Source organism: Streptomyces hesseae (genome assembly GCF_031845785.1).
GTDB lineage: Bacteria > Actinomycetota > Actinomycetes > Streptomycetales > Streptomycetaceae > Streptomyces > Streptomyces hesseae.
Genome location: NZ_JAVRFI010000010.1, coordinates 1 through 57,671 on the forward strand (window position 1 = coordinate 1; position 57,671 = coordinate 57,671).

The window sequence follows — 57,671 nt, forward strand, 5'->3', positions numbered from 1 at the left end:
CCGCCGGGGCGACGCACCCGCGTCGGGGAACGCGACCCCCGACGCACCGTCCATGCCGGAGCCGCCCGGAGCCGCACCCCCGCGACCCCAGGCCGACCCGGCCGGACCGGGCGCGCCCGAGGGCTCCGCCTCACCGGGCACGAGCCACACCGAGTCGCCCTGCCCCTGCCGGGCCGGCGGCACGTCGGCTGCTCCCGGCGCGGCCGCAGGCTCGCGCACCTCGGGGGCCGGGGGGCGGAGCCCCCCGCTTCGGGAAGGGGCGGGATCGGGGACAACCTCGCACGGGTTCGCCAGGAACACCCGCGGCCGGTCCAGGTCCAGCACCCGGTGGAAGCGGCCCGCCGTCCAAGGACGGACGTCCGCCCCGCACGCGGCGAACAGCGCCGCCGTCGTCGCGGCCAGCGCGCCCGCCCCGCCCGTGACGTCGAGCGACAGAACGGGCGCCGTCGTGTTGTCACGGGCCAGCCCGGACAACACGACGCCCGTCCCCAGCTCCAGGAGTACGTCAACGTGGCGCGCCAACTCCCTTACCGCGTCGGCATAAAGAACAGGCGCCGTCACCTGCTCCGTCAGCAGCGCGGCCAGGTCCGTGTCCGGCGGCAGCACCGCGGCCGTCACCGACGAGACCACCGTGCCCGAGGGCCGGTCGAAACCCACCTCCGCGAAGCACTTCGTCAGTTCCGGCAGCGCCGGCCGCATCGCCGCCGAGTGGAAGGCGTGCGAGACCGCGAGGGCGACGGCACCGATGCCCCGGCGGCGCGCCTCCGCCCGTACCCGTGCCAGGGACGGCGCGGGCCCCGCGACGGTCAGCCGGTCGGGGCCGTTGACCGCCGCGATCACCGCGTCCGTGCCGGCCAGCAGGGCCTTCGCCGTCTCCAGCGGCGCCGCCACGGCGAGCATTCCGCCGCCGTCCTCGGCGTACCGGGCCATGAGGTCGCCCCGGGCGCGGGCCAGCCGGACGGCGGCGGCCGGTGGCAGGGCTCCGGCCCAGGTCAGGGCGGTGAGTTCGCCGAGGCTGTGGCCGAGCGCGGCCCGGGCGCGGACGCCCAGGCGGTCCAGGTAGCGCAGCCCGGCCAGCGAGGCCGCGACCACGGCGGGCTGGACGACGGACGTGTCGGTCGCCCCGAGGGTGGACGGCGGTACCTCCGCGAACAGGTCCCCCACCGTGACGATCCGCCCCAGCGGCCCGGTGTCCACGGGACCGCCCGCCGTGCCCTGCCCCGGGAAGAGCAGGCCGAGCCGGGCCGTGGGGCCCACGCCCGTGAACACCCCGGCGGCGTCCCCGTGGAACCCCTCCCCCGGCCGCCGGCCGAGCGAGCGCGCCGCCGACCTCAGCCGCTCGGCCAGTTCGTCGGGGGAAGAGGCGACGACGGCCACCCGGACACGCGCCGGCTCGCCATGCGCCAACGCCGCCGCCGCGTCCGTCAGTTCCGCCTCCGACAGGGACGCAGCCGTCTCCGCCAGCCGCAGCAGCCGCCCGGCCACCTCCCCGGCGTCGTCCCCGCCCACCGGGAAGACCTCCCACCCCGGCGCGGGCACATGCGGCCGGGGGTACGCGTACGGGTGCCGCGCGGTGTCGGCGGCCTCCAGGACGACATGGGCGTTGACGCCCCCGAAACCGACGGAGTTGACGGAGGCCCGGCGGGGCAGCGCACCGTCCGGCCAGTCCTCCGGTTCGTCGAGGGTCCGCAGCGGGGCCGTGAGCAGCGGGTGCGGGTCCTCGCAGCCGGTGGTGGGCGGCAGTACGCCGTGGTGGACGGCGAGGGCGGTCTTGATCAGCCCGGCCGCGCCCGCCGCCGCCTTCGTGTGCCCGATGTTGGCCTTGACGCTGCCGAGCGCCACCGGTGAGGCGCCGTCCGCGGCCAAGGCGGCCCCCAGCACCGCGAGTTCCACCTCGTCGCCGACGGCCGTTCCCGTGCCGTGGCCCTCGATCAGGCCGGCCGTCGCCGGGGCGAAGCCGGCGCGTTCATAGGCCCGGCGCAGGGCGAGGGCCTGGCCGGCGCGTTCGGGGCGGGTCAGGCCGCCCCGGCCGTCCGAGGACAGGCCCCAGCCCTCGATCAGGGCGTAGGCGCGCAGGCCCAGGCGCCGGGCGTCCTCGGCGCGGGCGAGGACGAGGACGCCGCAGCCCTCGCCGGGCAGGAAGCCGGTCGGGTTGCGGTCGTAGACGCGCATCGGGCCCCGGGCGAGCGCGCCGAGACGGGAGAAGCCGACGAGTTCGAAGGGGTCGAGGCTGAGGTCGACGCCGCCGGCCAGGGCGAGGTCGAGGTCGCCCGCCGCGAGCGCCGTGCAGGCGGTGACGACGGAGACCAGCGACGACGCGCACGCGGCGTCGACGGTGTAGCCGGCGCCGTGGAAGCCGAAGTGGTTGCAGATCCGGCCGCTGATGGTGTTGGCGAGGCCGCCGGCCAGGGACTCGTCGCCGGGGACGGGGAAGGGGCTCTTGTAGAGCTCCTCCAGTTCGCGCAGCAGCTCCCGGCGTTCGGCGTTCGCCAGGCCGCGCCGGCCGAGGACCGTATCGACCGTGCGGCGGACGTACGGCCAGCGCAGCCGCAGCAGCCCGGTGCGGGAGAACTCGCCGGTGAGGGAGTTGCCGATGACGACGCCCACCCGGTCCCGGTCGACCCCTTCCCCGTCCGCCAGCCCCGCGTCGCGCAGCGCGGCCGCGGCGACTTCGAGGGCGAGCCAGTGGGTGAGGTCGGCGGCGCGGAAGGCGCCGCCGGGCACCCGGAAGGCCTCCCGGTCGAAGGTCCAGCCCTCCAGCACGGCGGCCCGTTCGGTGTCGATGCCGTCGCCGTCCACCGCGACGCCGGGCGCGTAGTCGGCGGTCCGCAGCCGTTCGGGCGGGATCCGGCGGAACGCCCGGCGCCCGGCGAGCACGGTCCGCCAGAGCTCGTCGGGGCCGTCGGCGTCGGGATAGCGGCAGGCCATCCCCACGATGGCGACGGGGCACTTCACGGAGCCTCCCGCGCGACAGCAGGACCAGCGGAACCAGCAGGACGAAGAGCGGAGAAACGTTCCAGCAGGGGCGCCGTCAGCGGCCGGGTCAACGGCAGCGTCACCAGCGCCAGCCACCGCACCACACACACCACGGCCAGCGCGAAGAAGAGACCGAAGGTGATGTGCAGGGCCATCAGCGTCCCGTACGCGGCGGCGATCCCCAGCCCGAAGGCGAACTGGCGGCGGGGCGCGAACGGCGTCGTCCCCGGGTCGCTGATCATGTAGTTGGTGTAGAGGATGAAGGCCACCCCGGTCATCGGCGTCAGCGCGCCGACGAGCCAGGCGTCGGTGAACGCGGATCGCGCGAGCGCCTGGAGGACGAAGCCGCCGGCCCAGCCCAGCAGCAGCGGCATCTTCAGGGTGAGCTTGGCGTTGAGCATCGTCCCGGCGCCCAGCACGGCGACCGGGATGATCCAGCGGAGCACGCCGGGCGGGTACTCGGTGAACTCGTACGGCGGGGCGATGCCCACCCAGTCGTAGATCAGCAGGGTGGCGACGATCCCTGAGTTGGACGGGTTGAGGACGTGCTGCGACTTGCCGCGCACCCGGGCGCGCACCACGTACTTGGAGCCGATGCCGACGGCGGCGGCGAACGCGATGGGCCAGAGCCGGTCGTTGGCGTAGAGCAGCATGGAGCAGGCGAGCCCGGTGATGTGCGCGGGCAGCATGAAGTCCACGACCTGGCCGAACGGGCCCAGATAGCGCGGCCGTCGACGGCGCACGGCCGCGTCGACGGTCTCCAGCAGCAGTTCGGTGGCGTAGGCGGTGCCGACCGCGACGAACGGGGTCGCGTACGCCTGCTCGAAGCCCAGCCAGGTCAGGCCGACGATGTTGAGGACGGTGATGGAGAGCGCGAAGCGGCGCAGGGCCTTGCTGCGGCGTTTCTGCGGGGTGAGGCCGGCGGGCCGGGTGACGGGGGCGGTCGGGGAAGCGGGGGCGGTGGTCGTCACGGGGGCACCTCTTCAGGAGAGGATCTTCAGGAGAGGGTCAAGAGAGGACGACGGTGTGGGCGCCGGGCGCCAGGGACCGGGCGGTCCGGTGCTGCCCGGTGGCGTCGCGCCAGGTGATCTCGACGGCGACCGGTCGTGCGGCGTCGGCTCCGGCCCCCAGCCCGAAGAGCAGCTCGGAGCTGTTGACGCCGGTGTGCCCGTTGGCCGGCTGGAGCTGCTGGGTCAGGGTCCGGCCGTCGGCGGTGCGGACGGTGACGTGGGCGCCGATCGCCGGGGTGGTGGGCGTGCCGCCCGGCACCGCGGCGGGCACGACCGGGCGCAGCGCCAGGTAGGGCCCGGCGGTGGGGCCGGTGTTGCGGTGGTAGACGGACCGGCCCCACTGGTTGGCCACGACGATGTCGAGGCGTCCGTCGCCGTCGGCGTCGGTGAGGGCGAAGGAGCGGCTGGGCACCTTCTCCACCAGCCCCGTGGCCTTGGCCAGGTCGGTGTAGCGGCCGTCGGCGGCGCGCACCCAGAAGCGGTTGCCCGCGTCGCCGGAGAGGTCGTCGCCGGGTTTGACGCGCGGCCAGCTCAGCGGGGAGTGGAGGACGCTGTCGTTGGCCATGGCGAGTTCCTGGAGCTCGGGCCATTTGCTGGTGCCGCCCTTGACGAAGCCGACGGCCTGGAGGATCTGGGGGGTGCCGCTGTGGTCGAAGTCGCCGGTCTTGACGTCCCAGGACCAGCCGGAGCGGGACAGGCCCAGGTCCTCGCTGCGGTCGTGGTAGGGGGCGATGCCCTTGGCGAGGTCGGAGACCGGGCCGTTGCGGGTGAAGACGAAGTTGCTCTCCTCCAGGGCGTAGGGGAGCGTGATGTTGCTGACGAGGATGTCGGGTTCGCCGCGCCCGGTGAGGTCGGCGAAGGCGACGCCCATGCCCTTGAAGGAGTCGTGGCCGAGGACCTTGGACTTGGGGGTGGTGAAGGTCCGGCGGCCCTCGGCGAGGGCGAAGGACGGCCGGCCCGGCCGGGAGTGGTTGACCAGCAGCCGGTCGGGGCCGAAGTCGTTGGCGATGTAGAGCTCGGGCAGCCCGTCGCCGTCGAGGTCCTGGGCGCCGAGCGCCAGGGCCCAGCCGTGGCGGACGCCCGGGGGCAGGGCGTCGGGCTCGTCCTGGAAGCGGGCCTCCGGGTCCGGTCCGCCGCGGCCCGAGCGCCACAGCAGGACATGGGTGCTGCCCGCGTTGCGGGCGTTGGACATGCCGTCCTGCATGGCCATCCGGGGGTCGTCGGCGGCCTCGGTGTCGAGGACCTTGGCGCCGTCCGGGAAGTAGTTGCCGATGATCACGTCGGGGTGGCCGTCGCCGTCCACGTCGGTGAGGTCGACGGTGGTGGTGTTCCACACGCTCATGGGAGTGACGAGTTCGGTGGCGCGGAAGGCGGCGGCGGACGGCGTCACGGGTTTGCCGTCGGTGCCGGTCTTCCGCAGGAAGAGGACCGGGGAGCGGCCCCAGTAGTAGACGAGGACGCCGGTGAGCCCGTTCTGGGCGAAGTCGCCGGTGACACAGCCCATGGGGGCCATGGTGCGCGAGTTCCAGGGCAGCCCGTCCGGGGTCAGGGCGAAGGGGGCGTACCGTCCGGCGGAGCCCGGCAGGGGGCGGACGGTCACGGAGTCGTCGCGGGGGTCGACGAGGCAGACGTCGCCGTCGCGGCCGGTGCCCGCGATGTCGCCGACGGCGGCGCTCGCGCCGACGGCCGAGATCCACGCGGAGATCCGGCGCAGCGCGGGCTGCACCTGTCGCTCGGTCCGGGCCCCGGCGGGGTCGCCGTTGAGGTACTCGGTGGAGAAGCGGAAGCGCTCGGCCAGCCGGTCCCGTTCGGCTCCGGACGTGCCGGGCCGGGCGGCCGCCACGCCCAGACAGGACGCGATCACCACGGCGACGACGGGCGCGGCGAGCGCTCGCCACTCGATGCGGGGCATGTTCCCTCCGTATTCCCTCCGTGATCGGCCGACCGGGCGTCCAGGTGAGGGGGGTCACCGGGAGGCGAGCGCGCTCCCGCTGATCAGGGCCCGCCAGGCGAGGAAGTCGCCGAGGCTGCCGTCGCCGCGCAGTCGCCGTTCCGCGTCCAGCGTCCAGCCCGCGGCCGTCACCGCGTCGACGCCCACGAGCCGGAGGACTCCCCGGTGGGTGTGCTCGGGGATGTGGCCGCCCCGGCGGCGGGCCTCGGCGGCGAAGGCGGCGCCCTGGGCCAGGTGCTGCCAGTACGGCCCGGAGCGTTCGCGCAGCCGGTCCAGCTCGGTGTCGGTGGCTCCCCCGGCGTAGCAGGCGGCCAGGCCCACGCCGCTCCACAGGTGGGAGCGGCGGTCCTCGGGGAAGGCGGCGACGGTCTCGGCGATGCGGTCGGGGTCGGCCGCCTCGACGAACCACAGGCTCCGGCCGAGGCCCTGGTGGCGTACGGTGCCGCCGGGCCGGGGCGGGCTCTTGCGGGCGAGCCGGGCCACCGCGGTACGCCCGCCGAAGTAGCCGTGCGAGAAGCCGAGGCCGTCCAGCGCGAGCCAGCCCAGCAGCGGGTCGAGGCCGAGCAGCCGTCGCGCCCCGGGCAGCGGCGCCTTGGCCAGGGCCCAGCCCGCGCCCACGTGGACGAGGTGGACGTAGTCCCGGCCGGGCCCTCTGAGCAGGGCGCGGACGCGGCGTCCCCGGGTGAGGGCGACGGTGTCGAGCAGGGCGCAGGCCATGCCCGCGCCCTCGTAGGCGAAGCCGCGCTCGACGGGGTCGAGGGCCGTCAGCCGCTCCTGGACGGCGGCGGGGGCCGCCGTCAGGGCCGCGTTGAAGCCGGTGAGGAAGGAACGTCCATGGTCTTCCAGGACGCGACGGCTCTCCGGTCTGTCGCAGGGGAAGCCGCGGACCGCGAAATCGGCGGTCTCCTCGCGCAGCCGCAGCCGGCGGGCCCAGCGGGGGGCCGCGGGGCCGGGCCGGGCACGGGTGCGCGAGCGGGGCGGAGCTGAAGGCTTTCCGGGCATGTGCGACCCCCGTCCTGTCCTCAAGGGTGGTGCGCCGCCGGTGAGTTCTCCGGCGCGGGTCGGCGACCGGACTCGAACACAGTGCGTATAGCTATCAGTTGTGGAAGTGACGGTCAACACATCCGGTTCGCCGCTCCGGGGATTCGGCCGAAAAGCCCGCCCGGCCCAGCGCGATCACTCAAGCTGCTCGGCAGGGCGCAGCAGCACCTCGCCGATCGCCATGTGACGGGGCCGGGTGACGACGTGGACGATCGTCCCGGCTACGTCCTCGGGGCGCAGCGGGGTGCCGGGGTCGAAGCCGCCGGCGAGGGCGGCGAGCACCTCGGGCCGGGAGTGGGTGGGGAGTTCGGTGGCCACGAAGCCGGGCTCGACGACGCAGACCCGGACGTGGCGGCGGGCGACCTCCTGGCGCAGGGCCTCGCTGAAGCCGTTCACCCCGAATTTGGCGGCGTTGTAGAGGGCCGTGTTCGGGGTGGCGACGCGGCCGCCGAGGGAGCTGACGTTGACGACGTCGGCGACGCGCCGGGGCCCGTCGGCGGCGGCGCGCAGCAGGTGTGGCAGGGCGGCGCGGGTGACGAACGCGGTGCCCAGCAGATTGACGCCGATCATGCGGTGCCACTCCTCGGTGGGGGCGCCGTCGACGGGGCCGAGCAGCAGCACCCCGGCGGCGTTGACGACGACGTCCAGCCGGCCGTGGGCGGCGAGGGCCGCCTCGACGGCCGTCGTCGCGCCGGCCTCCGTGGCGAGGTCGGCCTCGGCGACGAACGCCCGGCCGCCCAGCGCCTCGACGGCCTCGGCGACCTTCAGGAGGCGGTCGCCGCGCCGGGCGACGAGTGTCACTCGGGCGCCCTCGGCGGCGAGGGCCAGGGCGGTGGCCTCGCCGATGCCGCTGGAGGCGCCGGTCACCAGGGCGGTGGTGCCCGTCAGTGCGTCGCTCACGTCGGTGATCCCTTCCTCGGGGACGACCGGCCGGGCGGCCGCCCTGTCGGTCAGCCGGGCGGGGCGGCGGCCGCCACCGGCTCCCCCGTGGGGGCGGCCGGGGTGGTCGCGGCGGGACGCCGGTCGGCGTCCAGCAGCCCCATGAACTCCACGCAGCGCCGGGCGGCCTGCGGATCGCCCTCGATCCGCAGCCGGCCGGAGATCAGCGCCTCGAAGGGCGTGCGCACCTCGGCCCCGATGCTCACGAACGTCTCGGCGTCCGTGACGACGACCAGGGCCGGGGCGTCGGCGGGCCCGCGCCGGGTGACGGCGCGCCCGTCGGCCACCTCGATGTGGAACGTCTCGTCGGCCACGCGGAATTCGTAGCTCTCGTCGGCCTCGGGCACCGGACGTCCGTGGATCATCGCCTGGACGGCCAGGATGCCCCAGGTGGCGCGGACGGCGCCGCCGCGCGCCTCCTCCTCGCCCAGGAACGCCATGCCCCACCGGGCCAGCGCCAGCAGGGGCTCCCTGAGCTGCTCGCCGCGCGCGGTGAGGCGGTAGCGCCTGCCCCGCCCGTCGCCGGGCACGGCCGCCGACTCCAGGACCCCGCGCGCGGCGAGCGCCCGCAGCCGGTCGGAGAGCAGATTGGGGCCGAGGCCGGGCAGATTGCCCAGGATCTCGTTGAAGCGCGCCGGGCCGATGAGGAGCTCCCGGACGATGAGCAACGCCCAGCGCTCGCCGACCACGTCGAGCCCGGCGGCGAGTCCGCAGAACTGCCCGTAATTCCGTTTGCCCTTCATGACGCACCCTCAGCTTCCGCCCCCATTACTACACTTCATGGTAGCAATGGGCCCGCCACCGGCGTGAGCAACCTGGGAGAAGGCGACCTTCCGGGCCGTTCACTACAGTCGGGCGCCATGGACGGATGCGACAGCACTGCCGTGCAAGCGTTCGCCGGCCGCTTCCTGGACGACGTCAGCGGCGGGATGACCAGCGTCCTGTGCGCCCTGGGCGACCGTCTGGGCCTCTTCCGCGCGCTCGCCGACGGCGGCCCGGCGGGGAGCCCGGAGCTCGCCGCCCGTACGGGTCTGGACGAGCGTCCCGTCCGCGAATGGCTCCTCGGCCTGTCGAGTGCGGGCTATCTGGACGTCGTCCGGCACACCGGTGAGGACCCCGCCGACGAGGACCCCGTGTTCTCCCTGTCCCCGGAGCACGCCGCCGTACTGGCCCGCGACGACTCCCCGTTCTTCCTGGGCGGCGCGGCCGGGCTCGTGCCCGCGCTCGCCGGGATGCTGGAGCCCGTCGCCGAGACGTTCCGCTCGGGCGGCGGCGTCCCGCAGGAGGCGTACCCCGAGGCCCTCTACCGCACGATGTGGCGGATGAGCGCCAGTTGGCTGGGCACCCTGCTGCTGCCCCAGTGGATCCCGGCGGTCGACGGCCTGGCCGGACGCCTGGCGGCCGGCGGCCGCGTGGCCCACCTGGGCAGCGGCGGCGGCCACGCCCTCGTACTGATCGCCGGGGCCTTCCCCCGCGCCCGCTGCACGGGCTACGACCGGCTGCGGCTCCACGTCGACCGGGCGCGCCGGGAGGCGGCGGACGCCGGGGTGGCCGACCGTGTGGAGTTCGTCCACGGCGACGCCGCCGACCTGCTGCCCGGAACGGGCGACCACGCGCTCGTCCTCGCCCTCGACGTCCTCCACGACGCCCCCGACCCGGCGGCGGCGCTCCGCGCGGTCCGGGCCGCCCTCGCCGACGACGGGGTGCTGCTCCTCCTGGAGAGCGCGGGCGCGGAGCGCGCCACCGACAACCAGGGCGCGGCGGCGGCGCTGCTGTACGGGGCGAGCGTGCTGTACAGCGTGCCGGTGTCGCTGGCCGCGAAGGGGAGGGCGCCGGGGATGCTGGGGCTGCCGGCGGGGGAGTTGCGCGCGTTGTGCGCGGAGGCGGGGCTGGGGTCGGTGCGGGTGTTGCCGGCGCCTACGCCGCTCAACGCGCTGTACGAGATCAGGCCTTGAGAGACCGGGGCAGAACCCACCCGAAAGGGGAATCCCGTGCGCCCCACCTGGCGTCCCGCCGACGAAGAGGCCCTCACCGGCCTCGACGTCACCACCGTCGCCGTCCCGCTGGACCACGCCGACACAGAGGGCCGGTCCGTCGATCTGACGCTGGCCCGCCACCCCGCCCGCACCCCCGCCCGCCGCCTGGGCACCCTCCTCGTCGCCCCCGACGACCCCGGCAACCGGGGCACCCTGCTCGTCCCCCAGCTGGTGAACAGCCTGCCGGCGGCCGTACTCGACCAGTACGACGTCGTCGGCTTCGACCACCGCTTCAGCGGCCGCAGCGCTCCCCTCTCCTGCGGACTCGCCCCCGGCCAATGGCTGTGGATCTTCCACACCCCGGAGGACGCCAACTCCGAGGCCCGCTACCAACGCGATATCGTCCAACGCTGCTTCCGCGAGGCCGGTGACGTCCTCCCCCATCTCACCTCACGGGCCATCGCCCATGACATCGACGCGATCCGCCGCGCCCTCGGCGAGGAGCGGATCTCCTTCCTCGGTTACTCCTACGGGAGTTACCTCGGCGCGGTGTGGACCCAGCTGTACGGCGAGCACGCCGACCGGGTCGTCCTCGACAGCGTGATCGACCCGGACTCCGTGTGGCGGCGGATGTTCCTGGACTACGCCGCGAGCTGCGAGACCGCGCTCGGCCGGTGGGCGGCGTGGGCCGCGCGACGCCACGAGGAGCTCGCGCTGGGCACGACCGCGGCGGCCGTACGCGAAGCGGTCACGCGGCTCACCGCGCGCGCGGACCGGGAACACCGCATCGAGGTGGCCGGCCTCCCCGCCGACGGCACGATGCTGCGCCTGCTCACCATGGTGTTGCTCAGCGACGACCTGTCCTGGGGCTTCCTCGGCGACGTGCTGCGCGCCGCCGTCCACGGCGGGCAGGCCTCGGAGCGGTCGCGCCAGGCGCTGGGCGCGATGTTCGGGCGCGGCAAGGAGGAGAGCGGGGCCGTCGCCCAGCTCGCGGTGCTCGGCGGCGACGCGGCGTGGCCGCGCGACCCCGCCCGCTACCGCCGTGACATGGCGGCGGCCGCCGTCCGGCACCCCTTCATCGGGCCGGCGATGGCCGCGCCCAAGGCCGGCGCCTTCTGGCCCCGGGAGCTCGACGAGCGCCGCGCGCCCGGCACCGCCTTCGGGCGGGACAACCACGCCGAGAGCCTGCTGCTCGTACGTTCCGAGCACGCCATGTTCACCCCCGCGCGCGGGGCCGCGCGCATGAGGAAACTGCTGGCGCACAACTCCCGGCTGATCACCGCGGCCGGCACCGGCGCCCACCGGGTGTTCCCCTTCCACGGCCACCCCGGCGTCGACGGGACGGTCGCCGAGTATCTGCTCACCGGCAAGCTGCCCGACACGGACATGACGTTCTCCGCCTCCGACGGGAGGGACGACGCCTGATGAACGCCCCCGACCCGCGCGCCGGCGACCTGCGCGCCGACGCGATCCGGGACTTCCAGAAGCAGTCCCCGACCTGGTACCCGGCCGACGAGGAGGCCCTCACCGGCCTGGAGTGCGCCGAACTGACCGTACCGCTGGACTACGCCGACCCCACCGGCCGCACCCTGACCCTGGGCCTGGTGCGGGCCCCGGCGGCGGCGCCCGAGCAGCGGCGCGGCGTCCTGCTGATCGGGCCCGGCGACGACCTGGGCAACCGGGGCACGCTGCTCGGCGCGCAGCTCGCGCGGGCGCTGCCCAAGGAGGTGCTGGCGCGCTACGACGTGGTGGCGTTCGACCACCGGTTCATGGGCCGCAGCAGCCCGGTGGTGTGCGGGCTGGAGCCGGAGGAGCGCTTCTGGGTCTTCCACCAGCCCCGCGACTTCGCCCACGAGGTCCGCTTCCAGGCGGAGGTCGCGGCGAAGGTCGCCGAACACGCCCTGGACGTACTGCCGTTCGCGAGCTCGCGGAACATCGCCCGCGACATGGAGGTGATCCGGGGCGCGCTGGGTGAGGAGCGCCTGTCCTATCTGGGCTACTCCTACGGCACGTATCTGGGCGCGGTGTGGACGCAGATGTTCGGCGAGCACGCCGACCGGGTGGTCCTGGACAGTCTGTGCAGCCCGGACTGGGTGTGGCGCGGGCTGTTCACCGACTTCCCGCCCAACGGCGAACGGGCGCTGGGCCGCTGGACCCGCTGGGCCGCCCGGCACCACGACGAGCTGTCGCTGGGCGCCACGCCCCCGGAGGTCCGGGCCTCCTACGACCGGCTGCTGGCCCGGGTCGACGCCGATGAGACGGTGACGGTGAACGGCTTCCCGCTGGACCGCACCCTCGCCCGGCTGATCGTCGTGGGGATGCTCAACAGCGACCTCAACTACGAGCACCTGGGCGACATCCTGCGCTCCGCCGTGCACGGCGCCCCGCTCACCCCCGCGACACTGTCGTTCCTGGCGACGATGTTCGGGCAGCCGAAGGAGGAGAGCGGCACGGTGGCCCAGCTGGCCATCCTCGCGGGCGACTGGTCCTGGCCGCGCCGGCTGGGCCCGTACGAGCGGGACATGGCCCGCGCGGCGCGGGAGTACCCGTTCACGGGAGCGGCCTTGTCGGGGATCAAGGCGACGGCGTTCTGGCCGGTGCCGCCCAGCGAGCCGGTGACCCGGCTGGGGGCGGGCAACCGCGCCCGGAGCGTGCTGCTCGTCCAGTCCGCCGAGGACATGTCCACGCCGCACGCGGCCGCCGTGCGGATGCGCGAGGTGCTGCGGCACAACTCCCGGCTGGTCACCGTCGCCGACACCGCCCACCACCGGGTCTTCCCCTTCTACGGCAACCCCGGCGCCGACGAGGCGGCCACCGCCTACCTGGTCGACGGCACCCTGCCGAGGACCGACGTCGTCTGCACCGACCCCCGGCCGCGAGTCTGACGGAGGGACCGTGTCCGAGCCCCACGAGGTGTACGCGCCGGAGTCCCGCGTCGACCCCTACCCCGTCTACGCGCGGCTGCGCGCCCAGGCCCCCGTCCAGCCGATCCGCGACCCCAACGGCATCGAGCACTACCTGGTCACCCGCTACGACGACGCGCGCGCCGCCCTCGCCGACCCGCGGCTCTCCCGCGACCCGAAGCACGCGTGGGAGGCGCTGCGCCGCTCCGGGCTCTACCCCGAGGGCGGGGAGGGCTCGGAGCCGCACATGCTCAACAGCGACCCGCCCGACCACACACGGATGCGCAGACTGGTCGCCAAGGCGTTCACCCCACGCAGGGTGGACGCCATGCTGCCGCGCGTCCAGGAGATCACCGACGGGCTGATCGACGCCTTCGCCCCGCACGGCACCGCCGACCTGATCACGACGCTGGCGTTCCCGCTGCCCATCACCGTGATCTGTGAACTCCTCGGCGTGCCGGAGGCCGACCGGGCGCCGTTCCGGCAGTGGAGCACGGCCGCGCTCACCCCCAACTACACCGAGGGCGCGGCGATGCCGCCGCACGAGGCGAACCGGCTGCTGCGCGAGTACTTCACCGCGCTGGTCGGCGAGCGCCGCCGCGCGCTGCGCTCGGCCGGGGACGACACCGAGGCCCAGCCGGACCTGCTGAGCGCGCTCGTCGTGGCCTCCACCGAGGAGGGCCGGCTGACCGAGCAGGAGCTGGTCTCCACGGCCGGGTTGCTGCTGGTGGCCGGGCACGAGACGACGGTGAACCTCATCGGCAACGGCATGCTGGCGCTGCTGCGCCACCGGGACCAGCTGGAGTTGCTGCGCTCCCGGCCGGAGCTGCTGCCGGCGGCCGTCGAGGAGTTCCTGCGCTACGACGGGCCGGTGGAGCGGGCCATGCTGCGGGTGGCCACGGAGGACCTGGAGATCGGCGGCACACCCGTGCCCAAGGGCGCGATCGTCACCGTGGGCGTGGCCTCCGCCCATCGCGACCCGGCCCGCTACCCGGACCCCGACCGGCTGGACATCACCCGCGGCGACCGCTCCCACCTGGGCTTCGGGCACGGCATCCACTTCTGCGTGGGCGCCCCCGTCTCCCGGATGGAGGGACGGATCGCGGTGGGGACGCTGCTGCGGCGGCTGCCCGACATCGCGCTGGACGAGGCGGTGGGCCCGCTGCGCTGGCGGCCCACGGGCGTACTGCGCGGCCTGGAGTCGCTCCCGGTGCGGTTCACGCCGGCGCCCCTCCTCAGCTGATGTCCTCGCGGGCGGGGTGGGCCCGGGGGTGGCGGCGGACGTACTCCAGGAAGCGGGCCAGGGCGCGATCGCTGCGGGTGAGCAGACCGGGGCGGAAGTGGAGGGTGAGGAGGACGGGGGCGTCGTCGGCGAGCATGCCCATCATCACGCCCATGGCCCGGTCGAGGAACGCCGCGTCCGCCGCCTCGTCCGCGCCGTCCTCCGCCTGCCGCGCGCCGAGGACGAAGTAGGGGCGGGAGACCCCGGGACGTACGGAGCGCAACGCCGTGAGCCAGCAGAACCAGCGGCCGTCGAGGGTGCCGGTCTGCCGGAAGACGTTGGTGCCGTGGATCTCGACGCGCAGGTCGAGCCGGTGCCCTCCGGGGGTGGTCAGGCGCAGCGGGTAGCCCATCGAGTGGGCGGTGGCGGTGACGGCGTCGTTGGGGTCGGCGCCGTCGTCCAGGGCGAACTCGTGCTGGAGGAGGAAGTGCTGGACGTCCATGGTCTGGGCCGCCACCAGCCAGGGGTCGACGGGGGCCTCGTCGAGGACGGTGTGCCGCAGGAGGAGCTCATCCGGGGGGACGGGGAGGCCGGGCACGTCGAACAAGGGCCGCCGCCCGTTGAAGGCCCAGACGATGCCATGTGATTCCCGCGAGGGAAAAGAGAAGAGCCGCGCACGCGGCGGCACCGGCTCGCCCGTACCGGTCGCCGTGCAGGCGCCACCACCGTCGTACCGCCAGCCGTGGTACCGGCATCGTAGTCGTTCCCCTTCCACGTCTCCGACGGACAGGTCGGCGCCCAGGTGGGCGCAGTAGCCGCTGACGACCCGGGCGGGCCCGCCGCCCGCGCCCCGGAAGACCGCCACCCGGCCGCCGAGGAAGTCCGCGCCCAGCACCCGCCCCGGGGGCAGTTCGGTGGACAGGCACAGCGGGAACCAGCTCTGGCTGTACGTCCCGTCCCGGCCCTCGCCGGGGACGGGACGGCCGAGCGGGCGCGTGGTGGTCACGGCGGCCTCTTTCGCGCTCATGTGAGGTGGTCCCGGGCGGGGTTGGCGCGCGGGTAGGCGCGGACGTAGTCGAGGTAGCGGGCGAGGGTGCGGTCGCCGTGGGTGAGGTGGCCGGGGCGGAAGCGGATGGTGCCGAGGACGGGGGTGTCGTCGTCGAAGAGGTTCATCATGGCCGTGCGGGCCCGGTCGAGGAAGGCCTCGGTCTCCTTGGGGTCCTCGCCGTCCTCCGGGCGGGCGCCGTAGACGAAGACGGCCCGGGAGCGGCCGGGGCCGGGGATGTTCAGCGGGGCGAGCCAGAAGAACCAGCGGCCCTCGAGGGTGCCGGTCTGCCAGAAGATATTGGTGCCGTGGATGTCGACGCGCACGTCGAAGCGCTCGCCGTCGCGCATCCGGGCCCGCAGGTCGAAGCCGACCGAGTGGGCGCCGATCCGCACCGAGTCGTTGGGGTCGTCGTCGAGGACGAACTCGTGGGGCAGGCACAGGTGCTGGAGGTCCATGGTGTGGGCCTGGACCAGCCAGGGTTCGACGGGCAGTTCGGGGAGGACGGAACGGCGGACGGTCAGCTCGTCCTCCCGGTAGGGCAGGCCGGGCACACCGAAGAGGGGCTCCTCGCCGTTGAACGCCCAGACGACGCCGTGCCGTTCGACGGCGGGGAAGCGGAACAGCCGGGCCCGGGGCGGCACCGGGTCGCCGATGCCGGTGGCGGCGCACATCCCGCCGCCGTCGTACTGCCAGCCGTGGAAGCGGCACCGCAGCCGCTCCCCCACCACCTCGCCCACCGACAGGTCCGCGCCGACGTGGACGCAGTAGCCGCTCAGCACCCGGGCGGGGCCGCCCTCGCGGCCCCGGAAGACCACGGCCTTGCCGCCGAGGAACTCCACGCCCAGGACCGCGCCGGCGGGTACGTCCTCGGACAGGCACAGCGGAAACCAGCTCTGGCTGTACAGCCCGTCCGCGCCCTCGGCGGGAAGGCCTTCGGCGGGCGGGTTCGAGAATCGATCGAGACCGGTCATGACGACAACCCTCCGATGTCCCTGCGGAATTGTTTCCACGGCCCTCCGGGCCGTCAACCCCGAGGGGCTTGTCGATCCGCACCGCAATCTGGGAGAAGTGACCCCACGGGAATCCCACTAGCCTTTCTGCGAACCGGAAGGAGCCGGCATGGGGTCCACCGAGTCCACCGAGCAGGCGAACAAAGCACTGGTACGGGAGTTGATCGACACCTGGAACAGGGGCGACCTGGCTGGGATGACGCGGTTCTGGTCCCCGGACATGGTCCATTACGGCCGCGACGGCGAGCCGCTGCCCGGCACCGACGTCGCCGCCGAGATGGGCCGCTTCATGAACGCCTTCCCCGACCTGCGGCTCACCGTCCACGCGATGGTCGCGGAGGGGGACCTCGTGGCCACCCGGCTGACGGTCGAGGCCACGCACAAGGGCGAGTACCTGGGCGTGCCGGCCACCGGGCGCGCCGTGCGCGTCCCCCTGCTGGGCCAGTTGCGCGTCGTCGACGGCGCCGTGGTCGAGCACTGGGGCGTGGCCGACGGCCTGTATCTCCTGGAACAGCTCGGGCTGCTGCCCCCCGAATTACTGCGGGCCACGGCGTGACACGGAATGCTGCGTCCGACAGCGGCAGGAAATCCGCCTACGAGGAAACCGTCCGGAAATTCCGGGGCGCTGTTCTGTTCACACATGATTTCTCCGCGATTTCCGAGGTCCTCACCCCGGATTTCGTCGACCATTTCGCCCCGCCCTGGGATCCCCCGGGCCGCGAAGGCGTCGCCCACCGTTTCGGGCAGGCAGCGGAGGCCCTGACGACGCGCCGGGTGGAGGTGCTCACCTCGGTGTGCGAGGGCGACATCCTCGCCCAGGCGATCCTGTTGCACTTCGAGCACACGGGCGCGTTCATGGGGCTGCCGCCCACGGGCCGGGCCTTCGCCATCGGCGGCTCCAACACCTTCCGCTTCCGGGACGGCCGGATCGCCGAGCACTGGGGCGTGTTCGACGTGGCGAAGATCCCCGACCTGCTGGGCGGCCCGGCCCCCGGCGGCGGGGGCGGCGGCTGGTCGGCCATGTGGCCGGGCGCGCCCGCGTGAGAGCCCGGCGCGCCCTGGTGGTCGGGGCGGGGCCCGCGGGCCTGGCCACCGCCGCCCTGCTGCGCCGTACCGGCCTGGAGGTCCTGCTGCTGGAACGCGCCCCGGACGACGCCGACGCCGGCACGGCCCTGACCCTGTGGCCCAACGCCTTCTCCGCGCTCGCCGTGCTCGGCGCCGACGGACCCGTACGGGCCGGCAGCGCGCCCTCGGCGGGCCTGGCGATGCGCACGGCGCGCGGCGGCACGCTGCTGTTCCTGCCGTCCGGGGTGCTGGAGAGCCGGTGCGGGGGCAACGGGCGGGCACTGCCGCGCGCCGCCCTGCTCCGGGCCCTGAACGACCTCCAGCCCCCGGACGCGATCCGCTTCGGGGCGCGCTGCGTCGGCGTACGGCAGGAGGGCGCGGTGGTGGCCGCCCGGCTCGCGGACGGCACCGAGGTGGAGGGCGACCTGCTGATCGGCGCCGACGGCATCCGTTCCCGGGTGCGCGCGGCCCTCTTCGGCGCCCCCGGGGACACGGGCGGCGGCGATCTGCGCTACCTCGGCTACGCGGTGGCCCGGGGCGTCGCCGCGTACTCCTGCCCCGGCCATCCGGCGCTGCTGGCGCTGGGCGCGGGACGGCAGTTCGGGCTGTTCCCGCTGCCGGAGGGGCGGATGTACTGGTTCGCGGCCTTCGCCGTGCCCGAGGGCGGGGCCCGGGCGGGCCCGTCGTGCCTGCCGTTCCTCCAGCGGCACTTCGCCGCGTGGCACGACCCGGTCCCCCACGTGCTGCGGGCCACCGACCCGGCGGCCGTCACCGTCACCGCCATCCACGACCGCGCGCCCCTGCGGCGCTGGGGCCGGGGGGCGGTGGCCCTGGTGGGCGACGCCGCGCACCCCGCCGCGCCGGCCATGGGGCAGGGCACCTGCCAGGCGCTGGAGGACGCGGTCGTCCTGGCCCGCGCGCTCGCCGGGGCCGGGGCCGACGACGTCCCGGCAGCGCTGCGCGCGTACGCGGCGCGGCGGCGGCACCGGGCCCACGCCGTCACCTTCCAGTCCCACTGGTCGGGCCGCGTCGGGCAGTGGCGGGCGCCGGCGCTGTGCGCTGTGCGCGACGGGGTGATCAGGGCTGCGCCCCGGTCCGCCCTGCTGGGCGCGTTGCGTTCGTCGTTCACGTTCGGCTAGCCCCGGTCCCGCCCTTCCGGGCACAATCCAGCCCCTCCGGCGTTTGAGGAGCGGGGTCTGGGGCGGAAGCCCCAGGAAACGGTGAAAGGGCGGGACTGGGGCCACCAACCCAAGGAGCCCCCATGGACCGAGTCCCCCCACACCTCCTCGCGCAGCGCATATGCGCCTTGGCCCTCGCGGGCCTCGTGGAGGTGACGGTGACCCTCCCCGCCCTACTAGCCGTACGGCTACTCCACGACCGCCAAGCCACCCACCACTACCTCTACCGCCGCCTGACCCACCGCATCCAATCCCTGGGCCCCACCTTCATAAAATTCGCCCAGATCGCGGGAGCGCGCCGCGACATGCTGCCCGCCGCGCTGTGCGACGAGCTGTCCCGCCTCCACGACTCCGTCCGCCCCCTCCCCCGCCCCGCCGCCGCGAGGGCGTTGCGCGCGGCGTACGGGCGGGCGGTTCCACCGTTCCTGGCGCGGCTCGACCCCGAGCCGGTGGCGGGCGGCAGCATCGCCTGCGTGTACCGGGGCGTGCTGCCGGACGGCCAGGTCGTGGCGCTGAAGCTGAAGCGCCCCGGCATCGACAAGACGATGCAGGCAGACCTGGCCCTGATCCGCGCGCTCACCCGCCGTGCCGAACGGCTCCCGATGCTGCGCGGGATGCCGATGGCCGACCTCGTCGGCTACGTCAGCCAGGCAATCCTCGGCCAGCTGGACTTCCGGCAGGAGGCCGCGAACATCGTCACCCTCCGCGCGAACCTCGCGGACGTCCCCGCCGTGGAGGTGCCCCGGCTGCGCCCCGAGTGGTCCCGGCCGACGTGCCTCGTCTTCGACTACATCCCGGGGCTGGACACCCGGACGCCCACCACCCTGCCGGACCCGGTGCGGGCGCGGCTCGCCTCGGCCGTGCTGGCGGCCGCGCACAAGATGATGTTCGTGGACGGTTTCGTGCACTGCGATCCGCACCCGGGCAATGTGTATCTGCTGCCGGAGGGCCGCGCGGCCGTGATCCTGGACGCGGGTTACAGCGTCCACCTGCCCGACCGGGTGCGGGAGCTGATCGCCGGGTTCTTCGCGGGGCTCGCGACGGGCGACGGACGGCGGTGCGGGGAGATCATGCTGGCGAGCATGGCGAACGCGGACGCGGACGGCCGGACGGAGAACGCCGAGCCGTTCGTCGCGGACATCGCCGAGCTGGTCGAACGGTGCGCGGGCCCCGGCAGGGCCTTCGACATGGCGTCCTTCGGCAACGGCGTCTTCGAGACGCAGAGCGCCCACCGGCTCTACGCGGCCTCGGACTTCGCCTTCCCGATCATGGCGCTGATGATCCTGGAGAGCACGGTCCGGGGCCTGTGGCCGGGGGCGGACTTCACGCGGGTGGGCGTCGCCACCGCCTCGTAGCCGCGCCGCGCACATGGTGCTGCCGCCGGCCCCGGGGGAAGGCGGCGGCAGCGGTCCGATGAGGTTCAGCCGACGGGCTGCACCAGGTTGAACTCGTTGCCGTCGGGGTCCGCGAAGGTCGCGGTCGAGCCGCCGAACGGCATCTGCTGGGGGTCGTGGGTGAACCGCACCCCGCGCCGGACGAACTCGTCGTGGGTGGCCTTGATGTCCTCGGTCACGAACTGGATGTCCGTGAAGCGGCCGATGTTGCCCTCGCGGTAGACGGGGAAGTCCTTGGTGCACAGCACGATGCGGGTCTGGGAGCCTTCGGGGGCCACCTCGATCCAGCGCATGGGGCCGAACCTGAGGTCCTCGCGGAGCTCGAAGCCGAGGGTGTTGACGAAGAAGTCGACGGCCTTGTCCTGGTCGTTGACGAAGACGTCGACGGTACCGATGTGCGAGATCACGGGGTTCTCCTGATCGTCGGTTGAAGTCGGTTGAAGTCGGTTGAAGTACGCGGAGAGGACGTGCTCAGTGCGTGGGCGCGACGCCCCCGGCGGGCGCGGTCGCCGGCCGGGGGGCCAGCAGGGCGACGGCCGCGCCGACGAGGACGACGACCGCGCCGCCGAGCATCGCCGTGTGGAAGCCGTCCATGAAGGCGGCGTGCCCGGCGCGGACGGCCGCCTCGGCGGCGGGGCGGGCGGTGCCGTCGGGCACGGGCACCACGCCCTGCGCGACGACCTCCGTCATCCGGCGCAGCGCCTGGGCCAGGGCGCCGCCGACGCCCTCGTCGGCGAGGTGTCCGGGCAGGACCCCGGAGACCCGGGACGAGATCAGTGAGCCGAGGACGGCCGTGCCCAGGACGCCGCCCAGCATCAGGGCGGTCTGCTGGAGGCCGGAGGCGACGCCGGCGAGCTCGTCGTGGGCGCTGCCGACGATCATCTCGATGGCCGTGGGCGCGATCATGCCCATGCCCACACCGAGCGGGGCGAGGAACGGCCACATGGCCTGGTACGAGGAGTCCTCGGTCATCCGGGACAGGCCGAGCAGGGCGACGCTGATGAGGACCATGCCCGCGGCGAGCGGCACCCTGGGGCCGAACCGCTGGTTGAGGGCCGCGCCGAGGGGGGCGCCGACCCCGAAGAGCACGGTGAAGGGCAGCAGCCCGAGCCCGGCCCGCATCGGGGAGAAGCCGTGCACCTGCTGGAGGTACAGGGCGAGGTAGAAGGAGGCGCCGAAGGTGGCGAAGCCCCCGATCAGCAGGGTGGCCGTGCCGGTGGAGACGGCCCGCATGCGGAAGAGGGCCGGTGGCAGCAGCGCCTCGCGGGCGCGGCGCTCGCGCAGGACGAACGCGGTGCCGATGACGAGCGCTGCGGCGAACGAGCCGAGCGAGCGGAAGGCGGTCCAGCCGTGGCCGGGCACCTGGATGATGCCCCAGACCAGGGCGAACAGGGTGCCCGTGAGCAGCAGGACGCCGGGGGTGTCGAAGGCCCGGTCGGCGCCCTCGGGCCGCACCGCGCGGATCGCCAGGCCGCCGAGGGCGAGAGCTGCGGCGCACACCACGACGTTGATGAAGAACACCCAGCGCCAGCCCAGCTGGTCGACGGTGACGCCGCCGATGAAGGGCCCGGCGGCCAGCGCGAGGGCGCCGACGCCGCTCCAGACGCCGATGGCGATCTTCAGTTTGTCCTGGGGGAAGGAGGTCTTGAGCACCGCCAGTCCGCTGGGCGCGAGGACGGCGCCGCTGATGCCCTGGAGCACCCGCCAGAAGATCAGCATGCCGATGCTGTGGGAGAGCCCGGCGAGGACGGAGGTGGCGGCGAAGCCCGTCATCCCGATGAGGAAGACCTTCTTGTGCCCGTAGCGGTCGCCCAGCTTGCCGGCGGTGATCAGGGCGCAGGCGACGGCGAGCATATAGCCGTTGGTGACCCATTGGAGGGTGGTGAGCTCGGTGTCGAGGTCGACGGCGATGACCGGGTTGGCGACCGCGACGACCGTGCCGTCGAGGGCCTCCATCATGGTGCCGAGGGCGACGGCGACGAGCACCACCCAGGGGTTTCCGGCGCCGGGCCGGTCCGGTAACGCCCCGCCGTCCGGGGCCGGTTGCGCTTGGTGAGCCATGGCCGGTCCTGCTCTCCTCTCGGTGCTCCTTCCGGTGTCCGGTTCAGCCGCGGGCGTCGGTGAGGCTGAACCAGTTGCCGGAATCGTCGCGGAAGACGGCCTCGGTGCCGTGCGGCCGCTTCACGGGCTCCTGGACGAACGTCACGCCCGCCGCCTTGAGCCTCCGGTGGAGGGCGCGGACGTCGTCGACGTGCAGCACCCCCACCCCGATCACGCCCTTCGCGACGAGGTCCCGCAGCTGGCCGGCGGTCTCCTCGTCGTACTCGGGCGGCCCCACCTTGCGCAGCACCAGCACCACGTCGGGCTGGTCCTTGGGGCCGACCGTGAGCCAGCGCAGCTCGCCGAGCGTCATGTCGTCGCGGACCTCGAAGCCCAGTTTTCCGGTGTAGAAGGCCTTCGCGGAGTCCTGGTCGAGGACGGGGACGGTGACGTGCGACAGACGCGTGCTCATGGTTTTCCTTCCGCCGGTGAGCTGTGATCAGACGCTATCGACGGCTTCCCGGCGGTGACATCTCCTGGATTGCGGTCTTGCGTTCCGCTTCCGCCGGCCCGCCGGGCACACATGAACAGGTAGCAGCCGGGAATGGGCGGGGGGCCGCCCTCGCGGGCGATCCGCTCGCGGTAGCGGGTGGGCGGCACTCCCATCACCTCGGAGAAACGGGAGCTGAAGGAGCCGACGCTGGAGTAGCCGACGAGGTGACAGATCTCCGCCACCGTCAGGTTGGTGGCGCGCAGCAGGTCGCGCGCCCGCTCGATACGACGCTGTGTCAGATAGCGGCCGGGGGTCTCGCCGAAGGCCGCCTGGAAGGAGCGGAGGAAGTGGAAGCGCGAGCAGCCCGCCTCGGCGGCCAGCGTCGCCAGGTCGAGCGGGTCGGCGTAGGAGCGGTCGATCAGGTCCTTCGCCCGTCGCAGATACGGCAACAGCGCGGAGGAGAGCGGTTCCTGGCCCGGCGTGCCACCGGTATCGGCCGTCCGCCACCGCCGCGACCGCCGGTGGGCGGACCTGTCAGGCACGGGCGGGCACCTGCTCGGTCACGATCTCGTCCAGCCGGCGGCCCCGGGTCTCGGGGCCGTAGAGGGCGAAGGCGACCGCCGCGAGGGCCAGCGGTACGGCTCCCAGCAGGGCCGTCACCCCGAGCGGGGGCACCGCCACGGCGGCCACCGACAGGGCGAGGATCGCCACGCCGCCGGCCTTGCTGGTGCCCGCCGCCCAGCTGGTGCCGAGGGCGCGCAGCGGGGTGGGGTAGGCCTCGGAGCTGTAGGCGGCCAGGACGGCGGCGGTCGCGCTGATGCCCCACAGCGGGACGAGCAGCAGCAGCCGCAGCGTCAGTCCGTGCCCGGCGGTGGTCTCGGCGAGCACCGCGAGGGCGACGAGGGCCGCGGCGGTCAGCGCGGCCAGCGCGATCACGGTGCGTCTGCTGCTCCACAGCCCGTAGAGCAGGGCGGTGAGGACGTTGAGGGGCAGGCTGATCAGGGCGCTGTCGCGCAGGACGCGGTCGGAGGAGACCTCGGTGATGCCGAGGCGGCCGAGGTTGGTGGGCAGCCACATCTGGAAGCCGTAGGACATCAGCCCGGCGCCGACGGCGAGGACGGTCAGGGCGAGGGTGGGGCCCCGGAAGGAGGCGGCGAACAGTCCTCGGTAGCCGGAGCGGGCCGGTCCGCGCTCCGCCTCCCGCTCGTCCGCCGGCCGTACGGCGTCCCGCACGGTCGAGCCGTAGCGGGCCAGGACCCGGCGGGCCTCCTCGGTGCGGCCGGTGGCCAGGAGGTAGCGGGGGGACTCGGGGATCCAGTGGTTGAGGGCGATCAGCAGCAGCCCGGTCGGCAGTCCGACGAGCCAGAGGATCCGCCAGCTGTAGGTGGGGGTGAGGGTGGCGGCGAGCCAGCTGGTGAGGATGTAGGCGACGGTGACGTTCCCGCCGATGAGCACCATCAGCCAGCCGCGGTGGCGCTGGGGGACGGTCTCGACGAGCAGGGTGAAGGCGATGGGGATCAGCCCGCCCGCCGCCGTGCCCATGAGGAAGCACATGACGACGTTCCAGCTGAAGCCCGGCATCGCGCCGCAGACGGAGGTGGTGGCGAACAGCACGCCGGCCAGGAGGATGGAGCCGCGCCGCCCGATGCGGTCGCCGAGCCATCCCCAGAGGAACGAGCCGGTCATGGTGCCGGCGATGCCGGACAGCGGCAGCCAGGAGACGGGGACGTCGCCGCCGGGGTTCAGCGGCGAGGCGAGCCCGTACTCCTTGGCGACGCCGGGCACGACGAACGACAGCGTCATCGGTTTCATCACGTCGATGGTCACGGCGAGGGAGAGGACCGCCAGGAGCGCGACGTGGGCCGGGCGCAGCGGGGCGTCGTCGACGGCCCGGACGCGTACGGAGGCGACCTGCCGGCGCAGGGCGCCCGACCGCCGGGGCAGCAGTCCGTGGACGACGGCGGCCACGCCGGTGACGATCAGCAGCATGCCGGTGAGCATGGGGGTGTCGACGGGCATTCCGGCCATGCGGTAGCCCATGTGGCGGGCGTGGAGGTACATGGGGAGGTGGAGCAGGGCGCCCGCGGTGCAGGCGGCGGCGCCGGCCCAGAAGAACGCGGGGCGGGCGAAGGAGCCCATCCGTTTCCCCTCCCGGAAGGCCACGCGCGGCGGCGACGAGGGTGAAGGCGCTGTGCGTTCGTACAACGGGATGCCAGCGGTATTCCTAGCAGCGGCGCGGGGCGGCGGCAAGGGTTACGGGGCGGTCTCCGCCCGCAGCCACGCGAGGTAGTCCGCGCCACCGGCGGTGATCTCCGTGGCGATGATCTCGGGCACGTCGTAGGAGTGCTCCGCCTTGATCCGGGCTTCCAGCTCGGGGTAGCGGGCGGCGGTGGTCTTGAGGACGACGCGCCATTCGGCGGTGGACTCGATCGCGCCCTTCCAGTGGTAGACGCTGGTGACCGGGCCGTCGATCTGGGCGCAGGCGGCGAGGCGGTGCCCGACGACGGAGGCGACCAGGGCACGCGCCGCCCGCTCGCTGTCGGTGGTGGTGATCACCATGAGGCAACGGTCGTCGTGCGGGGGCTGCTGCGGCATACCGCCGACCGTATCGCGGCGGGCGGCCGGGGGCCGGTGTCAGTGGTGGCGCGTAGGCTCACGAGCATGAGTTACGCAGACCTGCGCGAACTCCAGAGCGCACTGAACACCGCCTCGGACATCGCCTTCTCCCTCGACGCCGCCGCCCCCTCGCCCCATGAGGCCGACCAGCTCCTGGACGCGTTGCGCAGAGCGCTGGCGGCGGCCGGGGCGCTGGGCGCCGGGATCGGTGCCACGGGGTGCGCTGAGCATCCCAAGGGGCCCGTCGACCCGCTGGCCGGGGACCGGGAGGATCCGCTGCCGCCGGGCTGGGGCCGCTGTCTGCTGTGCAACGACCGGCGGCGCCGGGCGGGCGCGCAGCGCAGGGGCTGGCGCTGACCCGGCGCCCGGGCCGTGGGGAGGTCAGTGGCTCAGGGAGGCCCAGAACTCCTCGAAGGACAGGACGCCGTCGCCGTTGCCGTCCTTCTTGTCGATGATGGCCTGGGCCACGGTCACGGTGACGTTGTGGTCGCCGAGCTGAGCCATCACGCTCTTGTACTCCTCGGCCGTGATGAACCCGTCGCCGTCGACGTCGAAACGGGCGAAAGCCGTACGGGCTTCCTCGATGCTGGCCATGTGGGGCCTCCCCTTGGTGCTTGGTGGACCGGCACAGATTAGCCGCCGGTCACCAACTCCAGATAACGGTCCCAGTCCCAGTGCGGACCTGGGTCGGTATGGGTGGATCCGGGCACTTCGACATGGCCGATGATGTGCTCGCGGGTCGCGGGGATGCCGTAGCGGTCGCAGACGGCGGCGGTGAGCTTCGCCGAGGCGCGGTAGAGGGCGTCGGTGAAGTACTCGGGGCGGTCGATCCAGCCCTCGTGCTCGATGCCGATGCTGCGGGTGTTGTAGTCCCAGTTCCCGGCGTGCCAGGCGACGTCCTTCTCGCGGACGAACTGCGCGATGTAGCCGTCCTGGGAGGCCACCATGTAGTGGGCGGAGACCTTGGAGCGCGCGTCCTGGAAGATTCTCCGGGCGTCCTGGAAGGTCTCCTGGGTGACGTGCACGACGACGAACTCCACGGGGTACGCGCGGGGTCGGCCGGAGACCGTGTAGTTCGCCGTGTTCGCCGGGATCCAGTGGGTGGGGGGATACGGGGCCGTCATGGGGACATCAGACCCGTGGGGGCGACGGTCCGCAAGGACTACAGCGTCACCGCATAAAGATAAGCCGCACCGGCTTTTCATTCATGGATTTCAAGGTCAGTGTCACACGTCACCTTGGATTGCCCTGGCCTCACTTTGGCCACGGCACACCACGCGTGACATAGTCGAGGCCAACGACCCCCATTGACCCGGGCCAGGTCGTCATTCGCCGCGGGGACACACCCCATTTTCCCCGCGGCCACCCGAAGAGGCCCCCGGCCCGTCGCAGGACGACGGAAGGGGGCCTCTTCGCGTATACGGAACCCGCGCGTCAGCGCTCGCCGCGCTCCCCGACCCGCATCTCGAACCAGGTCGTCTTCCCGCGCGCCAGCAGATCCACCCCCCAGCGGTCGGAGAGCTTGTCCACCAGGAACAGCCCGCGTCCGTTGATGTCCGTCTCCCGCACCGGCAGCAGACACGGCAGCCCCCGGGAGGGGTCGCGCACCTCGACGCGCACCCAGCCGCGCCGCCGCACCATCCGCAGCCCGAAGTGGCGCGCCCCGGTGTGCCGGACGGCGTTGCCCACGAGCTCGGAGACCAGCAGCACGGCGTGCTCGGCGAGCTGGGCCGACAGGCCCCAGTGACGCAGCATCACCGCCTGGGTCAGCCGGCGGGCGGCGGCGGCGGATTCGGGGCGGGAGGGCAGCCGGACCTCGCCGAGGGCCGGATCACCGAACAGCTCGAAGGCCTTGCGTGTCAGCTCGTCCTCTACCATCGGGGTCCACCGCGCGGGGGCCGCCGTAACGGCCCGCTGCCGCGACTGCTCCATTCCCTCCAGGCCCGCCATGACCCCCATCATGGCCGTCGCCGGAGCGCCAGGGAGTGGAACCTGGGGATTCGGTTCACCGGAGCACCTCGTTCCGGGACCCGGGGGCGACATATGCCAGCGGCCCTGGGCCACTCACCGCACCCGGACTGACCTGCGCCGACATCCTGTGCGCAAAAGATCGCCGAGGGTGAGCGCCGGGGCCCCGTACACGGTGTCACGAAGCCCCGGGAATTCCCCCACAAGAGGCATGGCCCGGAGCGCGGTTCTCCGGGCGCACCGGGCCAACCCCAGGCGGCTCAGACGAACTTGGCCTTGCCCGGACCGTCCTCCACGAAACTGCGCATACCGATCTCGCGGTCCTCGGTGGCGAACAGGCCCGCGAACCAGTTGCGCTCGATGGCGAGGCCGGTGTCGATGTCGGTCTCCAGCCCGGAGTCCACCGCCTCCTTGGCCGCGCGCAGCGCCATGGCGGGCCCGGTGGCGAGCCGGGCGGCCCACGCGTGCGCCTGCTCGTAGACCTCGGCCGCCGGGACCACCCGGTCGACGAGGCCGAGGGCGAGCGCCTCGTCGGCCTTGACCTGGCGGCCCGTGAAGATGAGGTCCTTGGCCTTGGACGGCCCGATGAGCCGGGCGAGCCGCTGGGTGCCGCCGGCGCCCGGGATGAGGCCCAGCAGGATCTCGGGCTGGCCGAGCTTGGCGTTGTCGGCGGCGATCCGGAAGTCGGCGCAGAGGGCGAGCTCGCAACCGCCGCCCAGGGCGTAGCCGGTGACGGCGGCGACGACGGGCTTGGGGATGCGGGCGACCGCGGTGAAGGAGTCCTGGAGGGTGCGTGAGCGGGCCACCATGGCGGCGTGGTCCACGTGCTGCATCTCCTTGATGTCCGCGCCGGCCGCGAACACCTTCTCCCCGCCCCAGATGACGACGGCCCGTACGTCGTCGCGGCGGGTCAGCTCGTCGGCGAGCTCACGGAGCCGGTCCTGGGTGGCGATGTCCAGCGCGTTCATCGGCGGCCGGTCCAGCCGCACGGTCCCGACGCCCTCGGCTACCTCAAGATGCACAGTCATGACAGCAGGTTAGCGGCGGCTAACCGAAAGCGGCCCGGCGCACTGTGAAGCAGTGCGCCGGGCCGCGGTGTCGTTCAGGAACGAACGTCAGCTGTCCTTGCCGGCGCTGTCCTTGTTCCACTCGGCCCAGGACAGGTTCCAGCCGTTGAGACCGTTGTCCGGCTGGATCGTTTTGTCATGGGAGTTCTTGACGATGACGACATCGCCGATGATGGAGTTGTTGAAGAACCAGGCGGCCGGCGTCGACGGGTCGCCCGCGCCCCGCTGGTCCTCCAGGCCCACGCAGCCGTGGCTGACGTTCTCGGAGCCGAAGGTGCCCGAGCCCGACCAGTAGTTGCCGTGGAGGAAGGTGCCCGAGGTGGACAGACGCATCGCGTGCGGCACGTCCGGGATGTCGTACTCGCCGCCGAAGCCGACGGTGCGGCCGTCCATGCGGGTCACTTCGAGCTTCTCGCTGATGACCATCTGACCGTTGTAGGTCGAGTGGCCCGGGCCGCCGGCGGAGATCGGGACGGTCTTCAGCGGCTTGCCGTCGCGCACGACCGCCATCTGGTGGGTCTCGGCGTCGACCGTGCTCACCTGGGAGCGGCCGACGGTGAACTTCACCGTCTTGTCCTGGGTGCCGTAGACGCCCTCACGGCCCTGGACGCCGTTGAGGTCCATCTTCATCGTCACCTTGGTGCCGGCCGCCCAGTAGTTCTCGGGCCGGAAGTCGAGGCGGTCGTTGCCGAACCAGTGGCCCTTGATCTCCACGGCGGGCTCGGCGGTCACCTTGATGGCCTTCTCGACGGCCTTGGGGTCGGTGATGCCACGGCTGAAATTGAGCGACACCGGCATGCCGACGCCGACCGTGCTGCCGTCCTCCGGCGTGAAATAGGCCGCGAAGGTGTTGTCCGGAGTGAGGGTCGTGAACGCCGCGTGCTTCGCGGACGTACGCCCCTCCTTGTCCTTGGCCATCGCGTCGACCGTGTACTTGGTGGAGGCGGCCAGATGGGTCGTCGGCTCCCACACGGCGCCACCGTCGGCGACCTTGCCGTCGACGGTGTGACCCTTGTCGTCGGCCACCTTGACGGAGGTGATGGTGCCCTTCTCGGCGGTCACCTTCAGGGCGCCGCTGGTGGCCACGTTCCCCGAGCCGTCCTTGGGCGCGATGTTCACCACGGCCTGTGAGGGGCCGTCGGGAACCTTCGCGCCGTTCTTGCCGTCGTCGTCGCCGCTACAGCCGCTGACCAGGGTCAGCACCGCTCCGAGCAGCAGGGCCGGCAGCGCGCCTCGGCGCATCCGGCTCCCCGATATCGGATGCACGTTCACAACGGATCGTCTCCCCTCGCACGGCCCGCGGCCACGCGGCACCCCTGAGCGCACCCACGCGCTTTGTCGATAGATAACCACACGCCACCGACAACGCTGACCTAGTGAATGTCACCGTTCAGTCCCAAATGGGAGCGGTGATACGAACCGTGCGCCTGTGGTGAATGCGGTGACCGAAGTGAAGCGCCTGAATCCAGCCAGGTCAAACTGGTGTTCAAAGGCCGGTTAAAAGAGCTGGGCGGGCGGTCCGGAAACCGGCGTTCGGGCCGGTTTTCGCCCGGGGAATCCGGCGGTGGATTCAGCTCAGCGCCGAGCCCGCCTTCCACTCCTGCCACGTCATGTTCCAGCCACCCAGGCCATTGTCGGGAGCGACCACCCGCTCCGGGGAGCCGACCACCTCCACCACGTCCCCGACCAGGGAGGAGTCATAGAACCAGCCCGCCGGGGTCGACGGTCCGCCACCCTGGACGTCGGGCAGCCCGATACAGCCATGGCTGGTGTTCCGGGTGCCGAAGGCCCCCGGCGGCGCCCAGTAGTTGCCGTGGAGGAAGGTTCCCGAGCCGGTCAGCCGCATCGCGTGGGGGACGTCCGAGATGTCGTACTCGCCGCCGAAGCCGACTGTGTCCCCGTTCATCCGGGTCATCGCGAACTTCTGGCTGATGACCATCTTGCCGCGGTAGGTGTCGTTGCCCTTGCCACCCGCCGTGATGGGCACGGTCGCGAGCATCCTGCCGTCCCGGACCACCCGCATCGTGTGCCCGGCCGCGTCGACCCGGCTCAGCTGGCTCCGGCCGACCGTGAAACCGACCGTCTTGCGCTGGATCCCGTACACCCCCCGCGCGCCCCGGACATCGCGCAGCCGGAGGTCCAGCGTCACCCGGGTGCCGGGCCGCCAGTACGTCCGGGGCCGGAAGTCCAGCCGGGTGGCGCCGAACCAGTGCCCGGAGATCTCGGCGGGCGGCGAGGAGGTGACCCGGACGGCGCGTTCGACCGCGGCCCGGTCGGTGATCGGCCTGCTGAAGCCAAAGGAAACGATCATCCCGGTGCCGACGACGCTCTCCGGCTCCGGGGAGAAGTAGCCGATGAACCGGTGCTCCGGCACATAGGTGGTGAAGCTGGTGTGCCGGGCCGTGCGCCGCCCGGAGGCGTCCACGGCCACCACGTCCACGGTGTAGCGCGAGGCGAGCGTGAGCGGCGCGGCGGCGGGCCGCCAGGTGTGGCCGTCGGCGGAGATCCGGCCCGGCACGGCCAGCCGTCCGCCGCCGTGCGACGCGGCGGCGGTCACCCGTTCCAGCCGCCCGTGCGGCACCCGCACCTCGAAGGGCTCCGTCGACACCACGTCGCGCGCCCGGTCGGGCGGGCTGATGTGGATCAGCTCGCGCACCACCGGGCGCGCGTCATCCGTGAGCGCGGCCTCCGGGGTGACGGTGGCGCACCCGGCGAGCGCGAGCAGGGACGCCAGCACGGCCAGGCCCCGTACGGCACGCGAGAGGGCAAGTGTCACACCGGGCCCAACGACGGGCCTCCCCCGGGGAAACGTCCCTGCACTCGCTTGCTGCGGCCGATCACACGTGTGAGCGCATGCGTGGATGCGGGAAGAACGGAAAGAAGGACCCCATCGCCAGACACCCGGGCCAGGGACCCCGGGTGCCCGGCGCGCTACCAGAGAGCCGCCGGAGGCGACAACGTGTCGAGCGCATCCGAGCAAGAGGCACGGCACCAGGGCGAGTTGACCGCCGGGCAAGTGGAACGGGCGCCGCGCCCCGGGACGGCCGGGCACGGCGGGGCGCCCCCGACAGCCCCGGGAGCCCCCGCGACCGGCGTCAACGGCCGTCCCCGGCACGCCCGGGCACCGGACCCGGAACCGTCACCCGTGTGGCCGGGTGCCCCTGAGCCGCTCGGGGCACGGTTCAAGGAAGCGGCTCACGCCGTGGAGGGCGTGGCGGGCACGAACTTCGCGCTGTGGGCGGGCGGCGCCGAGGCGGTGGAGCTGTGCCTGTTCGACGAGGACGGGCACGAGACCCGCCGGCCGCTGACCGAGCTGACGCACGAGGTGTGGCACGGCTTCGTCCCCGGCGTGCTCCCCGGCCACCGCTACGGCTACCGCGTCCACGGCCGCTGGGACCCCTGGACCGGTGCCCGCTGGAACCCCGCCAAACTCCTCCTGGACCCCTACGCCCGGGCCGTGGACGGCGACTTCCGGCTGCCCGCCGAGGTGTACGGCCATGTGCGCGACTGGCCGCAGCAGCACGTCGCCGACACCGTCCGCGACGAGCGGGACTCGGCCCCCCATGTCCCCAAGGGCGTGGTCGTCGCCGATGACGACGACTGGTCCGACGACCGCCGCCCCAAGACCCCCTGGCCCGACTCGGTCATCTACGAACTGCACGTCAAGGGCTTCACCATGCGCCACCCGGACATCCCCGAACAACTGCGCGGCACCTACGCCGGCCTGGCGCACCCGGCGGCCGTCGGGCACCTGAGGCGGCTGGGCGTGACGGCCGTGGAGCTGCTGCCCGTCCACCAGTTCGCCCACGAGGACCATCTGCTGCGGCGGGGCCTCGCCAACTACTGGGGCTACAACTCCATCGGCTACTTCGCCCCCCACTCCGGCTACGCGGCCTCCGGGACGCGCGGCCAGCAGGTGGGCGAGTTCAAACGGATGGTGCGGGCCCTCCACGCGGCCGGCATCGAGGTCATCCTCGACGTCGTCTACAACCACACCGCCGAGAGCGGCGAACTCGGCCCCACGCTCTCGCTGCGCGGCATCGACAACCGCCGCTACTACCGGCTCCAGCCCGACCCCCGGCGCTACGCCGACTACACCGGATGCGGCAACACCCTCCATGTCGTCCAGCCGAACGTCCTGCGGCTGATAACCGACTCGCTGCGCTACTGGGTGACGGAGATGGGAGTCGACGGCTTCCGCTTCGACCTCGCGGCGGCGCTCGCCCGGTCGATGCACGACGTGGACATGCTCTCCCCCTTCCTCGCCGTCATCGCCCAGGACCCCGTGCTGCGCCGGGTCAAGCTGATCGCCGAGCCCTGGGACGTGGGCTCCGGCGGCTACCAGGTCGGCGCCTTCCCCCCGCTGTGGACCGAGTGGAACGACCGCTACCGCGACGCCGTGCGCGACTTCTGGCGCGGCGCCCTGCCGGACGTGAGGGACCTCGGCTACCGGCTTTCGGGCTCCAGCGACCTCTACGCCTGGGGCGGCCGCCGCCCGTACGCCTCCGTCAACTTCGTCACCGCGCACGACGGCTTCACCCTGCGCGATCTGGTCAGCTACGAACGCAAGCACAACGAGGCCAACGGCGAGGGCAACCGCGACGGCACGGGCGACAACCGCTCCTGGAACTGCGGCGTGGAAGGCGAGACGGCCGACGCGCGCGTCACCGCCCTGCGCCGCCGCCAGACGCGCAACCTGCTGACCACCCTGCTGCTGTCCACCGGGGTGCCGATGCTGGTCGCGGGCGACGAGATGGGCCGCACCCAGGGCGGCAACAACAACGCCTACTGCCAGGACAACGAGACCGGCTGGATCGACTGGTCGCTGCTGGACGACCCCGGCTGGCGGAACCTGGCCGGGCTCTGCTCCCGGCTGCTGGCACTGCGCCGCGCCCACCCCGTGCTGCGCAGCCGCTCCTTCTTCTCCGGCCGGCCCAGGGGCGCGGACGGCCTGCGCGACCTCGCCTGGTTCACCCCGGGCGGCACCGAGATGACCGAGGCCGACTGGTACGCCCCCACCGCCACCCTGGGCATGTACCTCTCGGGGCGGGACATCCCCCAGCGCGGCCGGCGGGGCGCACCGGTGACCGACGAGAGCTTCCTGGCCGTACTGCACGCTGGGGCGCGCGCCCTGCGCTTCACCTTGCCCGGGCCGCCATGGGCCGAATCCTACGAACTCCTCGTCAACACCGCCCTGGAGGACCAGCACACGGCCCCCGGCCTGCGCCGGGAGGGCGGCAGCCGGATCTCGGTCCGGGCCCGCTCGGTGCTGCTGTGGCGAGTGGTACGGGACGGCTCCGAACTCCCGCCCACCACCGAGGACTTACGCCTGAAAGACGAGTGAGCGATGTCGGTGGCGGGCCGTAGTCTCCCCACTGATGGCCGTGACCCGTGAACCGTCCAGCACGCCGCCGCGCCCCGGGCGCCACTCCGCCGTGCGGTCCCTGCTGCGCCTGTGGCCGTATGTGCGCCCGGTACGCGGGCGGCTCATCGCGGGCGCGCTGTCCGCCGTGGTGGGGTCCTGTCTGGGGCTGCTGATCCCGCTGACGCTCAAGTGGATCGTGGACGGGCCGGTGGCCGGCCGCGACCCCTCGGGCGTGTGGCTGGGCGGGCTGGCCCTGCTGGTGCTCGGCGTGGCCGAGGCCGGGCTGTTCGGGCTGCGCCGCATGATCGTGGCCGGCCCGCTGGCGCGGGTCGAGGCGGACATGCGGGCGGCGCTCTACGCGCGCCTCCAGCGGCTGCCCGTCTCCTTCCACGACCGCTGGCCCTCGGGCCAGTTGCTCTCGCGCGCCACGACGGACCTGATGCTGCTGCGCATCTTCCTGTCCTTCCCCCTGACCTTCCTGCTGGTCAACGGGGTGACGATCATCGCCGGCTGCGTCATCCTGCTCCAGCAGCAGTGGACGCTGGGGCTGGTGCTGCTGGCGCCGGTCGCCCCGCTGGTGGTGCTGTGCTCCGTCTTCGAGGAACGCTACGCGCGCACCGCGCGGAAGGCACAGGACCAGATCGGCGATCTGGCGACGGTCGTCGAGGAGAGCGTGCTCGGCATCCGCGTCATCAAGGGTTTCGGCCGGCACCGGGGCCAGGAGCGGGCGTTCCTGGCGCTGTCGCGGCGGCTGCGGGACACCGAGCTGCGCAAGGCGGGCCTGCTGGGCACCCTCTGGGCCCTGATCGTGATCCTTCCCGAGCTGGCCATCGGCGCGGCGCTGGTGCTCGGCGTGCTGAAGGTCGGGGACGGCGAGCTGTCCGCGGGGACGCTGGTCGCGTTCCTGTCGACGGCGCTGGCGCTGCGCTGGCCGGTGGAGTCGATCGGCTTCCTGCTGGCGATCACGAACGAGTCGGCCACGGCCACGGACCGCTTCTTCGAGGTCATGGACACGGCCGAGGCGTCCGCCGGGGACCGGCCCGACGTCGCCGCGCCGAAGGCCGAGGCGCGGCCGAAGGATGCCGGGCTCCGTCTGGAGGGTGTCTGGTTCCGGTATCCCGACGCGCCCGCGGACGCCCCGCCCGTGCTGCGCGGCGTCGATCTGCGCGTCCGCCCCGGCGAGACCATGGCCCTGGTCGGCGCCACCGGCAGCGGCAAGACCACCCTCACCGCCCTCATCCCCCGGCTCCACGAGCCGACCGCGGGACGGATCGTCCTCGACGGCCGGGACATCACCGCACTGCCCCGCGAGCGGCTGCGGGAGCTGGTGGCGGTGGCCTTCGAGGAGCCGACCCTGTTCTCCGCCGGCGCCGAGGAGAACGTCCTGATGGGCGCGCCCGACGCCGGGGAGGCCCGGCTCCTGCGCGCCCTGGCCGTCGCCCAGGCGGACTTCGTCCACGAGCTCCCCCAGGGCCGGCGCACCCGGCTCGGGGAGCAGGGCCTGAGCCTGTCCGGCGGGCAGCGGCAGCGCCTCGCGCTGGCCCGCGCGGTGATCGGCGACCCCCGTTTCCTCGTCCTGGACGACCCGCTCTCCGCGCTCGACGTCCACACCGAGGCCCTCGTCGAGGCCGCGCTGCGGGAGGTGCTGGCCACGACGACGGCCCTGGTCGTCGCCCACCGCCCCTCCACCGTGCTGCTCGCCGACCGGGTCGCCCTGCTGTCCCGGGGGCGCGTCGCCGCGGTGGGCACCCACCACGAACTGCTGCACACCAATGAGGAGTACGCGTCGCTGATGTCCGGCCCGGCGGGGCCCGAAGGGGGCGATCCACGATGACCACCACCGTCTCCGGCCGACCGGCCGCGGAGGACGACCGTCCGGAGGAGCCGTCCGGCGACCCCTTCGACCGGGACGTCCTGCCCGCCCCCAAGGGCGCCTCCCGGGCGCTGCTGCGGTCCCTGCTCGCCCCCGCCCGGGGGCGGGTGCGGCTCGCGGCCGTCCTGCTGCTGCTCCAGCAGGCCGCCGTGCAGGCGGGCCCGCTGCTCGTCGCCTACGCCATCGACTCCGGCGTGCCCGCCGTCCGCCGGCGGGACTACGGGCCGCTCATGGCCGTCGCCATCGGCTACCTCGTCTGTTCCCTGGCCTCCGGCCTGCTCCAGATGGCGTTCGTCCGGCTGGCGGCGCGGGTGGGCCAGGACGCGCTGCTGGAGCTGCGCGGCCGGATCTTCCGCCACTCCCAGGCGCTCAGCCTCGACTTCCACGAGCGCTACACCTCCGGGCGGCTGATCTCCCGCGCCACCACCGACGTCGAGTCGATCCGCGAGCTGCTCAACGACGGCCTCCAGGAGCTCGTCGGCGTGGTCCTGTCCGTGCTCTACGTCTCCGCCACGCTGCTCTGGCTCGACCCGGCCACCGGGGGCGCGGCGCTGCTGTCCCTCCTGCCGCTGGCCCTGCTCGTCCGGTCCTACCGGGTCCGCTCGCTGATCGCCCACCGCCGGCGGTCCACGGCGATCGCGGCGGTCATCGTGAAGTTCACCGAGACCATGAACGGCATCCGGCCCGTGCAGGCCTTCCGTCGCGAGCGTGCCAACGACGCCCACTTCGACGGGCTCAACCGCGTCCACCAGGAGACCAACACCGCCACCGCGCTGGCCATGGCCCACTACGTGGTCCGCTCGCGGCTGGTGGCCAACAGCATGGTGGCCGCGATCGTGGTGTGGGGCGCCTACCGGGTCGCCGACGGAAGCCTGGCCCTGGGGGTGCTGGCCGCCTCGGTGCTGTATCTGCGGCGGCTGTACGACCCGATCGACCGGCTGGGGATGTTCCTCAACTCCTACCAGTCGGCCGCCGCCTCCCTGGAGAAGATCGCGGGCCTGCTGGCCCGGCGCCCGTCCGTACGCGAGCCGGAGGCGCCGCTGGCGCTGCCCGCCCGCGCGGCCGGGAGCCCGGGCCGCGAGGTGGTCTTCGACGGGGTGCGCTTCGCCTACCGCGCGGGCGTCGAGGTGCTGCCCCGCCTCGATCTGACCCTGCGCGCCGGGGAGACGGTCGCGGTCGTCGGCTCCACGGGGGCGGGGAAGTCCACCCTGGCCAAGCTGCTGGCCCGGTTCTACGACCCCACCGAGGGCCGGGTCCTGCTCGACGGCGTCCCGCTGTCCTCCCTGGCCGGGCCGGAGCTGCGGCGCGGGGTGGTGATGGTGACGCAGGAGGCGTTCCTCTTCTCCGGCACGGTCGCCGGCAACATCGCCGTCGGCCGCCCCGACGCGAGCCGCGCGGAGATCGAGCGCGCGGCCAAGGCCATCGGCGCCCATGATTTCATCACCGCCCTGCCCGACGGCTACGACACGGACGTCCGCAAGCGCGGCGGCCGGATCTCCGCCGGCCAGCGCCAGCTGGTGGCCTTCGCCCGGGCGCTGCTGGCCGACCCGGCGGTGCTGATCCTCGACGAGGCGACGTCCTCCCTGGACATCCCGGGCGAGCGGGCGGTCCAGCGGGCCATGCGCACGGTGCTGCGCGGGCGGACGGCCGTGGTGATCGCCCACCGGCTGTCGACCGTGGAGATCGCGGACCGGGTGCTGGTGATGGCCGGCGGCAGGGTGGTGGAGGACGGCGTTCCGGACGAACTCGCCCGGGGCGGCGGCCACTTCGCCGTACTGCACCGGGCCTGGCGGGACAGCCTGGTCTGAACGCCCGGTATACGGACACCGATCTTTGGCCAACGAACAGTTTCCGGCCAACTTGTTGACGCGCCCCTGACATCCGACATTCCGCGGTGGCACTCTTCACCTCAACTGGCGCGGAGCACCCCCACATCCCCACCCCTCCGCGACGGCGATCTCCCCCCTCTCTCCACGTGTTCTGCCGCGCTCCGCCCGGACGGCCCGTTCGCCGTCCGGCGTTCCATCGGCCCACCCACCCCGTGGTGGCCCCGCAGAAGGAGTCAGAGTGAGACCCACCCCCCATCGCCGCGCCGTCGCCACCGGCGCGCTCGTCGCCGTCACGGCGATGCTCGCCGTCGGGGCCCAGACGGGCACCGCCAACGCACGCACCGACGACTCGGCCGCCACCGGTCAGCCCCGGCAGATCATCGCCAAGGCCGCCCCCGGCGCCCAGCCGGCCAGACTCACCCCCTCCCAGCGCGCGGAACTGATCCGCGAGGCCAGCGCCACCACGGCGCAGACCGCGAAGAAGCTGGGCCTCGGCGCCAAGGAGCAGCTGGTCGTCCGCGACGTCACCAAGGACGCCGACGGCACCGTGCACACCCGCTACGAGCGCACCTACGAGGGCCTGCCCGTCCTCGGCGGCGACCTCGTCGTCGACGCGGCCAAGGGCGGCACCGTCAAGTCCGTCGCCAAGGCGAACAAGGCGAAGCTGGCCGTCGCCACGACCGCGCCCTCGTTCGCGGCCGCCACCGCCGAGAAGGACGCCGTCAAGTCCGCCCAGGCGAAGGGCTCGAAGGACACCAAGGCCGACCACGCCCCGCGCAAGGTGATCTGGGCCGCCGACGGCACCCCCGTGCTGGCCTACGAGACGGTCGTCGGCGGCCTCCAGGAGGACGGCACGCCCAACGAGCTGCACGTCATCACCGACGCGAAGAGCGGCAAGAAGCTCTTCGAGTTCCAGGGCGTCAAGCAGGGCACCGGCAACAGCCAGTACAGCGGCCAGGTCACCATCGGCACCTCCGGCTCGGCGGGCTCGTACCAGCTCACCGACACCACCCGGGGCGGCCACAAGACGTACAACCTCAACCACGGCTCGTCCGGCACCGGCACGCTGTTCACCAACTCCAGCGACGTCTGGGGCAACGGCACCAACAACGACCCGGCCACGGCGGGCGTGGACGCCGCGTACGGCGCGCAGCTCACCTGGGACTACTACAAGAACGTCCACGGGCGCACCGGCATCAAGGGCGACGGCCAGGGCGCGTACAGCCGCGTCCACTACGGCAACAGCTATGTGAACGCCTTCTGGTCCGACGCCTGCTTCTGCATGACCTACGGCGACGGCTCGGGCAACGCCAAGCCGCTGACCGCGATCGACGTGGCCGCGCACGAGATGACGCACGGCGTCACCGCCGCCACCGCCAACCTCACCTACAGCGGGGAGTCCGGCGGCCTGAACGAGGCCACCTCGGACATCATGGCCACCGCCGTGGAGTTCTGGGCGAACAACCCCAGCGACCCGGGTGACTACCTCATCGGCGAGAAGATCGACATCAACGGCAACGGCACCCCGCTGCGCTACCAGGACAAGCCCAGCCGCGACGGCCGGTCCAAGGACGCGTGGTACTCCGGCCTGGGCGGCCTCGACGTCCACTACTCGTCGGGCCCGGCCAACCACTGGTTCTACCTGGCGTCCGAGGGCAGCGGCCCCAAGGACATCAACGGCGTGCACTACGACAGCCCCACCTCCGACGGGCAGCCGGTCACCGGCATCGGCCGGGACAACGCCGCGAAGATCTGGTTCAAGGCGCTGTCCCAGCGCATGCAGTCCAACACCGACTACGCGGGCGCGCGCGACGCCACACTCTGGGCCGCCGGTGAGCTCTTCGGCGTCGGCAGCGAGACGTACAACAACGCCGCCAACGCCTGGGCGGCCATCAACGTCGGCAGCCGGCTCTCCACCGGGGTCTCCGTCACCGCCCCCGGCGACCAGACGTCCATCGTGAACACGGCCGTCTCCCTCCAGATCAAGGCGTCCAGCTCCACCACGGGCGCCCTGACCTACTCGGCCACCGGCCTGCCCGCCGGCCTGACGATCAACTCCTCGACCGGGCTGATCTCCGGCACCCCGACCACCACCGGCTCCAGCAATGTGACGGTGACGGTCAAGGACGCGGGCGGCAAGACCGGCACCGCCTCCTTCAAGTGGACCGTGAACACCTCGGGCGGCGGCAGCGTCTTCGAGAACACCACCCCCGTGGCCATCCCGGACGCGGGCCCGGCCGTGACCTCGCCGATCGTCGTGACCCGCAGCGGCAACGGCTCCTCGGCACTGAAGGTCGACGTCAACATCACCCACACCTACCGCGGCGACGTCCAGATCGACCTGGTCGCCCCCAACGGCAAGTCGTGGCGTCTGAAGGACGCCGACTCGTGGGACTCCGCGGCGGACATCAAGGAGACCTACACGGTCGACGCGTCCGCCGTCCCGGCCACCGGCACCTGGAAGCTCCAGGTCCAGGACCTGTACGCCAATGACGAGGGCACCGTCAACAGCTGGAAGCTCAGCTTCTAGCCTCCGGCCGCCTGCCACCGACCAGGCGCCGTCCGGGGTGAGCTCCGACTCCCCCGGACGGCGCCTTACTCATGCGCGGCGCGCCCCCGATCCGTCCTGCCCCGATCCGTCCTACCCCGGCCGCAGCCACACCGTCGCCAGCGGCGGCAGCACCGCCGCCACGCTCGACCGGCGCCCGTGCCACGCCGTCGGCTCCGCCTTCAGCGGGTCCGGGTTGCCGACGCCGCTGCCGCCGTAGCCGGAGGCGTCGGTGTTGAGGGCCTCCTGCCACACCGGCTCCCCGGCCGGTACCCCCAGCCGGTAGCCGTGCCGCACCACCGGGGAGAAGTTGCAGACCGCCAGCAGCGGCCGGCCCTGCGCGTCGTAGCGGGCGAACGCCAGGACGTTGTCGTCCGCCGCGTCGCCGACGATCCATTCGAAGCCCTCGGGCACGATGTCCCGCTGCCACAGCGCCGGTGTCGCCCGGTAGCGGGTGTTGAGGTCGCGGACCAGATCCCGTACGCCCCGGTGGTCGGGCTCGGCGGAGTACGAGGGATCCAGCAGCCACCAGTCGGGGCCGTGGGCCTCGGACCACTCCGCCCCCTGCGCGAACTCCTGCCCCATGAAGAGGAGTTGCTTGCCCGGATGGGCCCACATGAAGCCGAGGAACGCCCGGTGGTTCGCGCGCTGCTGCCACCAGTCGCCCGGCATCTTGGAGACCAGCGAGCGCTTGCCGTGCACCACCTCGTCGTGCGAGATCGGCAGGACGTAGTTCTCGCTGTACGCGTAGACCATCGCGAAGGTCATGTCGCCGTGGTGGTACTTGCGGTGCACCGGCTCCTTCGTCATGTACTCCAGCGAGTCGTGCATCCACCCCATGTTCCACTTCAGGCCGAAGCCCAGCCCGCCGAAGCCGCCGGGGCCCGTGTGGTGGGTGGCGCGCGTGACGCCGTCCCAGGCGGTGGACTCCTCGGCGATGGTCACGACGCCCGGACAGCGTCGGTAGACCGTCGCGTTCATCTCCTGGAGGAAGGCCACCGCGTCGAGGTTCTCGCGGCCGCCGTGCTCGTTCGGCGTCCACTGGCCCGCCTCGCGCGAGTAGTCGAGGTAGAGCATGGAGGCGACGGCGTCCACGCGCAGCCCGTCGATGTGGAACTCCTCGCACCAGTAGACCGCGTTCGCCACCAGGAAGTTGCGCACCTCCTTGCGGCCGTAGTCGAACTCCAGCGTCCCCCAGTCGGGGTGGGAGGCCCGGACCGGGTCCTGGTGCTCGTACAGCGGCCGCCCGTCGAACTCCGCCAGCGCCCAGTCGTCCCTCGGGAAGTGCGCCGGCACCCAGTCCATGATCACGCCGATGCCGGCCCGGTGGAGGGCGTCGACGAGGTGCTTGAAGTCGTCGGGGGTACCGAGGCGGGCCGTGGGGGCGTAGAAGCCGGTGACCTGGTAACCCCACGAGCCGCCGAAGGGGTGCTCTGCCACCGGCATCAGCTCCACGTGCGTGAAGCCGAGGTCCTTGACGTAGGCGGGGAGTTGATCGGCCAGTTGCCGGTACGTCAGCCCCGGTCGCCAGGACGCGAGGTGTACTTCGTACACCGAGAACGGCGCCTCGTGGACGGGACGCGCCCCGCGCCGCGCCATCCAGTCGGCGTCCCGCCACACGTGGTGCGACGCGTCCACGATCGACGCGTTCGCGGGCGGCACCTCGGCGCGCCGCGCCATCGGGTCCGCGCGCAGCGTGCGCGAGCCGTCAGGGCGGGTGATCTCGAACTTGTACAGCGCGCCCTCGCCGACGCCCGGGAGGAACACCTCCCACACCCCCGCGCCGCCCAGCGAGCGCATCGGGTGGACCGTGCTGTCCCATACGTTGAAGTCGCCCACGACGCAGACGCCCTGGGCGTTCGGCGCCCACACCGTGAACCGGGTGCCCGCCACGTCCTGGTGCGTCATCGGGCGGGCGCCCAGCGCCTGCCACAGCTCCTCGTGCCGGCCCTCCCCGATGAGGTGGAGATCCAGCTCCCCCAGCGCGGGCAGGAAACGGTACGGGTCGTCGAGCGTCAGCTCCGTGTCCTCGTAGGTGACGAGGAGACGGTAGTCGGGCGGGATCCTGTGGAGAGGGAGGGTCGCGGCGAACAGGCCGTCGCCCTCGTCGAGGAGCTCCGCGCGCAGGCCCTTCGCGACGACCGCCACGCCCTTCGCCCACGGGCGCAGGGCGCGCACGACGATCCCGCCGGGCACGTGGTGCGCGCCCAGCACGCCGTGCGGGTCGTGGTGGGCGCCGTGGAGGAGGCGGTCGCGGGTGGGGGCGTCGAGGGGTGGTGCGGGGCGGATTCCGTTTCCCTTGCCGGAGGGTGCGTTCTTGGTGGGTGCAGGTGTGTTTTGGGTGGGCGTCGGCGCTCGTAGGAACGTTGCCGGGATCGGCGGTCGTGCGGTCACAGGTGGTCCTCCGGGGGCGTACGGGGCGGACGGGTCAAGCCGGCGTGAACGCCGGTCGCACGGTGGCCTCCGGCCAGGCGGTGGATCGCGGACATCGGCACGGACAGCCAGTCGGGGCGGTGCCGGGCCTCGTAGAGCACCTCGTAGACGGCCTTGTCCGTCTCGTGCGCCCGCAGCAGCAGGGGATCCTCGCGCGGGTCCTGGTGGACGGTCGCATAGCCCTCGCAGAACGCCGCCCGGGAGCGCTCGGCCCAGTCGGTGCCGGCCGCGCGGCCCACCGCCGCCGCGTAGTCGAACGAACGCAGCATCCCCGCGATGTCCTGCGCGACCGGCTGCGGACGGCACCGTTCCGGCAGCGGGCGGGCCGGCTCCCCCTCGAAGTCGATGAGCGACCAGCGGCCGTCGGCGGCGGTGCGCAGCGCCTGCCCCAGGTGGAGATCGCCGTGGACGCGCTGGGCCCGGCGGGTGTGCCCGTCCCGGCCCAGCGCCGCCAGCTCGTCGTAGGCCTCGCCCAGCGCCCACCGGTACGGGCGCAGGGCCGGGACGGCCTCGGCCGCCGCGTCCAGGCGCCGGGTCATCACCTCCGCGAGCCGCTCCAGCTGGGGGCGGCGCAGGACGACCGTGGGCAGTGCCTCGGCCAGGGCGAGGTGCACCTCGGCGACGGCGTGGCCGAGGGCGCGCGCGGAGGCGGTGAAGTCGGCCTGGACGGAGAGGGCGCCCAGCGCCAGCTGCCAGCCGTCGGCGGAGCCGGCCAGGAAGGGTTGCAGCACGCCCAGGGTCATGGGCATCGCGCCGTGGAGCTCCGCCTCGAACCAGGCCGCCGGTGCCGGGACGCGAGCGCATCCGGTCTTCGCCAGTGCGCGCGGCAGTTCGAGATCGGGGTTGGTGCCGGGGCCCACGCGACGGAAGAGCTTGAGGATATACGTTTCGCCGTATACCGCCGAGGAGTTGGACTGCTCGGCCCCCAGGAGGCGGGGCGTCAGGTCCGGTGGGATCTTCGCCTCCGGTTCGCGGCTGAAGCGGAGGGGGCCCAGGCGGCCCGGGACCCTCAGCCGCTCCAGAAGGAGCGCCGCGAGGCGGGGGTCGGCCAGGCCCTCGTAGACGGTGCGGCCGTGCAGGGGGCCGCCCGCCGGGCGGCCGATGCGGGCGGGGGCGAGCTGGGGCGGGAGGACGTCCTGGACGCCCAGCAGCAGTTGGTAGCAGTCGTCGGTGACGGTGGGGTGGGTGGTGCCGTCCTGGGTGGGCTGGCGAGCCCGTACGAGGAGGTGGAGGAGGCCCGGGGTGGTGGCGGTGGCGGTGGGCGACTTGGGGAGGATCTCCGTCGCCGCGACGAGCGTGAAGCCGTCGATGGGACGGCCCTTGCCGGCGAACCAGCGCTGCCTGGGCAGCCATTCCGTGAGCAGGGGGGCGAGCGAGGCGAGCAGCGGTGCGGCTTCCGACATGCGTCGCGTCCTTTCCCCGGGGCACACGACGGATGGGGCAAAGTGTCCCGGATGACGGCTTCGGCCAGGGTGTGGTGCGGGACGTGTCGGGGGGAATCGTCCGGTTGCGCTTGCGCTTTTCGCTTGCGGGGTGGTGCGGGGCCGGGGTGGGACCGACCCCTGCCCCTCCCGTCGGTTCGCCTGCCCCTCCCGGGGGTGGGGAAACCGGTGTCAGGTGCTCGGGGCCGTGCGGCGCAGCCGGAACCAGTAGAAGCCGTGGCCCGCCAGGGTGAGCAGGTACGGGAGTTCTCCGATCGCCGGGAAGCGGACCCCGCCGATCAGCTCTACTGGGTGGCGGCCGCTGAATGCCCGTAGGTCCAGCTCGGTCGGCTGTGCGAACCGTGAGAAGTTGTTCACGCAGAGGACCAGGTCGTCGCCGTGTTCGCGGAGGAAGGCGAGTACCGCTGGGTTGCTGGACGGGAGTTCCGTGTACGAGCCCAGGCCGAATGCCGGGTTCTGCTTGCGGATCTCGATCATTCGGCGGGTCCAGTGGAGGAGTGACGATGGACTGCTCATCGCCGCTTCCACGTTCGTGACCTGGTAGCCGTAGACCGGGTCCATGATCGTGGGGAGGTACAGCCTTCCCGGGTCGCAGGAGGAGAAGCCCGCGTTGCGGTCGGGGGTCCATTGCATGGGGGTTCGGACCGCGTCCCGGTCTCCCAGCCAGATGTTGTCCCCCATGCCGATCTCGTCCCCGTAGTAGAGGATCGGGCTGCCCGGGAGCGAGAGGAGGAGGGCTGTGAAGAGTTCGATCTGGTTTCGGTCGTTGTCGAGCAGGGGCGCCAGGCGGCGGCGGATGCCGATGTTCGCCCGCATGCGGGGATCCTTGGCGTACTCCGCCCACATGTAGTCGCGCTCTTCGTCCGTCACCATCTCGAGCGTGAGCTCGTCGTGGTTGCGGAGGAAGATGCCCCACTGGCAGCGGGACGGGATCTCCGGGGTCTTCGCCAGGATTTCCGAGACCGGGTAGCGGGACTCGCGGCGGACGGCCATGAAGATGCGCGGCATGACCGGGAAGTGGAATGCCATATGGCATTCGTCCCCGCCGTTCTCGTACGAGCCGAAGTAGTCGACCACGTCCTCCGGCCACTGATTGGCCTCGGCCAGCACGACCGTGTCCGGGTAGTGGTCGTCGATCTCCGCGCGGACGCGCTTGAGGAATTCGTGGGTCCGGGGGAGGTTCTCGCAGTTCGTGCCCTCTTCGGCGAAGAGATACGGGACCGCGTCCAGGCGGAAGCCGTCGATGCCCAGGTCCAGCCAGAAGCGGAGGGCGGCCAGGATCTCCTCCTGGACGGCCGGGTTCTCGTAGTTGAGGTCCGGCTGGTGGGAGAAGAACCGGTGCCAGTAATACTGCTTTCGCACCGGGTCGAAGGTCCAGTTCGACGTCTCCGTGTCCACGAAGATGATCCGCGCGCCCTGGTACTGCTTGTCGTCGTCCGCCCAGACGTAGTAGTCGCCGTAGGGGCCGTCGGGGTCGGTGCGGGACTGCTGGAACCAGTCGTGCTGATCGCTCGTATGGTTCATGACGAAGTCGATGACCACGCGCATACCGCGGGTGTGGGCCGCGTCCACGAACTCGACGAAGTCGGCCAGGTCGCCGAATTCCGGCAGCACCGCGGTGTAGTCGGAGACGTCGTAACCGCCGTCCCGGAGCGGTGACTGGAAGAACGGCGGGAGCCACAGGCAGTCGACGCCGAGCCACTGGAGATAGTCCAGTTTCGCGGTCAGTCCCTTGAGGTCGCCGATGCCGTCGCCGTCGCTGTCCTGGAACGAGCGGACGAGTACTTCGTAGAAGACGGCCCGCTTGAACCAGTCGGGATCCAGATCCTTGGCCGGAGTGTCCTCGAAGGTGTCCTGGACGGGCTCATTGACGATCATGGTGTGGGTGACCCTCCGATCTGAGAGGACGGTCGCAGCGAGAACACGTGCGCGGGCGGGCGGCCCGGCTCCAGGCGCACATAGTTGTCCCTGCCCCAGTGATAGGTCTCCCCGGTGAGCTCATCGCGCACCGGGGCGGTCTCGTGCCAGCCGAGGCCGAGCTCCGGCATGTCCAACGAGACCGTGGCCTCCTGGGTGTGGTGGGGGTCGAGGTTGACGACCGTGAGGACGCAGGAGGGGCCCGAGCGCTTGGAGTAGGCGATGACCGCGTCGTTGTCCGCGTGGTGGAACCGCAGATTGCGGAGGTGCCGGAGGGCCGGGTGGCGCCTTCTGAGCCGGTTGAGCGTGGTGATCAGGGGGGCGATGCTCCGCCCCTCGCGCTCCGCGGACTCCCAGTCCCTGGGGCGGAGTTCGTACTTCTCCGAGTTCAGGTACTCCTCGCTGCCCACATGGGCCGGGAGGTTCTCGCAGAGTTCATAGCCGGCGTACATCCCCCAGGTGGGGGCCAGCGTCGCGGCCAGGATCGCACGCGCCTCGAAGGCCGGGCGGCCGCCCTCCTGGAGGTACGCGTGGAGGATGTCCGGGGTGTTGACGAAGAGGTTGGGGCGCATATGCGCGGCGGAGGGGCCCGACAGCTCGGTCAGATAGTCGGTGAGTTCCTGTTTGGTGTTGCGCCAGGTGAAGTACGTGTACGACTGCTGGAAGCCGATCGCCCCGAGGGTGCCCATCATCGCGGGCCGGGTGAAGGCCTCGGCAAGGAAGATCACGTCCGGGTCGGTGCGGCCGATCTCGGAGATCACCTTTTCCCAGAAGACGACCGGTTTGGTGTGGGGATTGTCGACGCGGAAGATCCGTACGTCGTGGGCCATCCAGAAGCGCAGGATCCGGAGTGTTTCGGTGACCAGGCCGTCGAAATCCGCGTCGAAGGCCAGGGGGTAGATGTCCTGGTACTTCTTCGGCGGGTTCTCGGCGTACGCGACGGAGCCGTCCGCGCGGTGGTGGAACCACTCGGGGTGCTTGCCGACCCAGGGGTGGTCCGGGGAGCACTGGAGGGCGAAGTCGAGGGCCACTTCCAGGCGCAGGTCGTGCGCCCGGCTGACGAAGTGGTCGAAGTCCTCCAGCGTGCCCAGATCGGGGTGGATCGCGTCGTGACCGCCCTCCGGGGAGCCGATGGCCCAGGGGCTGCCCACATCGTAAGAGCCCGCGCTCAGCGCGTTATTGGGGCCCTTGCGGTGGGTGGTGCCGATGGGGTGGACCGGGGGGAGGTAGACGACGTCGAAGCCCATCGCCGCGATGGCGGGGAGACGGCGGGCCGCCGTGCGGAAGGTGCCGCTCCGGGGCGGCTGGCCGGGAATCAGCCGGGCGCCCTCCGAGCGGGGGAACATCTCGTACCAGGAGCCGAAGAGGGCCCGTTCCCGCTCCACCAGCACCGGCACCGGGCGGGAGCTGGTGACCAGCTCCCGCAGTGGATGGCGGGCCAGGGCGGCCACGGCCTCGGGGGTCAGGGCGGCGGCGAGCCGGGCCGCGGCCGGGCGCGAGGCGTCGCGCAGGGCGTCGACGGCGGCCAGCACGGCCTCCCTGCCGTCGTTCTTGGGGACGCCCGAGGCCGCCCGCTCATGGAGCCGGGCGCCCTCCTCCAGGACCAGCTCGGTGTCGATGCCCGCCGGGATCTTGATGGAGGCGTGCTCGCGCCAGGTGGTGACCGGATCGCTCCAGGCCTCGACCGCGTAGGTCCAGCGGCCCGTCGCGTCCGGGGTGACCGCCGCCCCCCAGCGGTCGGTGCCCGGGGCCAGCTCCCGCATCGGCGTCCAGGGGCCGCACCGGCCGGCGGGCCCGCGCAGCACCACGTTCGCCCCGACCGCGTCGTGCCCTTCCCGGAAGACCGTGGCGGAGACCTCGAACTCCTCGCCCACCACGGCCTTGACGGGCCTTCGGCCGCAGTCGACGAGCGGGCCGGGGTCCAGGACGGGGATGCGACCGATCATGGGATCACCTGGAGAGTCTCAGGGGTCTTGGGCGAGGGTTCCGTCTGTTCTATCTGGTCCGTCGGCGGTCGGGAGGGTGCGGGCATGGCTGCTCCTGTCCGCGTTCACTCGGGCGGGCGGAAGAAGGGACGGCGGCCGTCAGCAGGGCGACGGACGGTCGTCCCGGTACACCGGGTGAGCTTTCCCACCGGGTCCGCCCGGGCATGCCCGGACTGTATGAACTACTCGTGCGTAGTTCCCCTGACCCCGCGCACGGAGGGCGGCCGTTCCCCCGTCACCCGTAGGGAGTCTGCTCGATGGTCCGATCGCGTGCAATGTGGCGAAACGGCGCCGTTGAGGGCCGGACGGGGGAACGGGCACCGGGCAAGGCCTTCGAAGGCCGTAGCGGCTTTTGGCCTTGGACAGTGCTGCTGTACGCGAGACGTAAATCCGCCTAGTACTTATCGCCTAGTGCGAAGACATCAGTCGGTCTGCGCGCGGGCTCGCCCCGGTGCGGTGGAACCGGTCCATTGCCCCCTCCCGTGCCGACGCCTGCCGCTACCGTCGAATCCGTGAAGGCCATTCGTCGATTCAGCGTGCGTCCCGTCCTTCCGGAACCCCTACGACCGCTCAGCGAACTGGCGCGCAATCTGCGCTGGTCCTGGCACCCCGAGACCCGCGAACTGTTCCAGTCCGTCGACCCCGAGGGCTGGCGGGCCGCCGGGGGCGACCCGCTGCGGCTGCTGGGTTCCGTCTCCGCCGACCGGCTGGCCGCCCTGGCCGAGGACCGCCGGTTCCGGCGGCGGCTGGCGGCGGCCGCCGACGATCTCCACGACTACGTCACCGGCCGGCGCTGGTACCAGGACCAGCCCGCCGGGCTGCCGGCCGCCGTCGCCTATTTCTCCCCCGAGTTCGGCATCACCGCCGCCCTCCCCCAGTACAGCGGGGGCTTGGGCATCCTCGCCGGCGACCATCTGAAGTCCGCGAGCGACCTGGGCGTTCCCCTCATCGGCGTCGGACTCCTCTACCGCCACGGCTATTTCCGTCAGTCGCTCTCCCGCGAGGGCTGGCAGCAGGAGCACTATCCCCTGCTCGACCCCAACGAGCTCCCGCTGTCCCTGCTCCGCGAGCCCGACGGCACCCCCACCCGGGTCACCCTCGCCCTGCCCGGCGGCCGCTGTCTGCACGCATACGTCTGGCAGGCCCAGGTCGGCCGGGTGCCGCTGCTGCTCCTCGACTCGGACGTGGAGGACAACGGCTCCGGGGAACGGGAGGTGACCGACCGGCTCTACGGCGGTGGCAGCGAGCACCGGCTGCTCCAGGAGATGCTGCTGGGCATCGGCGGGGTGCGCGCCGTAAGGGCGTACTGCCGGATCACCGGGCACCCCGAGCCGGAGGTCTTCCACACCAACGAGGGGCACGCGGGCTTCCTGGGGCTGGAACGGATCCGTGAACTGGCCGAGCAGGGCGCCGACTTCGACGCGGCGCTGGAGTGCGTCCGCGCCGGCGCGGTCTTCACCACCCACACCCCCGTGCCCGCCGGCATCGACCGTTTCGAGGCCGCGCTCGTCGCCCGGCACTTCGCGGACGGCGCGGAGCTGCCCGGCATCGACGTCGAACGGGTCCTGGCGCTGGGCCGGGAGGACTATCCCGGCGGGGAGCCCAACCTCTTCAACATGGCCGTGATGGGCCTGCGGCTGGCCCAGCGCGCCAATGGCGTCTCCACGCTGCACGGCAAGGTCAGCCGGGAGATGTTCGCCGGGCTGTGGCCCGGCTTCGACCCGGAGGAAGTGCCCATCACGTCGGTCACCAACGGGGTGCACGCCCCCACCTGGGTGGCCCCCGAGGTCTTCCGGCTCGGCGCCCGGCAGATCGGCGCCGGGCGCGCCGAGGACGCCCTGGCCGTCGGCGGCTCCCAGCGCTGGGACACCGTCGCCGACATCTCCGACGCCGCCGTCTGGGAGCTGCGGCGCACCCTGCGCGAACAGCTGGTGGAGGAGGTGCGGGAGCGGCTGCGGGCCTCCTGGCGGGAGCGCGGCGCCGGGACGGCCGAGCTGGGATGGATCGACGGGGTGCTCGACCCGGACGTCCTCACCATCGGCTTCGCCCGGCGCGTGCCGTCGTACAAGCGGCTGACGCTGATGCTGCGCGACCGCGAGCGGCTGACCGAACTGCTGCTCCACCCGGAGCGGCCGGTGCAGATCGTCGTCGCGGGCAAGGCGCACCCGGCGGACGACAGCGGCAAGCGGCTGGTGCAGGAGCTCGTCCGCTTCGCCGACGACCCGCGCGTACGCCATCGCCTCGTCTTCCTGCCGGACTACGGCATGGCGATGGCCCAGAAGCTCTATCCCGGCTGCGATGTCTGGCTGAACAACCCCCTGCGGCCGTTGGAGGCCTGTGGTACGTCCGGGATGAAGGCGGCGTTGAACGGCTGTCTCAATCTCTCCGTTCTGGACGGCTGGTGGGACGAGTGGTACGAGCCGGACTTCGGCTGGGCCATCCCCACCGCCGACGGCGCGGCCATGGACGACGACCGCCGCGACGACCTGGAGGCGGCCGCTCTCTACGACCTGCTGGCCCAGCGGGTGGCCCCGCGCTTCTACGACCGGGCGGCGGGCGGACTGCCGGGCCGCTGGATCGAGATGGTCCGGCGCACGCTGGCGACGCTCGGGCCGAAGGTGCTCGCCGGGCGGATGGTCCGCGAGTACGTCGAGCGGCTCTACGCGCCCGCGGCCGAGGCCCACCGGTCCCTGGACGCGATCGCCGCGCGGGAGCTGGCCGCGTGGAAGGCACGGGTGCGGGCGGCGTGGCCGGCCGTCGCCGTGGACCATGTGGAGGCCGTCTCGGACGGCCCGCTGAACGGCACGGCCGAGCTGGGCTCCACGGTCTCGCTGCGGGTGAGCGTGACCCTGGGCGAGCTCGACCCCTCGGACGTCGAGGTGCAGGCCGTCGCGGGCCGTGTGGACTCGGCCGACCGGCTGTCCCAGGCGGCGGCGTTCCCGCTGAAGGCGACGGGTGCGGTGGGACTGGACGGGCGGCGCCTGTACGAGGGTCCGCTGACGCTGGACCGGACCGGGCCGTTCGGGTACACCGTGCGGATCCTGCCCGCGCACCGGTTGCTGGCCGATGGGGCTGAGCTGGGGCTGGTGGCGATGCCGTCGTCGGAGGGGGCGGGTGAGGCGGCGGGGGTGCTGATGCGGTAGGCGCGGGGGGGCGCGCTGCCGGGTGGGGCGGGCCGGTGGGGGCTGGTCGGATCAGCTTGAAGGATCCGGCGCGGGCCCCGCCGGCTGCGGCTGCTCGACAGCGCTGCCCTCGATCGTTTCAGGCTTCATGTAGAGAATCTCGCGGGCCTGCTCAGCGGCGCGGGCCATGTTCTCGCTGACGAAGTCGACGAAGCGGGCGATGTTCTCAAGGCGGACGCCGGCTTGAGTGTCGCGGCCGAGGATGCCGACGCCCTGCCGTGCGGTCTCGGCGAGCAGGGCGTTGGAGCGGGCGGCCGCGATCATCCCCGTATAGAAGACGTCGTTGTCGACGAGGTAGCGCTCGCGACGGCGCTCGTCGCGTTCCCGGCGGATGAGGCCCTGACTGTCGAGGAGCGCCACCGCCTTGGAGACGGACGCGGGGCTGACCTGGAGGCGCTGGGCGAGTTCGGACGCGGTGAGGCTGCCCGCGTCGGTGGTGTAGAGGCAGGTCAGCACGCGGGACACCATCTTGGGCAGGCCCTGTTGCATGAGCAGGGTCGTGAACGCCTCCTCGTACTCGCGCACCGCTTCGGTATCGCGTCCATGGGCCTGCGGCGGCACCTCCGCCCCTCGGGGCGCGGCCTGCCTGCGCCGGTGGGCGCGGCGCTCGGTGGCGCGATGGGCCAGGTCGGCGCGGTAGGCGGTGGGGCCGCCGTTGCGCATCACCTCGCGCGTGACGGTCGAGGTGGGACGGTCGAGACGCCTGGCGATCTCCGCGTAGGCGAGCCCGTCGGCCACCCCCAGCGCGATCTGCTGGCGTTCCTGCTGGGTGAGTCTGCCGCCGGGCATCGGGGTCTCCTTCGTGGTCCGTCCGTGATGGCTCCAGCATAGCGTTCACTTTCAATCCATTGCAACGGACGGGGATGTCTGTTGTTGCGTTAGATTCAAAACCGTTGCAACGAAATTGATGGCTTGACCTGCGAAGATACCGCCACTACGCAACGCAGTCGTTGCCAGATCCTTGAACGCAACGTAGCTTTTCCCTCATCGGAAACAACGAGTTCAAGGAGCGCACGATGCAGAAGTTCGACACCCCCGCCCCGATCGCCGCCGTCCTCGACATCCCCGCCGGGCGCGTGCAGTTCATCGCCGCCGACCGGGCCGTCACCACGGTCGAGGTCCTGCCCGCGACCGCCTCCAAGAGCCGCGACGTGAAGGCGGCGGAGCAGACCGAGGTCGCCTTCGTCGACGGCGTCCTGCGGATCGAGACCCGGGCGACGAAGAACCAGTACTTCGGCCCCTCCGGATCCATCGAGGTCACGGTCCAGCTGCCCGCCGGCTCCCGCGTCGACGCGAAGACCGACTGCGTGGAACTCCGGGGCGTCGGACGGCTCGGCGACGTCACCTTCGAGGGCGCGTACCGCCAGATCAAGATCGACGAGGCCGCGAGCCTCCACCTCACCGCGGTCGACGGCGACGTCGAGGTCGGCCGGCTCAACGGCCCCGCGGAGATCAGCACCAACCGGGGCGACATCCGGATCGCCGAAGCCGTGCGCGGCACGGTCGTGCTCCGCACCCAGTCCGGCAGCATCTCGGTCGGCGCCGCCACCGACACCTCGGCCGCCCTGGACGCCCACACCCACCACGGCCGCATCAGCAACTCCCTCAAGAACGACGGCACCGTCGTCCTGGACATCCGCGCGACCACGTCTCAGGGCGACATCACCGCCCGCAGCCTCTAAAACCTACGGAAAGGGACGCCCATCATGACCAGCAAGATCACTGCCGGGCAGGATCGCCCGGAGTTGCAGAAGGCCATCCAGGAGTTCGTCGATGCCGGTTTCGCCGGGGTGCAGATGCGCGTGCACGACGAACGGGGCGAGTGGGCCGGCAGCGCCGGGGTGCGCAAGCTGGGCGAGACCGCCAAGCCGCCGGTGAACGGCTCGTTCTGGATCGGCAGTTCCACCAAGACCTTCACCGCGACCCTGGTGCTTCAGCTCGTGGCCGAGGACAGGATCGGTCTGGACGCCTCGGTGGCCGACCACCTGCCCGAGCTCGGGCTGGACCGGCGGATCACCGTGCGGATGCTGCTGCAACACACCAGCGGGTTGTTCAGCTACACCGGCGAGTACTACCCCGACGGGACGATCGTGCTGGGGATACCCGCCACGGGCAAGGAGTGGGTGGAGGACCGGTTCCGCTCCTACCGGCCGGAGGAGCTGGTACGGCTGGCGCTGTCCAAGCCGGCGCGATTCGAGCCGGGGACGGACTGGAGTTACTCCAACACCAACTACACGCTGGCCCAGCTACTGATCGAGAAGCTCACGGGTCGCTCGTACGCCGAGGAGATGCGGCGGCGGATCCTCCGACCGCTCGGGTTGCCCGGCACCCTGGTGCCGGGCAACCGGACGGAGCTGCCCGGGCCGCACTCCCACGGCTACTACCGCTACCAGGACGGCGGCGAGTGGAAGGTCGTCGACGTCACCCGCCAGAACCTCTCTTTGCTGGCCGCCGCGGGTGACATGGTCTCGACCACCGAGGACCTCCACACGTTCTTCTCCGCGCTGATGAGCGGCCGGCTCCTGCCGGCCCCGCTGCTGGACGAGATGCGCACACCGCACCCCAAGAGCGGCGACTTCCACTACGGCCTCGGGCTGTTCGTCCAGGACCTGGGCCAGGACCACGGCACCGTCTACCACCACAACGGCAGCCCGCCCGGGGGCTACGGGTCGCTCATGTACAGCACGCCCGACGGCAGCCGGACGCTGACCGCTTCGGTGAACACGGGGGATGCGGCGATCAACCCGGCGGCCGAGTTCCCGAAGGCACTGGACGCGCTCGTCAGGGCGGTGTTCTGCAACGGACAGGCTGCGGGCTGACGAGTCCGAGCCGCCCCAGTCGACGAGCCCCGCCCGGTACCCCAGGGCGGGGCGTCGTGGGCCCACGCGCCGGTCGTCAGTGGCAGATGTGCCGCTTCACACCGTCTCGGATCTCGAAGATCGGGGAAGGACACCCTGCGGGACACGGTGGCGGCACGGCAGCTTGATTGATCTTCCGCTCCGACGGGTCGTTGCACACCGAGCAGTACCAACCTGGTGGCTGCCCTGGCGTCACATCCCACCACAAGGGGTTGCGGCACCGGTTGCAGCGCATGAGCGGAGGGCGATCCAGCATGGTGGCATCGTTCCCTGTCGGTCAGTTGACCGTCTCGGTTTTACGGGCTTTCACTCAGATGGTTGGGGCAGTGTTCCCATGTAAGGCGTGCCAGTCACGGTGATCCCGCGACTGGCACATGGATCACTGGTCCCCACACTCGGTACAGGGGAACGAAGTCTGACTGATGCAATTCTCCCACTCGTCGTACTCATAGACGACGGACTTCGTCCCGTTACATCCTTTCCGGCCGCATGGGATTGATGTGTCTTCTTGATGGCCCACCGTGCTCAGCTCCTCTCCCCATGCCGGGCAGAACCTTGCTCGTGGTCCGGCGGGGCCGCCCGGCCGACCCGTCGTCGCGGCCAAGGCGGCCGGACGGGCGGTCCAGTAGTGCGGGCGGGTAGGCGATCTCCGCCGCTTGCGTGCTCACCACGCTAGGAACGGCGGGGCCTGGGCTCATACGAGGTTCTACGAGATTGCACGATGGTTACCGGAGCGCGTCCACGGCCGCTGCGATCAGCGCTCGCGCCTGTGCCCCGTAGACGGCCATGCCGGCCAGTTCGGCGAATGTGTCCGCGTACATGGCGACTTCGCTCGGCTGTGTGATGGTGAGATAGCCGGACACCAGCTCGACGTTGACCTGTGCCGCATCGTAGATCCAGAACCCTTCGACCGGCATCCGTGAGCGATGGCGCCGTTCCGGCACAATGCCCAGGCTGACATTGGGCAGGAAGCCGACTGCGGCCAGGTGGCCGAGCTGATCGGTGAGAACGTCGGTGCCGCCGAGGCTGTTGCGCAAGACCGATTCCTCCACCAGGAAGGCGAACCGCCGGCTTCCCTCGTGCAGCACGCGTTGCCGCTCCATCCGCGCGGCTACCGCCTCCGCCACATCGTCCACCACCACTCTGCGCCGCTGAACAGCGCGCAAAACGGCCTCGGTGTAGTCACGCGTCTGGATCAACCCCGGTACGAGTCCGGGCGAGTACGCGCGGAAACGGCGGGTGCGCTCGTACAGCGGCAACCGGGCTTCCTGCGCCTGCCTCAGCCCGGTGCGTTCCATGCGCCGCCAGCCGATCCACATCCCCTCGGCAGTACGCAGCGAGGCGATCAGGTCGGCTGTCTGATCCTCCGCACCGGTCGCCCGGCACCACACCCGGATGTCCTCAGCGGAGGGAGGAGTCCGGGCGCTCATGATCCGTGACGACTTGGACGGGTGCCAGCCGCACAGGCGGGCGAGATCACGCCCGGTCAGCCCGGCGTCCCGGCACAGCTCGGCGAGCCGGTCCGCCAGGGCCTGCCGGGCCTGCTGGGCACTTGAAGAGGGAGAGACAGCCATGAGGGCAAGGGGTCAGCGGGGCCGGTACTCCTCGTGTGGGGTGGCCCGTTCCCAGACCGTTTCGAACGCCGACTTCACCAGGTCCACGACAGCCGGTTCCGTGCGCCATTCACGGTCTACCACTTCCCCGATGCCAGAGAAGTAGGTGAACAGCACGGCCTGGCCGTCGAACATCCACAGGTCGGTACCGGGCAGGGCGATGTCCGCCGCATTGCGCCGGGCCAGCCACCGGACCTGCTCACCGGCGACGACATTGGGGAAAGTCACGTCGTACTCGTACCGGATGTAGTCGGTCACCGGCTCGGAGACGATCCGGGCTCGCCGCATCACGACCCCGCGCGCCGTGGTCTCAGTCACCACGTCCAGGAACGGGCGCCACCACGACGACCGGGCACCGGCGGGGTCAAGGCGCCTGCCTTGCTGCCAGGCAATGAACTCGGGGTCGTTGGGCTGGTAGGCGTCGCGCATCTCCAGATGAACGGCCGACTCCTTGGCCTTGGCCAGGCCCTCATGTACGGGCGTCGTCATCTCTTCCTTACTCGCCGTCGGGCTTGGGGATGAACTGAAGCATGACCTTGGGAAGCCGGATGATCGTCTCGTGATCCGGGACAGCCGTGGAGTGACCAGGGATCGAACCGGCCTCCTGGCACTTCTCCACCTCCTCCTCGCTGGCCTTGTAGGACTGGATCAGGAGGTCACCGGTCTCCTCGTCCAGCCAGATCGTCGGAGAGTCCGTGTCCGGGGTGTTCGGGATGATGCCGAGGAACCTCAGGGCCATGCTCGCTCCCGCGGTCGAAGGGTTTACGTCAGTGCGCACAGGCGAGCCTCATCGGCTGCGCCTATGGCCGCGCGCTGTCGGCGGCCTTGAGGGCGGTCAGGAGCGCCCGCAGGCGGGGTGGGGTGGTCGCGAGGACGGTCGCGGGGGTGTCGCTCTCGCGGATGACTATCCGGTCGCCACGCCTGCGGAGTTCGATACAGTCGTCGCGATCACCCGAGAACGACGACTTCTGCCACTCGATGAGCGCCGCGACGCTCCTTCTGCGGGCCTGTAAAACCGTCGTCGGCGCATCGCTCTCGCGCATGGCTATGCGGTCGTCGAAGCGGGCCAGCTCGACGCAGTCGCCTTCCGAGTCGGTCGAGAATGACGACTTGCGCCAATGGGTATCCATGGTCCTCACGTCTTCACAGTTGCTTCGCGACCCCACTGATGAAGTCGCGTGATTTTCTCGGCGAAAGAGACGTCTCCAGCGTGCGCTTCAGGATGCACCGGTAGTTCTCCAGGTGCGATTGCGCGTCCAGAAGAACGGAGCCGTGAGCCGTGTCGAGCGCCACGGTGTCCAGCTGCGGTACGGGGCCTGAGGCAAAGGTAAGCGAACCGTTGGCGCCGGGGAACGCACCAACCGCGAACGGGATGACGCGGATGGAGACTCCGTCCTGCGCGCTGGTCTCCACCAGGCGTTCCAACTGGCGCCTCTGCCCGTCGACACCGGGGAAAATCATGCGCAGCGCGGCCTCATGGATCAGGAACGTGCAAGGCGTGGCCGGTCTGCGTTCCAGGACCCGCTTGCGCTGCATCCGGTAGGAGACGCGGCGCTGGACATCCAGCGGCGCCAGCTTGGGCACGCTCTGCCCGAACACCGCGCGTGCGTACTCCTCGGTCTGGAGCAGGCCAGGGATGTAGACGACCTGTAGCGACGTCAGCCCATGCGCGTGGTGTTCGGCTTCGGCGAGGTCCAGCGCTCCTGTCGACATGGTGTCGCGCGAGTCCTCCCACCACCCCTTGCCGCGTTCCTCCGCCATCGCGGCGAGTGCGTCCACGTATGCGGCGTCCGGACACTTGTAGTGGGACGCCCACGTGCGTACACGTTCTCCGCTGACGCCGAAGCGGCCCGCCTCCGTGTTGCTGATGCTGGCCCGGTCGGTGCCCAACAGTTCGGCGGCGTGTGCGGGCGTCAGACCGGCGTGCTCACGCATCTTGCGGAGCTCAGCGCCCACTCGCCGTTGGCGGGCCGTGGGGGCCTTCCTCGGTGGCATCGGTTCCCCTTCTGTCGCCCATCAGTCTGGCCCGTGACCCATCCGAGGTCCACTCGTTCCAGTGATTAGCCGGATGGGTCACAAAATTAGGACCCGATGCCCTACCGTCGAAGGAACAACGGCGCCTGCCCTACGGGCAGTTGGCGCACTCCCGCCTGGAGGTAAACCATGGCCACCGCATCACTCCTCGCCCCCCGCACGGGGATCGATCCCCACCCCGCCGAACGCTACGAATTCACCGCCCCGGCCACCGCCACAACCGCCCGCGTCGCACGCGAGTTCGTGACCGCCGTGCTCGTCGCGGCGGAGCGGCGCCTACTGATCGAGAACGCGCGGATCTGCGTCTCCGACACCGTCGCCAACGTCGTGCAGCACGCCCGCGTGCCCGTGCTGTCCGTCGAGGTGACCGTGCACGGCGACCGGGTCGTCGTCGCCGTACGCGACGACGACCCGGTGCGGCGGCCGTACCGCCGACAGGGCCAGGCTCCCGCCGGCGATGAGCGCGGCAGGGGCCTGGCCCTGGTGCGTGACCTCGCGTCCGCCTCCGGCGTGACGCTGGTCTGGGACGAACTCTCCGTCGTCGGCAAGCAGGTCTGGTTCGAGCTCCGCGAGGGCGGAGGCGGCGTCACGCTGACTGCGTGAGGGGCGGGGTCGGGAGGTCAGCCGCCAGCGCTGATCCCGATGGGTCCCGCCCGCGAAGCGAGGAAACCGCTGTGACGACCAGCGTCAGTACT

Annotated in this window: 47 protein-coding genes; 17 read left to right on the top strand and 30 right to left on the bottom strand. The window is 72.2% G+C overall.

The features are described 5' to 3' along the window. The 6 genes from RM609_RS17135 to RM609_RS17160 all read right to left on the bottom strand — a co-directional run. On the bottom strand, positions 1-2,955 hold a 2,955-nt coding region (locus tag RM609_RS17135; RefSeq protein WP_311611833.1), incomplete at its 3' end, for a beta-ketoacyl synthase N-terminal-like domain-containing protein. After that, the gene (locus RM609_RS17140) at positions 2,952-3,947 is read right to left on the bottom strand and encodes an enediyne biosynthesis protein UnbU (RefSeq protein WP_311611834.1); all 996 of its coding nucleotides are present in this window, start codon (positions 3,945-3,947) and stop codon (positions 2,952-2,954) included. The genes RM609_RS17135 and RM609_RS17140, both read right to left, overlap by 4 nt. A gap of 37 nt (positions 3,948-3,984) precedes the next feature. Then, positions 3,985-5,898 (bottom strand): CRTAC1 family protein, encoded by a 1,914-nt coding sequence (locus RM609_RS17145; protein ID WP_311611835.1) that lies wholly within the window; start codon positions 5,896-5,898, stop codon positions 3,985-3,987. A gap of 54 nt (positions 5,899-5,952) precedes the next feature. After that, the gene (locus RM609_RS17150; RefSeq protein ID WP_311611836.1) at positions 5,953-6,939 is read right to left on the bottom strand and encodes a DUF1702 family protein; all 987 of its coding nucleotides are present in this window, start codon (positions 6,937-6,939) and stop codon (positions 5,953-5,955) included. 174 nt (positions 6,940-7,113) lie between these two features. Beyond that, positions 7,114-7,878: an SDR family NAD(P)-dependent oxidoreductase gene (locus RM609_RS17155; protein ID WP_311611838.1), complete on the bottom strand. Its 765-nt coding sequence runs from the start codon at positions 7,876-7,878 to the stop codon at positions 7,114-7,116. A 50-nt stretch (positions 7,879-7,928) separates the two neighbouring features. Next, the gene (locus tag RM609_RS17160; RefSeq protein ID WP_311611839.1) at positions 7,929-8,660 is read right to left on the bottom strand and encodes a winged helix-turn-helix transcriptional regulator; all 732 of its coding nucleotides are present in this window, start codon (positions 8,658-8,660) and stop codon (positions 7,929-7,931) included. A 117-nt stretch (positions 8,661-8,777) separates the two neighbouring features. Here RM609_RS17160 and RM609_RS17165 point away from each other — a divergent pair, with 117 nt between their 5' ends. The 4 genes from RM609_RS17165 to RM609_RS17180 are packed head-to-tail and all read left to right on the top strand — an operon-like array spanning position 8,778 to position 14,039. Further along, on the top strand, positions 8,778-9,872 hold the full coding sequence (locus RM609_RS17165) for a class I SAM-dependent methyltransferase (RefSeq protein ID WP_311611841.1): 1,095 nt from the start codon (positions 8,778-8,780) through the stop codon (positions 9,870-9,872). A 36-nt stretch (positions 9,873-9,908) separates the two neighbouring features. Then, entirely contained in the window at positions 9,909-11,318 is a 1,410-nt protein-coding gene (locus tag RM609_RS17170) for an alpha/beta fold hydrolase (RefSeq protein WP_311611842.1), read from the top strand. Next, positions 11,318-12,778, top strand: a complete 1,461-nt coding sequence (locus RM609_RS17175; protein ID WP_311611843.1) for an alpha/beta fold hydrolase — start codon at positions 11,318-11,320, stop codon at positions 12,776-12,778. Before RM609_RS17170 ends, RM609_RS17175 begins: the two co-directional genes overlap by 1 nt. Positions 12,779-12,788: 10 nt before the next feature. Continuing rightward, positions 12,789-14,039: a cytochrome P450 family protein gene (locus RM609_RS17180; RefSeq protein WP_311611844.1), complete on the top strand. Its 1,251-nt coding sequence runs from the start codon at positions 12,789-12,791 to the stop codon at positions 14,037-14,039. Here the strand turns inward: RM609_RS17180 and RM609_RS17185 are convergent. Both RM609_RS17185 and RM609_RS17190 read right to left on the bottom strand, forming a co-directional pair. Beyond that, positions 14,032-15,024 (bottom strand): Rieske 2Fe-2S domain-containing protein, encoded by a 993-nt coding sequence (locus RM609_RS17185; RefSeq protein WP_311611846.1) that lies wholly within the window; start codon positions 15,022-15,024, stop codon positions 14,032-14,034. The two genes, RM609_RS17180 and RM609_RS17185, sit on opposite strands and share 8 nt — an antisense overlap. Positions 15,025-15,041: 17 nt before the next feature. Beyond that, complete coding sequence (locus RM609_RS17190) at positions 15,042-16,037, bottom strand: Rieske 2Fe-2S domain-containing protein (protein ID WP_311611847.1); 996 nt, start codon at positions 16,035-16,037, stop codon at positions 15,042-15,044. A 148-nt stretch (positions 16,038-16,185) separates the two neighbouring features. On the opposite strand from RM609_RS17190, the gene RM609_RS17195 reads away from it, so the two are divergent. The 4 genes from RM609_RS17195 to RM609_RS17210 all read left to right on the top strand — a co-directional run bounded on the left by RM609_RS17195 (position 16,186) and on the right by RM609_RS17210 (position 19,674). Next, positions 16,186-16,632 carry an ester cyclase gene (locus tag RM609_RS17195; RefSeq protein WP_311611848.1) on the top strand — a complete coding sequence of 149 codons (447 nt, stop codon included), beginning with the start codon at positions 16,186-16,188 and terminating at the stop codon, positions 16,630-16,632. Next, entirely contained in the window at positions 16,629-17,120 is a 492-nt protein-coding gene (locus tag RM609_RS17200) for an ester cyclase (protein WP_311611849.1), read from the top strand. The genes RM609_RS17195 and RM609_RS17200 overlap by 4 nt, the downstream gene beginning before the upstream one ends. Continuing rightward, positions 17,117-18,280 (top strand): FAD-dependent monooxygenase, encoded by a 1,164-nt coding sequence (locus RM609_RS17205; protein ID WP_311611851.1) that lies wholly within the window; start codon positions 17,117-17,119, stop codon positions 18,278-18,280. The genes RM609_RS17200 and RM609_RS17205 overlap by 4 nt, the downstream gene beginning before the upstream one ends. 122 nt (positions 18,281-18,402) lie before the next feature. After that, positions 18,403-19,674, top strand: coding sequence for an ABC1 kinase family protein (locus tag RM609_RS17210; protein ID WP_311611853.1), 1,272 nt, complete (start codon positions 18,403-18,405; stop codon positions 19,672-19,674). Positions 19,675-19,739: 65 nt separating this feature from the next. On the opposite strand, the gene RM609_RS17215 is transcribed toward RM609_RS17210, so the two are convergent. The 6 genes from RM609_RS17215 to cutA all read right to left on the bottom strand — a co-directional run bounded on the left by RM609_RS17215 (position 19,740) and on the right by cutA (position 24,841). Beyond that, on the bottom strand, positions 19,740-20,120 hold the full coding sequence (locus RM609_RS17215; RefSeq protein ID WP_311611855.1) for a VOC family protein: 381 nt from the start codon (positions 20,118-20,120) through the stop codon (positions 19,740-19,742). Between the two features lie 64 nt (positions 20,121-20,184). Then, the gene (locus RM609_RS17220) at positions 20,185-21,774 is read right to left on the bottom strand and encodes an MFS transporter (protein WP_311611857.1); all 1,590 of its coding nucleotides are present in this window, start codon (positions 21,772-21,774) and stop codon (positions 20,185-20,187) included. A gap of 43 nt (positions 21,775-21,817) precedes the next feature. Next, on the bottom strand, positions 21,818-22,225 hold the full coding sequence (locus RM609_RS17225) for a VOC family protein (RefSeq protein WP_311611859.1): 408 nt from the start codon (positions 22,223-22,225) through the stop codon (positions 21,818-21,820). Then, positions 22,222-22,788 (bottom strand): helix-turn-helix domain-containing protein, encoded by a 567-nt coding sequence (locus tag RM609_RS17230; protein WP_311611861.1) that lies wholly within the window; start codon positions 22,786-22,788, stop codon positions 22,222-22,224. The genes RM609_RS17225 and RM609_RS17230 overlap by 4 nt, the downstream gene beginning before the upstream one ends. Further along, positions 22,781-24,385: an MFS transporter gene (locus tag RM609_RS17235; RefSeq protein ID WP_311611863.1), complete on the bottom strand. Its 1,605-nt coding sequence runs from the start codon at positions 24,383-24,385 to the stop codon at positions 22,781-22,783. The genes RM609_RS17230 and RM609_RS17235 overlap by 8 nt, the downstream gene beginning before the upstream one ends. A gap of 114 nt (positions 24,386-24,499) precedes the next feature. Further along, positions 24,500-24,841, bottom strand: a complete 342-nt coding sequence (cutA, locus tag RM609_RS17240) for a divalent-cation tolerance protein CutA (protein ID WP_311611865.1) — start codon at positions 24,839-24,841, stop codon at positions 24,500-24,502. A 66-nt stretch (positions 24,842-24,907) separates the two neighbouring features. On the opposite strand from cutA, the gene RM609_RS17245 reads away from it, so the two are divergent. After that, positions 24,908-25,219 (top strand): hypothetical protein, encoded by a 312-nt coding sequence (locus RM609_RS17245; protein ID WP_311611867.1) that lies wholly within the window; start codon positions 24,908-24,910, stop codon positions 25,217-25,219. Positions 25,220-25,243: 24 nt separating this feature from the next. Here RM609_RS17245 and RM609_RS17250 read toward each other — a convergent pair whose 3' ends face one another. From RM609_RS17250 to RM609_RS17275, 6 genes are all read right to left on the bottom strand, one after another. Beyond that, positions 25,244-25,456, bottom strand: a complete 213-nt coding sequence (locus RM609_RS17250) for an EF-hand domain-containing protein (protein ID WP_311611869.1) — start codon at positions 25,454-25,456, stop codon at positions 25,244-25,246. Positions 25,457-25,494: 38 nt separating this feature from the next. After that, positions 25,495-25,986 carry an N-acetylmuramoyl-L-alanine amidase gene (locus RM609_RS17255; RefSeq protein ID WP_311611871.1) on the bottom strand — a complete coding sequence of 164 codons (492 nt, stop codon included), beginning with the start codon at positions 25,984-25,986 and terminating at the stop codon, positions 25,495-25,497. 310 nt (positions 25,987-26,296) lie between these two features. After that, complete coding sequence (locus tag RM609_RS17260) at positions 26,297-26,812, bottom strand: ATP-binding protein (RefSeq protein ID WP_311611873.1); 516 nt, start codon at positions 26,810-26,812, stop codon at positions 26,297-26,299. A 278-nt stretch (positions 26,813-27,090) separates the two neighbouring features. After that, complete coding sequence (locus RM609_RS17265; RefSeq protein WP_311611875.1) at positions 27,091-27,858, bottom strand: enoyl-CoA hydratase/isomerase family protein; 768 nt, start codon at positions 27,856-27,858, stop codon at positions 27,091-27,093. Between the two features lie 87 nt (positions 27,859-27,945). Continuing rightward, complete coding sequence (locus RM609_RS17270; RefSeq protein ID WP_311611877.1) at positions 27,946-29,139, bottom strand: L,D-transpeptidase; 1,194 nt, start codon at positions 29,137-29,139, stop codon at positions 27,946-27,948. Positions 29,140-29,467: 328 nt separating this feature from the next. Next, on the bottom strand, positions 29,468-30,673 hold the full coding sequence (locus tag RM609_RS17275) for a L,D-transpeptidase (RefSeq protein ID WP_311611879.1): 1,206 nt from the start codon (positions 30,671-30,673) through the stop codon (positions 29,468-29,470). 183 nt (positions 30,674-30,856) lie between these two features. On the opposite strand from RM609_RS17275, the gene glgX reads away from it, so the two are divergent. The 4 genes from glgX (at position 30,857) to RM609_RS17295 (ending at position 39,494) form a co-directional block, all read left to right on the top strand. Continuing rightward, positions 30,857-33,241 carry a glycogen debranching protein GlgX gene (gene glgX / locus RM609_RS17280; RefSeq protein WP_438828466.1) on the top strand — a complete coding sequence of 795 codons (2,385 nt, stop codon included), beginning with the start codon at positions 30,857-30,859 and terminating at the stop codon, positions 33,239-33,241. A 34-nt stretch (positions 33,242-33,275) separates the two neighbouring features. Continuing rightward, complete coding sequence (locus RM609_RS17285; RefSeq protein ID WP_311611881.1) at positions 33,276-35,096, top strand: ABC transporter ATP-binding protein; 1,821 nt, start codon at positions 33,276-33,278, stop codon at positions 35,094-35,096. Continuing rightward, positions 35,093-36,943, top strand: coding sequence for an ABC transporter ATP-binding protein (locus RM609_RS17290; protein ID WP_311611882.1), 1,851 nt, complete (start codon positions 35,093-35,095; stop codon positions 36,941-36,943). The genes RM609_RS17285 and RM609_RS17290 overlap by 4 nt, the downstream gene beginning before the upstream one ends. A 259-nt stretch (positions 36,944-37,202) precedes the next feature. Continuing rightward, on the top strand, positions 37,203-39,494 hold the full coding sequence (locus RM609_RS17295; protein WP_311611884.1) for a M4 family metallopeptidase: 2,292 nt from the start codon (positions 37,203-37,205) through the stop codon (positions 39,492-39,494). 111 nt (positions 39,495-39,605) lie between these two features. Here RM609_RS17295 and glgB read toward each other — a convergent pair whose 3' ends face one another. From glgB to RM609_RS17315, 4 genes are all read right to left on the bottom strand, one after another. Beyond that, positions 39,606-41,906 (bottom strand): 1,4-alpha-glucan branching enzyme, encoded by a 2,301-nt coding sequence (gene glgB / locus RM609_RS17300; protein ID WP_311611886.1) that lies wholly within the window; start codon positions 41,904-41,906, stop codon positions 39,606-39,608. Further along, positions 41,903-43,348 (bottom strand): maltokinase N-terminal cap-like domain-containing protein, encoded by a 1,446-nt coding sequence (locus RM609_RS17305; protein ID WP_311611887.1) that lies wholly within the window; start codon positions 43,346-43,348, stop codon positions 41,903-41,905. Before RM609_RS17305 ends, glgB begins: the two co-directional genes overlap by 4 nt. Before the next feature lie 210 nt (positions 43,349-43,558). Continuing rightward, on the bottom strand, positions 43,559-45,265 hold the full coding sequence (gene treS, locus RM609_RS17310; RefSeq protein ID WP_311611888.1) for a maltose alpha-D-glucosyltransferase: 1,707 nt from the start codon (positions 45,263-45,265) through the stop codon (positions 43,559-43,561). Continuing rightward, the gene (locus RM609_RS17315; RefSeq protein WP_311611889.1) at positions 45,262-47,250 is read right to left on the bottom strand and encodes an alpha-1,4-glucan--maltose-1-phosphate maltosyltransferase; all 1,989 of its coding nucleotides are present in this window, start codon (positions 47,248-47,250) and stop codon (positions 45,262-45,264) included. Before RM609_RS17315 ends, treS begins: the two co-directional genes overlap by 4 nt. Positions 47,251-47,801: 551 nt before the next feature. Here RM609_RS17315 and glgP point away from each other — a divergent pair. Beyond that, a complete protein-coding gene (gene glgP, locus RM609_RS17320; protein WP_311611891.1) occupies positions 47,802-50,432 on the top strand; it encodes an alpha-glucan family phosphorylase in 2,631 nt (876 codons plus the stop codon). A gap of 51 nt (positions 50,433-50,483) precedes the next feature. On the opposite strand, the gene RM609_RS17325 is transcribed toward glgP, so the two are convergent. After that, on the bottom strand, positions 50,484-51,260 hold the full coding sequence (locus RM609_RS17325) for a helix-turn-helix domain-containing protein (protein ID WP_311611892.1): 777 nt from the start codon (positions 51,258-51,260) through the stop codon (positions 50,484-50,486). A 227-nt stretch (positions 51,261-51,487) separates the two neighbouring features. On the opposite strand from RM609_RS17325, the gene RM609_RS17330 reads away from it, so the two are divergent. Both RM609_RS17330 and RM609_RS17335 read left to right on the top strand, forming a co-directional pair. Continuing rightward, entirely contained in the window at positions 51,488-52,153 is a 666-nt protein-coding gene (locus RM609_RS17330; protein ID WP_311611894.1) for a DUF4097 family beta strand repeat-containing protein, read from the top strand. A gap of 24 nt (positions 52,154-52,177) precedes the next feature. Further along, positions 52,178-53,290 carry a serine hydrolase domain-containing protein gene (locus RM609_RS17335; RefSeq protein WP_311611895.1) on the top strand — a complete coding sequence of 371 codons (1,113 nt, stop codon included), beginning with the start codon at positions 52,178-52,180 and terminating at the stop codon, positions 53,288-53,290. A 764-nt stretch (positions 53,291-54,054) separates the two neighbouring features. Here RM609_RS17335 and RM609_RS17340 read toward each other — a convergent pair. The 5 genes from RM609_RS17340 to RM609_RS17360 form a co-directional block, all read right to left on the bottom strand. After that, positions 54,055-54,903 (bottom strand): helix-turn-helix domain-containing protein, encoded by an 849-nt coding sequence (locus RM609_RS17340; protein ID WP_311611897.1) that lies wholly within the window; start codon positions 54,901-54,903, stop codon positions 54,055-54,057. A 12-nt stretch (positions 54,904-54,915) separates the two neighbouring features. Beyond that, a complete protein-coding gene (locus tag RM609_RS17345; RefSeq protein ID WP_311611899.1) occupies positions 54,916-55,431 on the bottom strand; it encodes a DUF6879 family protein in 516 nt (171 codons plus the stop codon). Positions 55,432-55,438: 7 nt separating this feature from the next. Beyond that, positions 55,439-55,681 (bottom strand): hypothetical protein, encoded by a 243-nt coding sequence (locus RM609_RS17350; RefSeq protein ID WP_311611900.1) that lies wholly within the window; start codon positions 55,679-55,681, stop codon positions 55,439-55,441. Positions 55,682-55,742: 61 nt separating this feature from the next. Continuing rightward, positions 55,743-56,072 (bottom strand): DUF397 domain-containing protein, encoded by a 330-nt coding sequence (locus RM609_RS17355; protein WP_311612153.1) that lies wholly within the window; start codon positions 56,070-56,072, stop codon positions 55,743-55,745. Between the two features lie 13 nt (positions 56,073-56,085). Beyond that, positions 56,086-56,937, bottom strand: a complete 852-nt coding sequence (locus RM609_RS17360) for a Scr1 family TA system antitoxin-like transcriptional regulator (RefSeq protein ID WP_311611902.1) — start codon at positions 56,935-56,937, stop codon at positions 56,086-56,088. 168 nt (positions 56,938-57,105) lie between these two features. Between RM609_RS17360 and RM609_RS17365 the strand changes: the two genes are divergently transcribed. Then, positions 57,106-57,579, top strand: a complete 474-nt coding sequence (locus RM609_RS17365) for an ATP-binding protein (protein ID WP_311611904.1) — start codon at positions 57,106-57,108, stop codon at positions 57,577-57,579. Positions 57,580-57,671: the final 92 nt, after the last annotated feature.

What these genes read in the sequence shown, in the direction of transcription:
- RM609_RS17350 (WP_311611900.1), bottom strand. Translation starts at nt 55,681, where the DNA reads ATGGCCCTGAGGTTCCTCGGCATCATCCCGAACACCCCGGACACGGAC.
- RM609_RS17335 (WP_311611895.1), top strand. Translation starts at nt 52,178, where the DNA reads ATGACCAGCAAGATCACTGCCGGGCAGGATCGCCCGGAGTTGCAGAAG.
- RM609_RS17225 (WP_311611859.1), bottom strand. Translation starts at nt 22,225, where the DNA reads ATGAGCACGCGTCTGTCGCACGTCACCGTCCCCGTCCTCGACCAGGAC.
- RM609_RS17360 (WP_311611902.1), bottom strand. Translation starts at nt 56,937, where the DNA reads ATGCCACCGAGGAAGGCCCCCACGGCCCGCCAACGGCGAGTGGGCGCT.
- RM609_RS17265 (WP_311611875.1), bottom strand. Translation starts at nt 27,858, where the DNA reads ATGACTGTGCATCTTGAGGTAGCCGAGGGCGTCGGGACCGTGCGGCTG.
- RM609_RS17245 (WP_311611867.1), top strand. Translation starts at nt 24,908, where the DNA reads ATGAGTTACGCAGACCTGCGCGAACTCCAGAGCGCACTGAACACCGCC.
- cutA (WP_311611865.1), bottom strand. Translation starts at nt 24,841, where the DNA reads ATGCCGCAGCAGCCCCCGCACGACGACCGTTGCCTCATGGTGATCACC.
- RM609_RS17220 (WP_311611857.1), bottom strand. Translation starts at nt 21,774, where the DNA reads ATGGCTCACCAAGCGCAACCGGCCCCGGACGGCGGGGCGTTACCGGAC.
- RM609_RS17305 (WP_311611887.1), bottom strand. Translation starts at nt 43,348, where the DNA reads ATGTCGGAAGCCGCACCGCTGCTCGCCTCGCTCGCCCCCCTGCTCACG.
- RM609_RS17330 (WP_311611894.1), top strand. Translation starts at nt 51,488, where the DNA reads ATGCAGAAGTTCGACACCCCCGCCCCGATCGCCGCCGTCCTCGACATC.
- RM609_RS17270 (WP_311611877.1), bottom strand. Translation starts at nt 29,139, where the DNA reads ATGCGCCGAGGCGCGCTGCCGGCCCTGCTGCTCGGAGCGGTGCTGACC.
- RM609_RS17355 (WP_311612153.1), bottom strand. Translation starts at nt 56,072, where the DNA reads ATGGATACCCATTGGCGCAAGTCGTCATTCTCGACCGACTCGGAAGGC.
- RM609_RS17260 (WP_311611873.1), bottom strand. Translation starts at nt 26,812, where the DNA reads ATGGCGGGCCTGGAGGGAATGGAGCAGTCGCGGCAGCGGGCCGTTACG.
- RM609_RS17160 (WP_311611839.1), bottom strand. Translation starts at nt 8,660, where the DNA reads ATGAAGGGCAAACGGAATTACGGGCAGTTCTGCGGACTCGCCGCCGGG.
- RM609_RS17210 (WP_311611853.1), top strand. Translation starts at nt 18,403, where the DNA reads ATGGACCGAGTCCCCCCACACCTCCTCGCGCAGCGCATATGCGCCTTG.
- RM609_RS17250 (WP_311611869.1), bottom strand. Translation starts at nt 25,456, where the DNA reads ATGGCCAGCATCGAGGAAGCCCGTACGGCTTTCGCCCGTTTCGACGTC.
- RM609_RS17150 (WP_311611836.1), bottom strand. Translation starts at nt 6,939, where the DNA reads ATGCCCGGAAAGCCTTCAGCTCCGCCCCGCTCGCGCACCCGTGCCCGG.
- RM609_RS17315 (WP_311611889.1), bottom strand. Translation starts at nt 47,250, where the DNA reads ATGATCGGTCGCATCCCCGTCCTGGACCCCGGCCCGCTCGTCGACTGC.
- RM609_RS17340 (WP_311611897.1), bottom strand. Translation starts at nt 54,903, where the DNA reads ATGGCTGTCTCTCCCTCTTCAAGTGCCCAGCAGGCCCGGCAGGCCCTG.
- RM609_RS17195 (WP_311611848.1), top strand. Translation starts at nt 16,186, where the DNA reads ATGGGGTCCACCGAGTCCACCGAGCAGGCGAACAAAGCACTGGTACGG.
- RM609_RS17175 (WP_311611843.1), top strand. Translation starts at nt 11,318, where the DNA reads ATGAACGCCCCCGACCCGCGCGCCGGCGACCTGCGCGCCGACGCGATC.
- RM609_RS17165 (WP_311611841.1), top strand. Translation starts at nt 8,778, where the DNA reads ATGGACGGATGCGACAGCACTGCCGTGCAAGCGTTCGCCGGCCGCTTC.
- RM609_RS17285 (WP_311611881.1), top strand. Translation starts at nt 33,276, where the DNA reads ATGGCCGTGACCCGTGAACCGTCCAGCACGCCGCCGCGCCCCGGGCGC.
- RM609_RS17145 (WP_311611835.1), bottom strand. Translation starts at nt 5,898, where the DNA reads ATGCCCCGCATCGAGTGGCGAGCGCTCGCCGCGCCCGTCGTCGCCGTG.
- RM609_RS17190 (WP_311611847.1), bottom strand. Translation starts at nt 16,037, where the DNA reads ATGACCGGTCTCGATCGATTCTCGAACCCGCCCGCCGAAGGCCTTCCC.
- treS (WP_311611888.1), bottom strand. Translation starts at nt 45,265, where the DNA reads ATGATCGTCAATGAGCCCGTCCAGGACACCTTCGAGGACACTCCGGCC.
- RM609_RS17255 (WP_311611871.1), bottom strand. Translation starts at nt 25,986, where the DNA reads ATGACGGCCCCGTATCCCCCCACCCACTGGATCCCGGCGAACACGGCG.
- RM609_RS17235 (WP_311611863.1), bottom strand. Translation starts at nt 24,385, where the DNA reads ATGGGCTCCTTCGCCCGCCCCGCGTTCTTCTGGGCCGGCGCCGCCGCC.
- RM609_RS17345 (WP_311611899.1), bottom strand. Translation starts at nt 55,431, where the DNA reads ATGACGACGCCCGTACATGAGGGCCTGGCCAAGGCCAAGGAGTCGGCC.
- RM609_RS17325 (WP_311611892.1), bottom strand. Translation starts at nt 51,260, where the DNA reads ATGCCCGGCGGCAGACTCACCCAGCAGGAACGCCAGCAGATCGCGCTG.
- RM609_RS17365 (WP_311611904.1), top strand. Translation starts at nt 57,106, where the DNA reads ATGGCCACCGCATCACTCCTCGCCCCCCGCACGGGGATCGATCCCCAC.
- RM609_RS17290 (WP_311611882.1), top strand. Translation starts at nt 35,093, where the DNA reads ATGACCACCACCGTCTCCGGCCGACCGGCCGCGGAGGACGACCGTCCG.